Source organism: Pseudonocardia sp. Ae505_Ps2, assembly GCF_001932425.1.
In the GTDB taxonomy this organism is placed as follows: Bacteria; Actinomycetota; Actinomycetes; order Mycobacteriales; family Pseudonocardiaceae; genus Pseudonocardia.
Map to the genome: position 1 here is coordinate 1518188 of NZ_MCIP01000001.1, position 55499 is coordinate 1573686.

The 55499-nt window shown below is 74.3% G+C and carries 55 protein-coding genes, 1 tRNA gene and 1 pseudogene (2 of these 57 running past the window's edge); 36 read left to right on the forward strand and 21 right to left on the reverse strand.

What is annotated here, in order from left to right:
• On the forward strand, positions 1-211 hold the 3' end of the coding sequence (locus Ae505Ps2_RS07110) for a helix-turn-helix transcriptional regulator (RefSeq protein WP_075309267.1). It extends 653 nt beyond the left edge of the window; the window shows 211 of its 864 coding nt (coding positions 654-864); the start codon falls outside the window, past its left edge; the stop codon is at positions 209-211.
• An 18-nt stretch (positions 212-229) separates the two neighbouring features.
• Here the strand turns inward: Ae505Ps2_RS07110 and Ae505Ps2_RS07115 are convergent, their stop codons facing one another.
• The gene (locus tag Ae505Ps2_RS07115; protein ID WP_198932239.1) at positions 230-658 is read right to left on the reverse strand and encodes an SRPBCC family protein; all 429 of its coding nucleotides are present in this window, start codon (positions 656-658) and stop codon (positions 230-232) included.
• Positions 659-780: 122 nt separating this feature from the next.
• On the opposite strand from Ae505Ps2_RS07115, the gene Ae505Ps2_RS07120 reads away from it, so the two are divergent.
• The 4 genes from Ae505Ps2_RS07120 (at position 781) to Ae505Ps2_RS07135 (ending at position 5674) form a co-directional block, all read left to right on the forward strand.
• On the forward strand, positions 781-1188 hold the full coding sequence (locus Ae505Ps2_RS07120) for a YciI family protein (protein ID WP_075309265.1): 408 nt from the start codon (positions 781-783) through the stop codon (positions 1186-1188).
• 2 nt (positions 1189-1190) lie between these two features.
• Positions 1191-2336: a DUF6596 domain-containing protein gene (locus tag Ae505Ps2_RS07125; RefSeq protein ID WP_020625419.1), complete on the forward strand. Its 1146-nt coding sequence runs from the start codon at positions 1191-1193 to the stop codon at positions 2334-2336.
• 84 nt (positions 2337-2420) lie between these two features.
• Complete coding sequence (locus Ae505Ps2_RS07130) at positions 2421-4133, forward strand: SpoIIE family protein phosphatase (protein ID WP_075553509.1); 1713 nt, start codon at positions 2421-2423, stop codon at positions 4131-4133.
• 92 nt (positions 4134-4225) lie between these two features.
• Complete coding sequence (locus Ae505Ps2_RS07135) at positions 4226-5674, forward strand: NAD(P)/FAD-dependent oxidoreductase (RefSeq protein WP_158071550.1); 1449 nt, start codon at positions 4226-4228, stop codon at positions 5672-5674.
• On the opposite strand, the gene Ae505Ps2_RS07140 is transcribed toward Ae505Ps2_RS07135, so the two are convergent.
• Complete coding sequence (locus Ae505Ps2_RS07140) at positions 5650-6114, reverse strand: STAS domain-containing protein (RefSeq protein WP_075334033.1); 465 nt, start codon at positions 6112-6114, stop codon at positions 5650-5652. The two genes, Ae505Ps2_RS07135 and Ae505Ps2_RS07140, sit on opposite strands and share 25 nt — an antisense overlap.
• Positions 6115-6280: 166 nt before the next feature.
• Between Ae505Ps2_RS07140 and deoC the strand changes: the two genes are divergently transcribed.
• Complete coding sequence (gene deoC / locus Ae505Ps2_RS07145; RefSeq protein ID WP_020625415.1) at positions 6281-7003, forward strand: deoxyribose-phosphate aldolase; 723 nt, start codon at positions 6281-6283, stop codon at positions 7001-7003.
• 79 nt (positions 7004-7082) lie between these two features.
• Positions 7083-8498, forward strand: coding sequence for a hypothetical protein (locus Ae505Ps2_RS07150; RefSeq protein WP_075553510.1), 1416 nt, complete (start codon positions 7083-7085; stop codon positions 8496-8498).
• Between the two features lie 21 nt (positions 8499-8519).
• Here Ae505Ps2_RS07150 and Ae505Ps2_RS07155 read toward each other — a convergent pair whose 3' ends face one another.
• Positions 8520-9125, reverse strand: a complete 606-nt coding sequence (locus Ae505Ps2_RS07155) for a TetR/AcrR family transcriptional regulator (protein ID WP_043279680.1) — start codon at positions 9123-9125, stop codon at positions 8520-8522.
• Between the two features lie 99 nt (positions 9126-9224).
• On the opposite strand from Ae505Ps2_RS07155, the gene Ae505Ps2_RS07160 reads away from it, so the two are divergent.
• The 5 genes from Ae505Ps2_RS07160 (at position 9225) to Ae505Ps2_RS07180 (ending at position 13549) form a co-directional block, all read left to right on the forward strand.
• Positions 9225-9755, forward strand: a complete 531-nt coding sequence (locus tag Ae505Ps2_RS07160) for an SCP2 sterol-binding domain-containing protein (protein ID WP_060713774.1) — start codon at positions 9225-9227, stop codon at positions 9753-9755.
• 32 nt (positions 9756-9787) lie between these two features.
• On the forward strand, positions 9788-10996 hold the full coding sequence (locus Ae505Ps2_RS07165) for an acyl-CoA dehydrogenase family protein (protein ID WP_075309255.1): 1209 nt from the start codon (positions 9788-9790) through the stop codon (positions 10994-10996).
• Positions 10997-11299: 303 nt separating this feature from the next.
• Positions 11300-12166: a dihydropteroate synthase gene (folP, locus tag Ae505Ps2_RS07170; RefSeq protein ID WP_139318875.1), complete on the forward strand. Its 867-nt coding sequence runs from the start codon at positions 11300-11302 to the stop codon at positions 12164-12166.
• A complete protein-coding gene (locus tag Ae505Ps2_RS07175; RefSeq protein ID WP_083695427.1) occupies positions 12163-12927 on the forward strand; it encodes a dihydrofolate reductase family protein in 765 nt (254 codons plus the stop codon). Before folP ends, Ae505Ps2_RS07175 begins: the two co-directional genes overlap by 4 nt.
• A gap of 61 nt (positions 12928-12988) precedes the next feature.
• On the forward strand, positions 12989-13549 hold the full coding sequence (locus tag Ae505Ps2_RS07180; protein WP_083702511.1) for a GNAT family N-acetyltransferase: 561 nt from the start codon (positions 12989-12991) through the stop codon (positions 13547-13549).
• A gap of 99 nt (positions 13550-13648) precedes the next feature.
• On the opposite strand, the gene Ae505Ps2_RS07185 is transcribed toward Ae505Ps2_RS07180, so the two are convergent.
• On the reverse strand, positions 13649-14125 hold the full coding sequence (locus Ae505Ps2_RS07185; protein WP_020625150.1) for a hypothetical protein: 477 nt from the start codon (positions 14123-14125) through the stop codon (positions 13649-13651).
• A gap of 279 nt (positions 14126-14404) precedes the next feature.
• On the opposite strand from Ae505Ps2_RS07185, the gene Ae505Ps2_RS07190 reads away from it, so the two are divergent.
• Positions 14405-15520, forward strand: a complete 1116-nt coding sequence (locus Ae505Ps2_RS07190) for an alpha/beta fold hydrolase (protein WP_249265227.1) — start codon at positions 14405-14407, stop codon at positions 15518-15520.
• Positions 15521-15548: 28 nt separating this feature from the next.
• On the opposite strand, the gene Ae505Ps2_RS07195 is transcribed toward Ae505Ps2_RS07190, so the two are convergent.
• Positions 15549-15953: a hypothetical protein gene (locus Ae505Ps2_RS07195; protein ID WP_075334036.1), complete on the reverse strand. Its 405-nt coding sequence runs from the start codon at positions 15951-15953 to the stop codon at positions 15549-15551.
• Positions 15954-15996: 43 nt separating this feature from the next.
• Between Ae505Ps2_RS07195 and Ae505Ps2_RS07200 the strand changes: the two genes are divergently transcribed.
• Together Ae505Ps2_RS07200 and Ae505Ps2_RS07205 are read left to right on the forward strand one after the other, a co-directional pair.
• Positions 15997-16542 (forward strand): peptidylprolyl isomerase, encoded by a 546-nt coding sequence (locus Ae505Ps2_RS07200; protein WP_075309249.1) that lies wholly within the window; start codon positions 15997-15999, stop codon positions 16540-16542.
• Between the two features lie 37 nt (positions 16543-16579).
• Positions 16580-17686, forward strand: a complete 1107-nt coding sequence (locus Ae505Ps2_RS07205) for a rhomboid family intramembrane serine protease (RefSeq protein WP_233147689.1) — start codon at positions 16580-16582, stop codon at positions 17684-17686.
• 140 nt (positions 17687-17826) lie between these two features.
• Here the strand turns inward: Ae505Ps2_RS07205 and Ae505Ps2_RS07210 are convergent, their stop codons facing one another.
• The 10 genes and pseudogenes from Ae505Ps2_RS07210 to Ae505Ps2_RS07255 form a co-directional block, all read right to left on the reverse strand.
• Positions 17827-18264: a PH domain-containing protein gene (locus tag Ae505Ps2_RS07210; RefSeq protein WP_084786224.1), complete on the reverse strand. Its 438-nt coding sequence runs from the start codon at positions 18262-18264 to the stop codon at positions 17827-17829.
• 101 nt (positions 18265-18365) lie between these two features.
• Positions 18366-18626, reverse strand: coding sequence for a cell division protein CrgA (gene crgA / locus Ae505Ps2_RS07215; protein ID WP_075553511.1), 261 nt, complete (start codon positions 18624-18626; stop codon positions 18366-18368).
• A 204-nt stretch (positions 18627-18830) separates the two neighbouring features.
• A complete protein-coding gene (locus Ae505Ps2_RS07220; RefSeq protein ID WP_075309243.1) occupies positions 18831-19466 on the reverse strand; it encodes an aminodeoxychorismate/anthranilate synthase component II in 636 nt (211 codons plus the stop codon).
• A gap of 20 nt (positions 19467-19486) precedes the next feature.
• Positions 19487-21454, reverse strand: a complete 1968-nt coding sequence (gene pknB, locus Ae505Ps2_RS07225; protein ID WP_075553512.1) for a Stk1 family PASTA domain-containing Ser/Thr kinase — start codon at positions 21452-21454, stop codon at positions 19487-19489.
• 911 nt (positions 21455-22365) lie between these two features.
• A pseudogene (locus tag Ae505Ps2_RS33195) lies at positions 22366-23190 on the reverse strand (serine/threonine-protein kinase); the annotation flags it as partial.
• A gap of 49 nt (positions 23191-23239) precedes the next feature.
• Positions 23240-24709 carry a penicillin-binding protein 2 gene (locus tag Ae505Ps2_RS07235; protein WP_075309239.1) on the reverse strand — a complete coding sequence of 490 codons (1470 nt, stop codon included), beginning with the start codon at positions 24707-24709 and terminating at the stop codon, positions 23240-23242.
• On the reverse strand, positions 24706-26211 hold the full coding sequence (locus Ae505Ps2_RS07240) for an FtsW/RodA/SpoVE family cell cycle protein (protein WP_084786225.1): 1506 nt from the start codon (positions 26209-26211) through the stop codon (positions 24706-24708). Before Ae505Ps2_RS07240 ends, Ae505Ps2_RS07235 begins: the two co-directional genes overlap by 4 nt.
• On the reverse strand, positions 26211-27551 hold the full coding sequence (locus tag Ae505Ps2_RS07245) for a PP2C family serine/threonine-protein phosphatase (RefSeq protein ID WP_075309238.1): 1341 nt from the start codon (positions 27549-27551) through the stop codon (positions 26211-26213). Before Ae505Ps2_RS07245 ends, Ae505Ps2_RS07240 begins: the two co-directional genes overlap by 1 nt.
• A gap of 134 nt (positions 27552-27685) precedes the next feature.
• A complete protein-coding gene (locus tag Ae505Ps2_RS07250; protein WP_075309237.1) occupies positions 27686-28159 on the reverse strand; it encodes an FHA domain-containing protein in 474 nt (157 codons plus the stop codon).
• 110 nt (positions 28160-28269) lie between these two features.
• A complete protein-coding gene (locus tag Ae505Ps2_RS07255) occupies positions 28270-29535 on the reverse strand; it encodes a DUF3662 and FHA domain-containing protein (protein WP_075309236.1) in 1266 nt (421 codons plus the stop codon).
• Positions 29536-29797: 262 nt separating this feature from the next.
• Here Ae505Ps2_RS07255 and Ae505Ps2_RS07260 point away from each other — a divergent pair.
• Positions 29798-29883: transfer RNA gene (locus tag Ae505Ps2_RS07260), tRNA-Leu, on the forward strand.
• Positions 29884-30022: 139 nt separating this feature from the next.
• Here the strand turns inward: Ae505Ps2_RS07260 and Ae505Ps2_RS07265 are convergent.
• On the reverse strand, positions 30023-30649 hold the full coding sequence (locus Ae505Ps2_RS07265) for a uridine kinase (protein ID WP_075309235.1): 627 nt from the start codon (positions 30647-30649) through the stop codon (positions 30023-30025).
• 51 nt (positions 30650-30700) lie between these two features.
• Between Ae505Ps2_RS07265 and Ae505Ps2_RS07270 the strand changes: the two genes are divergently transcribed.
• The 4 genes from Ae505Ps2_RS07270 (at position 30701) to Ae505Ps2_RS07285 (ending at position 33906) form a co-directional block, all read left to right on the forward strand.
• Positions 30701-31474: an IclR family transcriptional regulator C-terminal domain-containing protein gene (locus Ae505Ps2_RS07270; protein WP_075553513.1), complete on the forward strand. Its 774-nt coding sequence runs from the start codon at positions 30701-30703 to the stop codon at positions 31472-31474.
• 99 nt (positions 31475-31573) lie between these two features.
• Positions 31574-32716 (forward strand): 5-methyltetrahydropteroyltriglutamate--homocysteine S-methyltransferase, encoded by a 1143-nt coding sequence (locus Ae505Ps2_RS07275; RefSeq protein ID WP_075309234.1) that lies wholly within the window; start codon positions 31574-31576, stop codon positions 32714-32716.
• Between the two features lie 16 nt (positions 32717-32732).
• Positions 32733-33143: a TfoX/Sxy family protein gene (locus Ae505Ps2_RS07280; protein WP_083695432.1), complete on the forward strand. Its 411-nt coding sequence runs from the start codon at positions 32733-32735 to the stop codon at positions 33141-33143.
• 10 nt (positions 33144-33153) lie between these two features.
• Positions 33154-33906: a class I SAM-dependent methyltransferase gene (locus Ae505Ps2_RS07285; RefSeq protein ID WP_075309233.1), complete on the forward strand. Its 753-nt coding sequence runs from the start codon at positions 33154-33156 to the stop codon at positions 33904-33906.
• A 179-nt stretch (positions 33907-34085) separates the two neighbouring features.
• Here the strand turns inward: Ae505Ps2_RS07285 and Ae505Ps2_RS07290 are convergent, their stop codons facing one another.
• From Ae505Ps2_RS07290 to Ae505Ps2_RS07300, 3 genes are all read right to left on the reverse strand, one after another.
• Complete coding sequence (locus Ae505Ps2_RS07290) at positions 34086-34829, reverse strand: iron-sulfur cluster assembly protein (protein ID WP_075553514.1); 744 nt, start codon at positions 34827-34829, stop codon at positions 34086-34088.
• Positions 34826-35893 (reverse strand): amidohydrolase family protein, encoded by a 1068-nt coding sequence (locus Ae505Ps2_RS07295; protein ID WP_075553515.1) that lies wholly within the window; start codon positions 35891-35893, stop codon positions 34826-34828. The genes Ae505Ps2_RS07290 and Ae505Ps2_RS07295 overlap by 4 nt, the downstream gene beginning before the upstream one ends.
• Before the next feature lie 86 nt (positions 35894-35979).
• Positions 35980-37008, reverse strand: a complete 1029-nt coding sequence (locus Ae505Ps2_RS07300) for an NAD(P)-dependent alcohol dehydrogenase (protein WP_075334040.1) — start codon at positions 37006-37008, stop codon at positions 35980-35982.
• Positions 37009-37196: 188 nt separating this feature from the next.
• Here Ae505Ps2_RS07300 and Ae505Ps2_RS07305 point away from each other — a divergent pair, with 188 nt between their 5' ends.
• From Ae505Ps2_RS07305 to Ae505Ps2_RS07315, 3 genes are read left to right on the forward strand one after another with little or no spacing between them, the layout of a single operon-like run.
• Positions 37197-37652, forward strand: a complete 456-nt coding sequence (locus tag Ae505Ps2_RS07305) for a DUF4442 domain-containing protein (protein ID WP_075334041.1) — start codon at positions 37197-37199, stop codon at positions 37650-37652.
• A 27-nt stretch (positions 37653-37679) separates the two neighbouring features.
• The gene (locus Ae505Ps2_RS07310; RefSeq protein WP_075309229.1) at positions 37680-38339 is read left to right on the forward strand and encodes an NAD(P)H-binding protein; all 660 of its coding nucleotides are present in this window, start codon (positions 37680-37682) and stop codon (positions 38337-38339) included.
• Positions 38340-38373: 34 nt separating this feature from the next.
• Positions 38374-39777 carry an NAD(P)/FAD-dependent oxidoreductase gene (locus Ae505Ps2_RS07315; protein ID WP_075312589.1) on the forward strand — a complete coding sequence of 468 codons (1404 nt, stop codon included), beginning with the start codon at positions 38374-38376 and terminating at the stop codon, positions 39775-39777.
• 48 nt (positions 39778-39825) lie between these two features.
• Here Ae505Ps2_RS07315 and Ae505Ps2_RS33200 read toward each other — a convergent pair whose 3' ends face one another.
• Positions 39826-40713, reverse strand: a complete 888-nt coding sequence (locus Ae505Ps2_RS33200; RefSeq protein WP_083695433.1) for a DUF6474 family protein — start codon at positions 40711-40713, stop codon at positions 39826-39828.
• Between the two features lie 156 nt (positions 40714-40869).
• On the opposite strand from Ae505Ps2_RS33200, the gene Ae505Ps2_RS07325 reads away from it, so the two are divergent.
• The 3 genes from Ae505Ps2_RS07325 (at position 40870) to Ae505Ps2_RS07335 (ending at position 45036) form a co-directional block, all read left to right on the forward strand.
• Entirely contained in the window at positions 40870-42600 is a 1731-nt protein-coding gene (locus Ae505Ps2_RS07325) for a TM0106 family RecB-like putative nuclease (RefSeq protein ID WP_075553516.1), read from the forward strand.
• Positions 42601-42625: 25 nt separating this feature from the next.
• Positions 42626-44434 (forward strand): gamma-glutamyltransferase, encoded by a 1809-nt coding sequence (locus Ae505Ps2_RS07330; RefSeq protein ID WP_249265228.1) that lies wholly within the window; start codon positions 42626-42628, stop codon positions 44432-44434.
• 68 nt (positions 44435-44502) lie between these two features.
• Positions 44503-45036 carry a MarR family transcriptional regulator gene (locus Ae505Ps2_RS07335; RefSeq protein ID WP_020622104.1) on the forward strand — a complete coding sequence of 178 codons (534 nt, stop codon included), beginning with the start codon at positions 44503-44505 and terminating at the stop codon, positions 45034-45036.
• A 27-nt stretch (positions 45037-45063) separates the two neighbouring features.
• On the opposite strand, the gene Ae505Ps2_RS07340 is transcribed toward Ae505Ps2_RS07335, so the two are convergent.
• Positions 45064-46590 (reverse strand): aldehyde dehydrogenase family protein, encoded by a 1527-nt coding sequence (locus Ae505Ps2_RS07340; protein WP_075309223.1) that lies wholly within the window; start codon positions 46588-46590, stop codon positions 45064-45066.
• A 166-nt stretch (positions 46591-46756) separates the two neighbouring features.
• Between Ae505Ps2_RS07340 and Ae505Ps2_RS07345 the strand changes: the two genes are divergently transcribed.
• The 10 genes from Ae505Ps2_RS07345 to Ae505Ps2_RS07390 form a co-directional block, all read left to right on the forward strand.
• Positions 46757-47272 carry a cupin domain-containing protein gene (locus Ae505Ps2_RS07345; RefSeq protein ID WP_075309221.1) on the forward strand — a complete coding sequence of 172 codons (516 nt, stop codon included), beginning with the start codon at positions 46757-46759 and terminating at the stop codon, positions 47270-47272.
• 28 nt (positions 47273-47300) lie between these two features.
• Positions 47301-48248, forward strand: coding sequence for a PDR/VanB family oxidoreductase (locus tag Ae505Ps2_RS07350; protein WP_020622107.1), 948 nt, complete (start codon positions 47301-47303; stop codon positions 48246-48248).
• An 88-nt stretch (positions 48249-48336) separates the two neighbouring features.
• Positions 48337-49647 (forward strand): recombinase-like helix-turn-helix domain-containing protein, encoded by a 1311-nt coding sequence (locus Ae505Ps2_RS07355; protein ID WP_249265229.1) that lies wholly within the window; start codon positions 48337-48339, stop codon positions 49645-49647.
• Entirely contained in the window at positions 49644-50612 is a 969-nt protein-coding gene (locus Ae505Ps2_RS07360) for a VOC family protein (RefSeq protein ID WP_075309219.1), read from the forward strand. The genes Ae505Ps2_RS07355 and Ae505Ps2_RS07360 overlap by 4 nt, the downstream gene beginning before the upstream one ends.
• Complete coding sequence (locus tag Ae505Ps2_RS07365; RefSeq protein WP_233147691.1) at positions 50609-51361, forward strand: aspartate dehydrogenase domain-containing protein; 753 nt, start codon at positions 50609-50611, stop codon at positions 51359-51361. Before Ae505Ps2_RS07360 ends, Ae505Ps2_RS07365 begins: the two co-directional genes overlap by 4 nt.
• Entirely contained in the window at positions 51358-52161 is an 804-nt protein-coding gene (locus Ae505Ps2_RS07370; protein ID WP_075334043.1) for an alpha/beta hydrolase, read from the forward strand. The genes Ae505Ps2_RS07365 and Ae505Ps2_RS07370 overlap by 4 nt, the downstream gene beginning before the upstream one ends.
• Positions 52158-52922, forward strand: a complete 765-nt coding sequence (locus Ae505Ps2_RS07375; protein ID WP_233147692.1) for an SDR family oxidoreductase — start codon at positions 52158-52160, stop codon at positions 52920-52922. The genes Ae505Ps2_RS07370 and Ae505Ps2_RS07375 overlap by 4 nt, the downstream gene beginning before the upstream one ends.
• A 26-nt stretch (positions 52923-52948) precedes the next feature.
• Positions 52949-53731 (forward strand): SDR family oxidoreductase, encoded by a 783-nt coding sequence (locus tag Ae505Ps2_RS07380; RefSeq protein WP_075309215.1) that lies wholly within the window; start codon positions 52949-52951, stop codon positions 53729-53731.
• A gap of 47 nt (positions 53732-53778) precedes the next feature.
• Positions 53779-55422 carry a thiamine pyrophosphate-binding protein gene (locus Ae505Ps2_RS07385; RefSeq protein ID WP_075334044.1) on the forward strand — a complete coding sequence of 548 codons (1644 nt, stop codon included), beginning with the start codon at positions 53779-53781 and terminating at the stop codon, positions 55420-55422.
• Positions 55415-55499, forward strand: the beginning of a protein-coding gene (locus Ae505Ps2_RS07390; RefSeq protein ID WP_020627068.1) for a hypothetical protein. It continues 401 nt past the right edge of the window; the window shows 85 of its 486 coding nt (coding positions 1-85); the start codon lies at positions 55415-55417; its stop codon lies off the right edge, out of view. The genes Ae505Ps2_RS07385 and Ae505Ps2_RS07390 overlap by 8 nt, the downstream gene beginning before the upstream one ends.

Below are 55499 nucleotides of genomic sequence, written 5' to 3' on the forward strand. Positions count from 1 at the left end.
CGGCGTCCGGTCCGACGACCTCAAACGGCTCGTCCACCCCGAGGTCGGCGCGCTGGAACTGCACTGCCAGACGTTGCTCGATCCCGAGCAGTCCCACCTGCTGCTGGTCTACACCGCCGTACCGGGCAGCGAGACGCACGAGAAGCTGCAGCTCCTCTCGGTCATCGGCGCACCGTCCCCCGCCTGGCACGGTGAGCCGGCCGGGCCGTGACCCGCGACGCCAGGGTGGTCAGCGCGGCCCGGCGCCGATCCCGCGCACCAGCCCGGACAGCAACACCTTCGACAGTCCCTTGGCCAGCAACGCCTCCCCGACGGGCAGCCGCTTGTCGGCCTCCACGGCGTAGGTGATCTCGGTGCCGGCGCCGACCGGTCGCAGCGTGACCTCGCCCCGGTAGTTCTTCAGCGGCACCCCGGCGATCGCGCGGTAGCCCAGCCGTCGCCCCGGCTCGAACGCGGTGACCTCCTCGACGATCGGCCCCGGTGACCCGATCCCGACCTTGCGCACCGTCCCGACCCCGTTCGGCTCCGGCTCGCCCGCCCGGGTGATCTCCACCTTCAGGCCCGGCGCCCAGGTCGACATGCCCTCGTGGTCGGACAGCACCGACCACACCGCCTCGGGCGTCGCGGACACGGTGCGGACGGACGTCGCTCTGATCATGTGCGGAACTTACTGACGGGTAGAAGAAAAATCGAGCGGCGGTGTCGAGAACGTGCGTCCGGTTCCGTCCCCGGGGTGAACGCGGCCAGGATGGGCCGCGACGAGCACCGAGGAGATCCACCATGGCCAAGTACCTGCTGCTCAAGCACTACCGCGGAGCCCCGGCCCCGAAGAACGACGTGCCGATGGACCGCTGGGCGCCCGAGGAGGTCACCGCGCACATCCGCTTCATGCAGGACCTCGCGGAGGACCTGAAGCGCTCCGGGGAGTTCGTCGACGCCCAGGCGCTCGCTCCCGAGGGCACCTTCGTCCGCTACGACGGCGAGGGCCGCCCGCCCGTCACCGACGGTCCGTTCGCCGAGACCAAGGACCTCGTCGCCGGCTGGATGATCATCGACGTCGACAGCTACGAGCGGGCCGTCGAGGTGACCGGTGTGCTGTCGGCGGCGCCCGGTGCCGGTGGGGAGCCGATCCACGAGTGGATCGAGCTGCGCCCGTTCCTCGAGGCCCCGCCGACCGTCACGGAGTGAGCATGGACGCCGCGCTGCTGCGCGGTCTCGTACCGGAGGTCCTCGGGATCCTCGGCCGTCGCGGGGTGGGCTTCGCGGCGGCCGAGGACGCCGTGCAGGACGCCCTGGTCGAGGCCCTGCGGACCTGGCCGGCCGACCCGCCCCGGGACCCGAAGGGCTGGCTGGTGGCGGTGGCCTGGCGCCGCTTCCTCGACGCCACCCGGTCGGAGACCGCGCGTCGTGGCCGGGAGGAGCGGGCCGAGGCCGAGCCGGTGCCGGGTCCGGCGTCGGACCACGACGACGCGCTCGAGCTGTACTTCCTCTGCGCGCACCCGTCGCTGTCGCCGTCGTCGGCGGTCGCGCTCACCCTGCGGGCCGTCGGCGGGCTCACCACCCGCCAGATCGCCGCGGCCTACCTGGTGCCCGAGGCGACGATGGCGCAGCGGATCAGCCGCGCCAAGCGCACCGTCGCGGGGGAGCGGCTCGACCGACCCGGCGACGTCGCGACCGTCCTCAGGACGCTCTACCTGGTGTTCAACGAGGGCTACTCCGGCGACGTCGACCTCGCCGCGGAGGCGATCCGGCTGACCCGGCGTCTCGCGGCGTCGGTCGACCATCCCGAGGTCGCCGGCCTGCTCGCGCTGATGCTGCTGCACCACGCCCGCCGCGCCGCCCGGACCGGTCCGGCCGGCGAGCTGGTGCCGCTGGCCGAGCAGGACCGTGGCCGCTGGGACACCGCGCTGATCACCGAGGGCGTGGCGGTGCTGCAGGCCGCGCTGGCCCGTGACCGGCTGGGGGAGTTCCAGGCCCAGGCGGCCGTCGCCGCCCTGCACGCCGACGCGCCGGCGGCCGAGGAGACCGACTGGCCCCAGATCGTCGAGTGGTACGACGAGCTGGTCCGGCTCACCGGCAGCCCGGTCGCCCGGCTGAACCGCGCCGTCGCGGTCGGGGAGGCCGACGGGCCACGGGCAGGCCTGGCGGCACTCGCCGACCTCGACCCGACGCTGCCCCGCTGGACCGCGGTCAGCGCCCACCTCCACGAACGCGCGGGGGAGCGGGCCACGGCCGCACGTCTCTACGCCGAGGCCGCGGCGCTGGCGTCCTCCACCGCCGAACGGGACCACCTGACCCGGTGTGCCGCCCGGCTCCACTCCGGATCGGCGAGCTGAACCGCATCGTCACAACTGACGATCGCCTGGATTCCTCGGCACACCGACGGGACGCCGACGCGATGCGGTGCGAGGATCACGTGAATGAGCCTGGTGTCGGATCCCGTCGCGGTCACGGTCGCGGCACCGTCGTCGCTGGAATCGCCTGCCCGGCTGGCCGCGGTCCGCGCCACCCGGCTGCTCGACACCGGGCCGGAGGAGGCGTTCAACCGGCTGACCAGGCTGGTCTCGGTGGTCCTCGGGACCCCGGCGGTCATGCTGACCGTCGTCGACGAGGTCCGGACCTTCCTCAAGGGCACGCCCGAACCGGCACGGATCGTCGGGCCGGACGGAGTCTGGTCGGCGCCCGTCGAGGACAGTGGGTGCAAGGTCGTCGTCGAGTCCGACGGGGAGATCTGCGCCGGAGACGTGCAGGCCGAGCCGCGGCTGCGCGACCTGAGCCTGATCACCGAGTTCGGGGCGGCCGCCTGGCTCGGGGTACCGGTGCGCGACCCCGCGGGCCAGGTCGTGGGCAATCTCTGCGCGATGGACGTCGTCGCCCGGGAGTGGACCCCGCTGCACCGCGAGACCATCCGGACCCTGGCCGACGCCGTCGAGGGCGAGATCGCGCTGCGCCTGGCCCTGCGCGAGACCGAGCGGCAGGCGCTCGCGGCCGCCCGCCACGCCGCCGAGGCCGAGACGCTGGCCCGGACGCTGCAGGAGTCGCTGCTGCCCGCACGGCCCCCGCGGCTGCCCGGGATCGACATCGCGGCCCGTTTCCTGCCGGGCGGTTCCGGTGTGGAGGTCATGGGCGACTTCTACGACGCGGTCCCCACCCCGGACGGCGTCGCCGTGGTGATCGGCGACGTCCAGGGCAAGGGCTCCGCCGCCGCCCGGACGACCGCGCTGGCCCGCTCGGCCACGCGTACCGCCGCACACGTCGAGGACGACCCGGTCGCCGTGCTCCGCACCGTCAACGACGTCCTGCACGTCTGGTTCGACGGCCGCATCAGCTTCGTCACCGCCGCGCTCGCGTCGCTGCGTCGCGGTCCCTCCGGCACCTGGCACGCCGACCTCGCCTCGGCCGGCCACCCACCCGTCCTCGTCCGACGGGCCGACGGCACCGCCGAGTTCCACGGCGGCGGCGGGCTGGTGCTCGGTATCGGCACCACGCCGATGGTGGCCCACGAGACGGTCACCCTCGCGCCGGGCGACAGCCTCGTGCTCTACACCGACGGCATCACCGAGGCGCACGTGCGCGGGCACTGGGAACAGCTGGAGGAGGAGGGTGCCCGGCGCACGCTGGCCTCGCTCGTCCCGGGCGCCGACGCCGACACGATCGCGCGCGCCCTCACCGGCGCCGCCCTCGCACACTGCGGCGGCCACCTCAGCGACGACGCCGGTGTCGTCGTCGTGCAGGTCGAGGAGCCCGCCGCCGTCGACGCCGACCGGGTCGTCACCGAGCACGTCCCGCACGCCGGGGTCGGCCGGGAGACGCGGCGTTCCGCGGAACGCGTCCTGACCGGCTGGGACCTCGCCCCGGGCAGCCTCGCCGACGCAATGCTGGTCGTCGAGGAGCTGGTCGCGAACGTCGTCGACCACGCCCGCACCCCGTTCCGCCTGACCCTGGTCCGGACCGGGGACGCCCTGCGGATCGAGGTCGAGGACGAGGACTCCGGCAGCCCGCTGCTCCAGCCGCTCGACGTGCGGGCGGCGCGCGGGCGCGGCCTGCAGCTCGTCGACGCCGTCGCGCAGTCGTGGGGCTGCGACACCCGCGGCGGCGGCAAGCGGGTGTGGGCCGAGCTCCCCACGCGCTGACCCCGTCCCCGGAGGCGTTCTCTCCTCGGGCATCGCGTGTCGATCTGAGACAGGTCGGTCCGGCGGCGTCGGGGATCGGCCACGCTGGGCCTGTGGAGGACGAGCACGACGTCGTGGTCGTCGGCGCCGGGGTCGCGGGGCTGTACGCGCTGCACCTGCTGCGACGGCGTGGTCTGCGGGTCACCTGTGTCGACGCCGCCCCCGAGCTCGGCGGCGTCTGGCACCACCAGCGGTTCCCGGGTGCCCGCATCGACACCGAGGGCGCGGCGTACCAGTACCTGTTCTCCGACGACCTGTACCGCGACTGGGGCTGGAGCGAGCGCTTCCCGGCCGGGTACGAGGTGCTGCGCTGGCTGCGGTTCGTCGCCGACCGGCTCGATCTGCACCGCGACCTGCGACTGTCCACACCGGTCACCGCCGCCCGCTGGGACGGCGGGCGCTGGCGGGTGCGCACCGGCGACGGCGAGCTGTCGGCACGGTTCCTGGTCCGCTGCACGGGCGCGTTCACCGCGCCCCGCACCGACGCCGTCCCCGGCCGGTCGGACTTCGCCGGGCCGGTCGTCCACACCGGAGCGTGGCCCGCCCGCGGGCCCGAGTTCGACGGGCTGCGGGTGGGTGTCGTCGGCTGCGGGCCGAGCGCGGTCCAGCTGGTCCCGGCGCTGGCCGGCCGGGTCGGCGGGGTCACCGTCCTGGCCCGGACCCCGCGTTTCGTGCTGCCCGCGGCCAACCCGATGTACGGCTGGCCGGAGCGCGCGGCCTACCGCGACCGCCTGCCCGCGATGCGCGAGGCGGTCCGGTCCACGGTGTCGGGCACCGTGCACCCATCTGTCCACAGAGGACTACACAGCCTGGGGACCGCCTACGACGAGGACCCGCTGTCGCTGCACCCGACCCGGCTCGCCGGGTTCGCGTCGGACCCGGCGCTGCGGGCCGCGGCGGCCGCCGTCGTCCGCGACCGGATGCGGGCGCGACTGGGCGACGACCGTCTCGCGGCGGCGCTGGTCCCGGACGGCGACGACTACGGCCTGCGCCCCGTCGCCACCGACCAGGGCTGGCTGGAGACCTTCCACCGCGACGACGTCGAGGTGGTCCCCGTCGGGCGGAACCCGGTCGTACGGATCCGGCCGGAGGGGGTCGAGCTGGCCGACGGGACCGTCGTCGGGCTGGACGCGATCGTGCTGGCCACCGGGTTCGACCCGACCGCGACCCGCGCCGGGATCGACGTCGTCGGACGCGACGGGCGGCTGCTCGGCACCGGGCCGGGCCTGCTCGGTCTCGCGCACCCCGGCTTCCCGAACCTGTTCGCGCCGCTGGCGCCGACCCTCGGGTACGGCAACGACGCGGCCTGCCTGCAGAGACAGGTCGAGTGGGTGGACCGGGCGATCGGCGACCTCGACGCCGGCGGCCTGTCGACGATCGAGGCGCTGTCGTGCCCGGCGGAGCCGGTCGCGCCGTACGCGGTGCCCGGCGGGGTCGCGGGCGTGCTGCGGGCCTGCGACGACGAGGGCGTCGCGGGCTACCCCTCGTTCGAGCGGCGCTGACCGTTCAGCCGCACGTCCGGCTCCGGTACGCCGAACAGCATGTTCCGGGACGGGACCGGCTCCTCGGGGATCCGGTCGACGACGTCGAACAGGTCCATCGCGCCGGTCACCTGGAGGGCGCGCCGCGCGGGCCGGCTCGACCCGCAGTGCACCCGCAGTCGCTTGCCCTCGGCACCCATCATGTCGCGCGACTGGAGCAGCGAGTTCAGCCCCGCCGTCCCCAGGAAGTCCACGCGGGACAGGTCGAGGATCAGTTCGGGGCCCGCCTCGGACCAGATGCCCATCTCGACCCAGAGATCGGGCGAGGTGTCGTCGTCGATGGCGCCGATCGCGTGCAGCACGGTGGCGCCCGCCGGGTGGCTGGACTGCTCGAACCGCAACGTCGGCCCGGGAACGGCGGCGTGCGCGGCATCCGGAGCGGAGCGGTCGTCGTCCGCCATGGTCGGCCCCTTTCCGCCCCCGGGATCTCCGGGGCGTCCGACCAGCATCGCAGCGGGTGGCCGTCGCCGCATGTGCTGATCGGGGGCGGCCCGGGCGCGTAGCCTTCGCATCCGACCGCCGACCACCCGCGGGGGCGATCCTCCCGCCGGGACCCGAAGGACCACCGTGAGCGCTACGACCCTCTCCGCCGCCGCGATCGCCGGGATGATCGACCACGCGATCCTCAAGCCCGAGCTGACCCGCACCGAGGTCGACGCCCAGCTCGACGTCGCCGCCCGCTACCGCATCTTCTCCGTCTGCGTGCGCCCGTCCGACGTCGCGCACGCCGTCGCCCGGCTCGCGGGGACCGGCGTCGCCGTCGGCACCGTGATCGGGTTCCCGCACGGCACGACCAGCACCGCGGCCAAGGTCGCCGAGGCGCGGCAGGCGATCGCCGACGGTGCCGTCGAGCTCGACATGGTGCTGAACATCGGCCGGCTGCGCAGCGGCCTGACCGACGACGTCGAGGCCGACATCCGGGCCGTCGTCGAGGCCGCCGACGGCCGCGTCGTGAAGGTGATCCTGGAGACCGCCCTGCTGTCCGACGACGAGGTGGTCGCCGGCTGCCGGGCCGCCGAGTCGGCGGGCGCCGCCTTCGTGAAGACCTCCACCGGTTTCGCCGGCGGGGGTGCCACGCCCGAGCACCTCGCGCTCATGCGCGCCACCGTCGGACCGCAGGTGCAGGTCAAGGCCTCCGGCGGGGTCCGCGACCTCGACACCGTGCTCGCCTTCCACGCCGCGGGCGTCACCCGCTTCGGTACCAGCGGCACCGCCACGATCCTCGACGACGCGGCGGCCCGCGACGCCGGCGGCGACGCGGCGGCCCGGGTGGACGACGCGTCCTACTGAGAGGGCTGCCGCGCGGCACCCCGGGTCGCCGGATCTGCGAAGCTGGTCCGAGCACGTTCCCGTGAGCCGGAGGAGACCCATGGCGAAGCAGCCCCTCCCGAGCTCCTGGTCGCCCGCGGGCGTCACCGGGACGCTGATCGGCGCCGCCCTCGGCACGGTCGGCGCCGCCGTGGAGATCGGTCGACGGCTGCCCGGCTGGCTGGCCGAGGCCCCGCGTGCGGTCGAGGCCATGCCGTCGGTGGCGGCCGAGGTCGCCGCGCTCCCGCGGCGCATCGCCGGTGTCGACGCCGCGCTGACCGGTCTGGCCCCGGTGCTCGACGACGTGCTCGGCCGGGTCGTGACACTGTGGGATGACCCGGTGACCGTCGAGCGGATCGACCGGCTGACCGCGGCCGTGGTCGAGCTGGCCGGAGCCACCGGACCGCTGCGCGAGCTGGCCGGCGCCCGCGACGACCTGCACCAGCTCGCCGGGCTGCGGGAGGACCTGCACCACCTGGCGAGCGTGCGGGAGGACCTGCGGGAGCTCGCCGCCGTCCGCAGCGACCTGCACGAGCTGGCCGCCGCGGTCGGGCCGCTGCGCGAGCTCGGCGCGGCGGTGGCCTCGCTGCGGGAGCTGGCGGGGGCCGTCGGGCCGCTGTCGGAGCTGGCGGGCGCGGTCGACGCGCTGCGTGAGCTCGCCACTGCCGTCGGGCCGCTGGCCGAGCTGGGCACGGCGGTGGAGTCGCTGCGCGAGCTGAGCGCGGCGGTCGGACCGCTGACCGAGCTGGCCGCGGTCCGCGAGGATCTGCACGAGCTGGCCGGCGCCGCGGCACCGCTGCGGGAGCTGGCACCGGCCGCGGGTGACCTCGCCGCGCTCGCCGGGGCCGTCACGTCGCTGCAGCGCCTCGCCGACGCCGTCGCCCCGCTCCAGGAGCTCGCCGCCACCCGCGCCGACCTGGCGCAGCTGGCCGGCGCGGTGGAGCCGCTGCGGGAGCTGGCCGCGGCGCGCGAGCACCTGGAGAGCCTCACCGGCGCCGTCCCCGCGGTGCACGAGCTGGCGGCGACCCGGGCCGACCTCGCACGTCTGGCCGAGGCGGTCGGACCGTTGCAGGAGCTCGCCCGCACCCCCGGTGACCTCGCGGCCCTCGCCGGGGCGGTCGAGCCGCTGCGGGCGCTGGCGACGGTACGCGAGGACCTCGCGACACTGGCCGCGGCCACCGGAGACCAGGGCGCCGTCCGGCGGATCGCGGCGGCCGTCGCCGACGCCGATGCCGACGGGACCCCGCGGCTGGCCGCCCTGGACGTCAACCTCGCGCAGGCCGCGAGCCAGCTGACCGCCGTCGCCCCGGACCTGCGCTCGGTCGCGGCCCGCATCGACGCGCTCGACCGGCAGATCGGCGTGCTGGCCGACGCGCTCGCGCCGCTGCAGGGCACCACCGAGCGGATCGGCCGCATCGTCGACCGGCTGCCGGACCGCACCCGGCGACTCGTGACGCGGCCGGCGACGGAGGGCTGACCGCACGGTGGCGCCGGCGGCTCACCCGCGCAGGCGTTCCAGTCCCGGCCAGACCAGGGTCATCAACGTCGAGGCGAGGTCGTCGGGGTCCGCGCCGTCGCCCGCCCAGTCGGCCAGTCCCTCGGCCGCGCCCGCCAGCGCCGCCGCGAGCGGGGCGGTGACCGTCGCCGGGTCCACGCCCGCGGGGACGGCCAGCTCGGCCGCCAGCAGCCGCGCCACCCGGTCGACGATCCGGGTGCGTGCCGCGTGCACCTCGTCCGCGAGCGCGCCGGTGCGGGCCTGGCGGTAGAGCACCGACCAGCCGTCGCGGTGGGTGGTCACGCTGGCGAAGAACGCCCGGAGACCGCGGTGCAGGCGCACCTCGGCGTCGACCGGCGCCCCGGCCGCGGCTCCGGAGACCGACTCCAGCAGTCGGTCGGCCTCGCGGCGGATGCACCGCCGCAGCAGCTCCTCCTTCGAGCCCCCGCCGTGCGTGTAGACCATCGGCTTCGACAGCCCCGCCTCGTCGGCGACGCCGTCCATCGACGCGTCGTGGAACCCGTCCCGGGAGAACACGCGCACCGCCGCGTCGAGGACCTGCTTCTCGCGCTGCGCGGGCGGGAGCCTGCGACGGGGTGCAGATGCCATCTCGACAGCTTAGCTACTGCTGCGTAAAGTACGCCTCGTCCCGAGCCGGTACGGCGAGTACCGGACACTTGTGTGAACCACGGCGAGGTGGAACGAGCGATGGCCGACACGGTCGACATCAACGAGCTGGGTCGCAGCGTCGACCCGAAGTCCCTGTCCGACGAGCAGCTGATCGCGACGCTCGGGACGGCTCTGCGCGACGGGAACGCGAAGAACGTCGACCCGTCGCTGTTCGCCCGCCTGGTCAAGACCGCGTCGAAGCAGCAGCTGGCGACCGTGATGTCGTCCGAGGTCCGCCGACCGGTGCTCGAGGCGATCTTCGGCCGGATGAGCGAGTTCTACTCGTCCAAGGGCGCGACCGGGAACCGGCAGGTCGTGCACTGGCACATCAAGGACGGCTCGACGGTCGACAGCTTCCAGACCGTGATGCAGAACGGCACCTGCACGGTCACCGAGGGCACCGACGAGGACCCCCGCACCGCGCTGACCATGCCCGGCACCGAGTTCCTCAAGGTCGCGACGAACAACGCCAACCCGGTGACCCTGTTCATGACGCGCAAGCTCAAGGTCTCCGGCGACGTCGGCTTCGCGACCGCCCTGCAGAAGATGTTCCAGATCCCGTCTGCCTGACGAGAACCGCGACCGACCAGCGGAGAGCTGAGATGACTTCCTTCGAACTGTCCGAGGAGCACCGCGAGCTGCAGGAGTGGGTGCACGGCTTCGCCGCCGACGTCGTGCGCCCGGCCGCCGCCGAGTGGGACGAGCGCGAGGAGACCCCGTGGCCGATCCTGCAGGAGGCCGCGAAGATCGAGCTCTACAACTTCGAGACCCTCGCCTCCTTCTGGGGTGACGAGACCGGCCTGTCCATGCCGCTGGTCAACGAGGAGCTCTTCTGGGGCGACGGCGGCATCGGCATGGCGATCTTCGGCACCACCCTCGCGGTGGCCGGCATCTTCGCCTCGGGCACGCCCGAGCAGATGGTCGAGTTCATCCCGCAGTGCTACGGCGACGCCTCCGAGCCGCAGGTCGGAGCGTTCTGCTCGTCCGAGCCCGAAGCCGGCTCCGACGTCTCGGCGATGCGTACCCGCGCCGTCTACGACGAGGCGAAGGACGAGTGGACCCTCACCGGCCAGAAGGCCTGGGCCACCAACGGCGGCATCGCGAACATCCACGTGGTGCAGGCCGTCGTCGACCCCGCGCTGGGGAGCAAGGGGCAGGCCGCGTTCGTCGTCCCGCCGAAGACCCCCGGCCTGGAGTCCACCCGCAAGATCAAGAAGATGGGTCTGCGCGCGTCGCACACCGCGGACGTCTTCCTCGACGACGTGAAGCTCCCCGGCTCGTGCCTGCTCGGCGGCAAGGAGAAGCTGGACGAGCGGCTCGCCCGCGCCCGGTCGGGGGAGAAGTCGACGGGCTCCGCCGCGATGCAGACCTTCGAGCTGTCCCGTCCGACGGTCGGCTCGCAGGCGATCGGCATCGCCCGCGCCGCCTACGAGTACGCCCTGGAGTACGCCAAGGACCGGGTCGCCTTCGGCCGCCCGATCATCGAGAACCAGGCGATCTCCTTCACCCTCGCGGACATGAAGACCGAGATCGACGCCGCCCGGCTGCTCGTGCACCGGGCCGCGTGGATGGGGCGCAACAACGTCCCGTTCACCGCGGGCGAGGGGTCGATGTCCAAGCTCAAGGCCGGCCGGGTCGCGGTGTGGGCCACCGAGCGGGCCATCCAGATCCTCGGCGGCGCGGGCTACTCGCGCGAGCACCCGGTGGAGCGGATGCACCGCGACGCGAAGATTTACGACATCTTCGAGGGCACCGAGCAGATCCAGCAGCTCGTCATCGCCCGCGCGATCTCCGGGAAGCACCTGTCGTGACCTCGGCGGTCCGGTCCGCCCAGACGATCGGCGGACCGGACCGGACGGCCGTGCGGTACGTGGCTCCGTCGCGCGCATCGTGCTTTTCGCCTCATCGACGAGAAGGTGACGGGCTCGAGGCACGGCTGCCGGGACAGGTCGCGACCGGCATCGCGACCGGGCCGCGGGGGCCACCGAGCCGCCGCTGCGGGACCACGCGCGCGACCGATGACCGTCGGGGTGGGCACGCACGCCGGGCCCCGGGGCAGGATGGAGATCCAACCGGGTCCTGCAGCGGGCCCGTCCGTGCTGTGAGGAGACCACGTGCCGAGCGTGACGTTCCGTGGACGTACCTGGAACCGGGACCGGGCGATGGTCATGGCGATCGTCAACCGGACCCCCGACTCGTTCTACGACCACGGGGTCACCTTCGCCGAGCAGGCCGCCCGGGACCGCATCACGGCGGTGGTCCGGGAGGGTGCCGACGTCATCGACATCGGCGGTGTGCCGGCCAGCCCGGGTGCCGAGGTGACCGAGCAGGAGGAGATCGACCGGGTCGTGCCGACCGTGGAGTGGGCACGCCACACGTTCCCCGACGTCGCGATCTCGGTCGACACCTTCCGCGCCGGACCCGCCGATGCGGTCTGCGCGGCGGGCGCCGACCTGGTCAACGACAACTGGGCGGCCGCCGACACCGGGATCCTCGACGTCGCCGCCCGGTACGGCGCGGGCTACGTCAGCGCGCACACCGACCACGTCGACCCGCGCACCGAGCCGCACCGGCCGCGCTACACCGACGTCCTGCGCACGGTCATCGACCAGACCGTCGCGCTCGCGGAGAAGGCCGTCGCCGCGGGCGTGCCCGCCGGCGGGATCCTCATCGACCCGGCGATCGACTTCTCCAAGAACACCCTGCACAGCCTGCAGGTCCTGCGCGGCATCGACGAGATGGTCGCGACCGGCTGGCCGGTGCTGCTGGCGATGTCGAACAAGACCGTCGTCGGCGAGTCCCTGGCCGTGCCGCTCGAGGAGCGGCTGACCGGCACCCTCGCCGCGACGGCGCTGGCCGCCGACCGCGGCGTCGCCATGGTGCGTGCCCACCAGGCCCGGGCCACCCGGGAGACCTGCGAGATGGTCGCCACCGTTCGTGGCGAGCGGAATCCCTCGCGGGCGGTGAGACTGCTCGCGTGAGCACGATCCACCAGATCTTCCCGGTGGCCGACGCCGGGCCGCTGTCGACCGAGCAGCTCGAACGGCTCTACGCCTACCCGGACGACCGGCTCCGGCTGTCGGTCAACTTCGTGTCCAGCGCGGACGGGGCCGTCGAGGTCCGGGGCAGCTCGGCCGGGCTGTCCACCCCGCCCGACCGCGCGGTGCTCGACCTCGGGACCGACCTGGCCGACGTCGTGCTCGTCGCGGCCGGGACGGCCACCGCCGAGGGGTTCACGGGCGTCAAGCACAACGACCGGATGGACGACCGGCGCCGCCGCTTCGGGCTGTCGGAGCTGCCGTCGACGGCGGTCGTCACCTCGTCGGGGAAGTCCCTCGATCCGTCGGCGCCGGTGCTGACCGACACCGTGGTCCCCACGATCGTGCTGACCTGCGAGGCGGTCCCCGCGGACCTGCGCGGCCGGTGGACCGACGCCGGCGCCGAGGTCGTGCTCACCGGCGACGAGTCGGTCGACCTCGCCGTCGCGGTCGCCGCGCTGGGGGAGCGCGGGCTGCGCCGGATCAACTGCATGGGCGGCCCCGCGCTGTTCGGCAGCCTGGCCGAGGCGGGCCTGGTCGACGAGCTGCGGCTGACCCTCGCTCCGTTCCTCGTCTCCGGGGAGGCCGGGCGGATCGCCCGCGGCGCCGGCATGGATCCGGCGCGCCTGGAGCTGGTCAGCATCGTCACCGGGGACGACACGCTCCTCATGCGCTACCGGGTACGCGAGGCGCCGTCGTCCTGACGGGGAACCCCGGAGGGGAGTACCCGATCACGCACGGCGACGTCTGGGGCAGGATGGTCCCGTGTCGCGTCCCTCCAACATGCTGGCGGACGGCGTCGTCGTCCTCAGCCCGCTCGGCTGGGACGACGTGACGGCCCACCTCGCGGGTGAGGACGCCGAGATCGTCCGCTGGCTCGGTGGCGCACCCGCGACCCCGGCGACCGCCCGCGCCCACGTCCGTCGTGCGATCGAACGCTGGGCCGACGACGGGCCGAAGCTGAGCTTCGGGATCCGGGTGGACGGCGGCGCCGTCCTCGCCGGGACCATCGACGTCGACCTCGACCCCGCGGGGGGCCGGGCCGGTCTGTCCTACGGCGTCTACGCGGCGTACCGCCGTCGCGGCCTCGCGACCCGCGCGGTCCGGCTCGCGGCCCGCTACCTGGGCGAACGTGGTGACGTGCGGTGGATCTCGATCGACGTCGACCCGCAGAACACCGCATCGGTCGGGGTCGCGCGGCGGGCCGGGTTCCGGTTCCTGCGCCACGTCGTCGACGACGAGGGATCCTTCGACCGCTACGAGCTCCTCGTCCGCGCGCCGGTGGTCCCGGCGCCGCCGCCGCGGCCGCGGCACAGCCGCCCCTGAGTCCGCACACGAGCGCCCGCCCGGTGCCCCGGTCGTCGGGGACACCGGACGGGCGTGGTCGCGGGTGCCGGTCGGGGGTCCGGCACCCGCGGACCGACGTCAGGAGCCGGTCGGCGCCTCGATGTGCATGACGGCCGGGACCTCGAACAGGGGCAGCGCGCCCGCGTCGTCGACCGACGGGAGGCCGGCGTCGCCCACCGAGGGGAGCTCGGGCAGGTCGTCCGTGGACGGCAGCTCGGGGGCGTCCTCGGCCGAGGGCAGCTCCGACGCGACGTCCGCGGCCTGCGGCGTGGCGGTGGGCAGGTCGTCGGTGCCGGGCAGCGACGGCGCGCTCGGCAGCGAGTCGGTCGAGGGCAGCTCCGGCAGACCGAGGGCATCGGCGTCCGGGACCTGCAGCTCGCCGAAGGGGAGGCTGTCCGCGGCGTCGGTCAGGGCGGAGGTGTCCGGGGCGGCCGGGAGCTCGGGCAGCTCGGGAAGTTCGGCGGCCGAGGCCTGGCCGACGAGACCGGCGCCGAGCGCGGCGATGCCGGCGCCGGTGAGGGACAGCCGCAGGGCGGTACGGGCGAGCGAGTTCATGCGCACGTCCTTCCAAGGGGGATCGGGGGAGCGGAGGGTCGACGGACGACCCTCGCCGGGGGACAACGAGATCCACATCAAGCGGTTGCGGTGCGCAGTCGATCGACGCTGATCTTCACCCGTACGAGTGGCAACCTGAGAGGGGTCTCGCACGTACGGGCGAGTGCTCGTCGCTCCTGAATGCCTCCGGTGGTCCACTCGCGGCGCTCGTACGCGGGGGAGCAGGATGAGTGCGTGCGCGCGCCGAGCCCCTCCGTCCGCCACTCCGTTCGTCCTTCGGTGCCCGTCGCGGGCGCGCTGGCCGGGGTCCTGGGCGGGGCGGGAGGCGCCGCCGCGGCCGTGATCGGCTGGCACTACTCGACGATCCTGCTGCACCCGTCGCCGCGCCCGGGGCTGCCCGAGCGGGTCGTCGCCACCGGGGACGGCACCGTCGAGCTGGCACGGACCCGGCTGTCCGCGCAGCCGGGTGTGTGGGGACTGCGCGGCCCGGCCGGGCTGGCCGTCGTCGGTCCGGTCCTCGACCGCGGGCGCCGCACGGTCGTCCGTGAGCTCCGCGCGGGCCCGGTCCCCGCGATCGGCCCCGCCGTGCTCGACGCCGGCCCGTTCGACCCGGACCCGTCCGCACGAGGGCTGCCCTTCGACGAGGTTGATGTGCCCACCGACCTCGGGCCGGCCCCGGCCTGGCGCATCCCCGCCCCGGCCGGAGGGCACCCGCACACCTGGGCGCTGTGCGTGCACGGCCGTGGCGGGACCCGACGCGAGGCACTGCGGATCCTGCCCGCGCTGCACGCGGCCGGCCTGACCCAGCTCGTCGTCAGCTACCGCGGGGACGGGACCGCCCCGGAGTCACCGGACGGGCGCTCGCACCTCGGCGACACCGAGTGGCGCGACGTCGACGCCGCCGCGGCCTACGCCCTGGTCCACGGCGCGCGCCGGCTGGTGCTGGTCGGCTGGTCGATGGGGGCCGCGGTGGGCGGGGCGTTCCTCGACCGGTCCCCGCACGCCGACCTCGTCGACGCCGTGGTCTGGGACGCGCCGCTGCTCGACTGGCGTCGCACGCTGCGCCGGCAGGCCCGCAACCGCGGTCTCCCCCCGACCCTGGCCGGGGTCGCGGCCCGGTTCACCGCACGCCGGATCGGGATCGACCTCGACCGGTTCGACCTGGTCCGGCGTCCGCCCGCGATCCGCCCCCCGACGCTCGTCCTGCACAGCGACGCCGACACCGCCGTCCCGGTCTCGTTGAGCCGGGACCTCGCCGCGACCGCCCCGGAGCACGGCTGGCCGGTCACCTACCGGGAGTTCTCCGGCACCGAGCACACCGGCAGCTGGAACGCCGATCCCGACGGCTACGAGGCCGCCGTGACCGGCTTCCTGCGGACGCTGCGCCCGTCCTGACCCGCCCGTTCCGGGACGGGCCCTGCGGTCAGTGGCCGTTCGTCTGCGACCTGCCCTGACCGATCGGCTTGCCGTGGATCTGGTCGTCGGACGGCGGGGTCGTCGGGACCGGGGTCCCGGGGTCCACCTCGCGCTCGCGCTTCAGGACCGTCGCCCAGCCCCACACCGCGGCCGCGGTCAGCAGCAGGACGGCCACGATCCACGGGGCCCGGCGCACCCGCACCGGGGTCGGCTCGACGATCTCGGCCAGCGCGTGGCGGGCGTCGTGCACCGAGCCGGACACCACGTCGGACAGGTCGGACAGACGCGTCGAGACCCCTCCGGCCACGGCGTCGGTGACCGCGCCACCGGTGATCCGGCCGGCGTCGGCGAAGGTGCGTACGGCCTCGGTCGCGTCCTTGCGGGCACGGGCCCGCTTCCTCTCGGCACTCATGTTCCGGACCTGCTTCCCACGGATGCGGCTGCTTACTGGCACGATGGTAGTCGTGACGGAACCAGAGAACGCCAAGACGACGGCCGCCCTGCACACCTCCGAGGGCGACATCCGCGTCGTGCTGTTCGGCGACCACGCGCCGAAGACGGTCGCGAACTTCGTCGGCCTCGCGGAGGGCAGCAAGGACTACACGGGCCCGAACGCCAGCGGCGGAGACTCCGGGCCGTTCTACGACGGTTCGATCTTCCACCGGGTGATCAGCGGCTTCATGATCCAGGGCGGCGACCCGACCGGTACCGGTCGCGGTGGCCCGGGCTACCAGTTCGGCGACGAGTTCCACCCGGACCTCAAGTTCGACCGGCCCTACCTGCTGGCCATGGCCAACGCCGGGCCGGGCACCAACGGCTCGCAGTTCTTCATCACGGTGGGCAACACCCCGCACCTGAACCGGCGCCACACCATCTTCGGTGAGGTCGCCGACGCCGAGTCGCGGGCCGTCGTGGACGCCATCGCCCAGACCACCACCGGCCAGGCCGACCGGCCGCTGACCGACGTGGTCATCGAGAAGATCGAGATCGAGCGGTCCTGACCCCGCAGGTCTCCGACCACCGAGTGGACCGGCCGTGGTGAACGGACGACCCGACAGCAGCGGATCCGGGGCATCCGGCGAGCCCGAGGGCGGGCCGGGATCCCCCGGCCCCGCGGGCACGCCGTACTACCCGGCGCCGCCCGGCTACCCGCAGCCCCAGTGGCCGCCGCCGGGCGGTCCCGGGCCGGCGCCGCACGGGCAGACGCCCTACGGGTCCGCGCCGTACGGACCTGCGCCGTACGGATCCGGGGAGACCGGCCCGGGCGGTGGGCCCGGCGCCCCGCCCGGCCCCGGCGGCGCGACGGTGTGCGTCCGGCACCCCGACCGCCCCACCGGGCTGGCCTGCTCGCGCTGCGACCGGCCCGCCTGCCCCGCCTGCCTGCAGCCGGCCCCGGTCGGTCAGCACTGCGTGGACTGCCTCGCCGAGGCCGCACGGACGACCCCGCGACGACGCACCGTCGCCGGGGCGAGCCGTACCGGGAAGCCGGTGGTCGTCCCCGGGCTGATCGTCGCGAACGTGGTGGTCTACGTGATCACCGCGGTCACGGCGGGCAGCGTGATGTCCAACTTCCGGTCGCCGCTGTTCGAGGCCGGCGGGCTCGTTCCGCTCCTGGTCGCCGACGGCGAGTACTGGCGGATCATCACCTCGGGCTTCCTGCACATCGGCCCGCTGCACCTGGCGTTCAACATGTACGCCCTGTGGATCATCGGCCGTGAGGTCGAGACGGTGCTGGGGCGGGCCCGGTTCGTCGCCGTCTACGGCGTGTCCATGCTCGGCGGCGCGGCCTCGGTCATGCTGTTCAGCGCTCCCAACGGGCTGACCGCGGGTGCCTCCGGTGCGGTCTTCGGGCTGATGGGGGCACTGTTCGTCCTGCTGCGGCGGTTGAAGCTGCCGACCGGGCAGGTCGTCGCCCTCATCGCGATCAACGCCGTGATCAGCTTCAGCATCCAGGGCATCTCCTGGCAGGGGCACCTCGGCGGGCTGGTCTTCGGCGCCGCGGTCACCGCGGCGCTGGTCCACCTCGGGACGGGGTCCCCGCAGCGCAGGCGGACCCAGGTGCTGGCGGTCTCCGGGCTGACCGCACTCGCGGTCGTGCTGATCGTGGTGCGCGCCGCGGGGCTGCTCGCGGTCGCCGGCGTCTGACCCCGACCCGCCGTCGCCAGGGGTGGGGCCCCGAGCTGCCGGCGCGGTCCGCACGCGGCGAGCGGCACCGTCGCGGGTCGTCCCCCGCCGCGGCGGTGCACCGGGCGAGCCGCGGTGTCCGTGGAGGCGCCGGGCGCGGGTCAGGGAACGGTCGGGCCGGCGTCGCCGGGGCGGTGTCCCGGACGCAGGGCGGACAGGTCGTCGAACACGTCGACCGGGTCCGCGCCCAGCTCGGCCCGGCCGAGGATGACGAGCCGCTCGTGGTCGTCGACGTCGCGCAGCTCCAGCTCCAGCAGCACCGACTCGCGGCCCAGCCTGCGGGTCCGCAGCAGGCGCAGGTCGTCCACCCGGCTCCAGGGCACGTGCCGGGTCCAGGTCAGCCTGCGGACCGTCAGCCCCTCGGGACCGGCTTCCAGCCGGGGCCGGGCACGGGTCCCCGAGGCCGCGGCCAGGGCGAGACCGAGCGCCGCGACACCCGCGACGAGCGCGCCGGCCGCCTCCGCCCCGGAGACGATCACCGCGACCGACCAGCCGGTCGCGGCGACCGCCAGCACCCAGAGTGCGACGACCGTGCCCACCGGCGTCGACCACCGAAGTCGATCACCCTGCGTGGTCATGCGACGTTGTCCACAGGCTCCATCCACATGGTGGACAACTCACATCCGTGTATTTCCGCTGGTCAACGCCACTGCATGGTCATGAGAAGGCCGATCACGATGAGTGAGAAACCGATGATGAAGTTCCAGTTCCCCAGCGCGAGCATGAACGGGATGGACGGACCCGCCAGATAGTTGATCACCAGCCAGGCGAGACCGAGGATCCACATCGCGACCATGACGGCGATGTAGGCGGGGTGCGTCGGCCCCGCGACCTTCTGCGGGGTGCGGCTGACCGGGGGAGGGGTGTAGGCCGCCTTCTTGCGGACCTTCGACTTCGGCATCTGACCTCATCGCCTGTCGGAGTCGGACACGGGTCCGGCCGGTGCGCCGGCCGGGGGCGGGACCTGCGACGGGGCGCCGTGGTCGGGGACGGGGCGACCCGGACAGATCCGCCACCACGGTAGCGCGGCCGCGTCGCCGTCCGGGGCATCCCGGGGGCACAGGCGTCACACGTCACGGGGACGTCGGGCGGTGCGGAGCGGCCGTCAGACCCCGGCGACCAGCCCGGCCATCTCGGCGGAGAGCCGAACGACCAGGTCCTCCGGTACGGAGTAGCCGGCCTGGCGCAGCCAGTTCGCCAACATCCGGTGTCCGCCCTCGGTCAGCACGGACTCCGGGTGGAACTGCACGCCGGAGATCGGGAGCTCCCGGTGCCGGACGGCCATGATCAGGCCGGTCTCGGTGTGCCCGGTCGCCTCCAGCTCCGACGGCAGACCGTCGGGCGGGATCGTCAGCGAGTGGTAGCGGGTGGCGGTGAACGGCGAGGGCAGCCCGGCGAGCACACCGGTGCCGTCGTGGAAGACCTCCGAGGTCTTGCCGTGCAGCAGCTCGGGCGCCCGCTCCACGACCCCGCCCCAGGCGGTGGCCAGTGCCTGGTGGCCGAGGCACACCCCCAGCAGCGGGGTGCCGCGCTCCGCGGCACGGTGGATGACCTCGACGCTGCGACCGGCCCGTTCCGGGGTGCCCGGACCGGGGCTGAGCAGGACGGCGCCGACGTCGTCGAGCTCGTCCAGCTCGACCTCGTCGTTGCGCCGGACCACCGGGTCGGCGCCGAGCTGGGCCAGGTAGTGGACCAGGTTGTAGACGAAGCTGTCGTAGTTGTCGACGACGAGGACGCGCACGGTTCCTCCCGGAAGGATGGTCAGTTGAACGGGAACCCGCTGTTGCCGCTGTTGTCCCCGTCGCTGCTGCTGCCACCGGAGTAGCGGCCCACGGTGAGGGTAACGGTCTGGCCGCTGGAGGCCTCGGATCCGCCGGACGGGCTCTGCTGCAGCACGACGCCGTTCTGGGAGGAGTCCGAGACGTCGACCTGACGGATCGACGGGCTCAGCCCCGCCTCCTGCAGCGTGCTGATCGCGCTGTCGACACGCTGGCCGACGACGTTGGGCACCTGGTTCTGGTTCCCGCGGCTGATCTGGATGGTGATGGTCTGGTCGGGTGCGACCCGGGTCCCGGCCGACGGGTTCGTGCCGACCGCCTGGCCGGCCGAACTGCTGCTGTCGACCTCGGTCGTGGAGATCGACTGGAAACCGGCGTTCTGCAGTGTCGTCCGGGCGGCGTCGGCCGACTGGCCCGCGACGTCGGGCACGGCGACCGTCTGCTGCCTGCGACCCACCACCAGCGACACCGTGGTGTTGCCCGAGACCTGCTGGCCCGGCCCCGGGTCGGAGGTGATCACCTTGCCGACCTGGCTGGAGTCACTGGTGTCGCGCTCGGTACGGCCGCCGACCTGCAGGCCGGCCGCCCGGAGCTTGGCCTCGGCCTCGTCCGGGGACAGGCCCTCGACGCTCGGCACCGTGACCTGCGCGGGCCCGCTGCCGACGTAGACCGTCACCCGGCTGTTCTCGGGGACCTGGTTGCCGCCGCCGGGGTCGGTCCGGACGACCTTGCCGACCTGCGCGACGTCCGACGGCTGGTCCTGCTGGGAGAACAGCAGTCCGGCCTGGGTGATGGTCTGCCGGGCCTGGTCCGGGGACTGGCCGAGTACGTCGGGCACCGAGACCTGGTCCGGGCCCGAGGAGGAGAACAACTGGAAGCCGACGAAGCCGAGCAGCCCGATCACCGCGAGCGCGACGACCCACAGGAGTGCCTTGCGGCCCCCTCCGCGACGCTCGTCGTCGCCGTAGTCGGGGTGGTGCGGCGGCATCGTGTGCCGGCCGGTGGCCGGGCCGCCCGCGTCGAGCCGGCGCGTCGCCATGGCCTGGGTCGCGCCGTCGTGGGCCATCATGTGCGTGCGCTCGTGCTCGCTCATGACCAGCGGCGCGTGCACCGGCTCGCCGTTGCGCACGCGGATCAGGTCCGCCCGCATCTCGGCGGCCGACTGGTAGCGGTTGGCCGGGTTCTTGCTGAGCGCCTTGAGCACCACCGCGTCGAGTGCCGGGGGCACCGACGGGTTCAGCTGGGACGGGGCCCGAGGGTCCTCCCGCACGTGCTGGTAGGCCACCGCGACCGGGGTGTCCCCGGTGAACGGCGGCTCGCCGGTCAGGAGCTCGAACAGCACACAGCCGGCGGCGTAGACGTCCGACCGGGCGTCCACGGCCTCGCCGCGGGCCTGCTCGGGGGACAGGTACTGCGCCGTGCCGATGACGGCCGCGGTCTGGGTGACGTTCTGGCCCTCGCCCAGTGCACGGGCGATGCCGAAGTCCATGACCTTGACCGCGCCGACGCCGTTGATCATCACGTTCGCGGGCTTCACGTCGCGGTGGATGATGTTGTGCCGGTGCGAGAAGTCGAGCGCGGCGCAGACGTCGGCCATCACCTCGACGACCCGCTGCTGGGTCATCGGGCCGGAGGTCTTGACGATCTCGCGCAGCGTCTGCCCGTCGACGAACTCCATGACGATGTAGGGCAGCGTCCCGAACTCGGACTCGACCTCGCCGGTGTCGTACACCGCGACGATCGCCGGGTGGTTCAGCGACGCCGAGTTCTGCGCCTCACGGCGGAAGCGGAGCTGGAACTGGGGGTCGCGGGCCAGGTCGGCCCGCAGGACCTTGACCGCCACGTCCCGGCCGAGCCGGGTGTCGAGGCCGCGGTGGACCTCGGACATGCCGCCGTAGCCGAGCGGGTCGCCCAGCTCGTAGCGCTCGGAGAGCAGTCGTGGTGTCGTCATCGGTTCAGGTTCCCGTACTCATCGAGTCCGTCGGAGGCGTGCTCATCATGCCGGTCGGCGCCCACTGCCGGTCCCGTACGGGCGGCATCTGCGCCGGAGCGACCGTTCGGTGGGATCACCGGGACATCACCGGGCACCTCCGGTCGATCTTGGGCACGGGGGACGGCGAACGGCTCTGCCGGGACCGCCGGTCCCGTGGACCCGGCCGGGGGGCCGGCCGCGGTCGCCACGGTACCGGGCGCGACCCCCAGTGACCCGGGCCGCATGTCGTCGGGCGAGACACCCCTCAAGATCATCACTGCGAGCAGTACGGCGGCGAGCGTCAGGACCACGAACAGCACGGCCAGCCACGCCTTCGCCCGGCCGGACCGTTGCGGGCCCAGATCGAGCGGGCCGGACGGGTGCAGCTCGGGCATCCGGTCGGCGGAGGCGTTGCGGCGCACCGGTGGACGCGTCGGCGCCGAGCGCTGCTGCCCCGGGAACCCGGGCCCGGTGGGTGGCCCGCCCGGACGACGGCCGGCGGCCGGACCGCCGGCGTGCGGCCCGGTGTGCGGCGGACGCAGCGGGGCGCCGTAGGGCGGCGAGCCGGGGGGCACCGGGACCGGCCCGGATCCGGACGGCGTGCCGCCCGGGGTGCGCGGTCCCTGCGGCCGGCCCGGCCCGGCGCCGGGGTAGGGGCCGGTGACCGGGCGGGACACGCCCTGGTCCGGCCCGCTGCGGCGGGCGCCGTCGGGGCCGGGGTCGCCGGTGCGCGGGCCGCGGTCGGCGGTGTCGGGGCCGCCGGCGGACGGGCCGTCGCCGGTCCCCGGTCCGCTCTCCTGCAGGGAGTGGCGCGCGCCGCTGCCGTCGTCGCCGCGGAAGTCGGGCGCGTACCCGCCGGGGGCGGGGATGCCGGGCGGCGGCGGCCGGTGCCCACGCCGGACCGCGGCGACGGCGTCGGCGAACTCGGCGCCGTCGGTGTAGCGCTGCTCGGGGTCCTTGACCAGCACCGAGGAGATCAGCTCGCGGACCCGCTCGGGGATCTCGTCCGGCAGCGGCGGCGGGTCGTCGCGGACCTGCATCATCGCCACCGCGACGGCGCTCTCGGCGCGGAACGGCCGGACTCCGGCCAGGCACTCGTAGCCGACGATGCCCAGGGAGTACACGTCGCCGGACGGCCCGGCCTCCTCGCCGGAGGCCTGCTCCGGTGCGATGTAGTGGGCGGTGCCCATCACCATCCCGGAGCGGGTCACCGGGACGGCGTCGGCGGCCTTGGCGATGCCGAAGTCGGTCAGCTTCACGACGCCGTCGGTGCGCAGCAGGATGTTGCCGGGCTTGACGTCGCGGTGGACGAACCCGCGCTCGTGCGCGGCGAACAGTGCCCGGCCCGCCTGCTCGAGGATGTCGAGCGCCTCGTCGGCGGGGATGGGCCCGCGCCCGATCCGCGACGACAGCGGCTCGCCCCGGACGAGCTCCATCACCAGGTAGGCGGTGCGCCCGCCGCCGGTGGGGCTGTCGTCCTCGCCGTAGTCGTGCACGGCGGCGATCCCGGCGTGGTCCAGCGAGGCGACGGTACGGGCCTCGATGCGGAACCGGTGCAGGAACTCGGGGTCGTCGGAGAGCTCCGCCTTGAGGACCTTCACCGCGACGCTGCGCCCGAGCCGGGTGTCGGAGGCCTCCCAGACCTCGCCCATCCCGCCGACCGCGATCCGCCGGTCCAGCTGGTAGCGCTCGGAGATCAGCTGCCCGGCCGACAGGGCGCTCACGGGACCGCCGGGGACCTGCGCCGGGCCGGGTCCCGCGGGCTCACTGGGCGTCCCGCAGCGCCTCGGCGATCACGGCCCGCCCGATCGGGGCCGCGACGGAGCCACCGGTCGCCTCCAGCGCCCGGTCGCCGCCGTTCTCGACGAGCACCGCTACCGCGACCTTGGGGTTCTCCGCCGGGGCGAACGCCACGTACCAGGCGTGCGGCGGGGTGTTCTTCGGGTCGGTGCCGTGCTCGGCGGTACCGGTCTTCGACGCGATCTGGACGCCGGTGATCTTGCCGCCGCCCGAGGTCCGGTCCTCCGAGCCGACCATCAGGTCGGTCATGGTGCGGGCCACGTCGGCCGGCATCGACCGCGACATCCGGTCGGGCTCGGTGGTGTCGACGACATCCAGGGTCTGGCTCTGGATCTCCTTGACCAGGTGCGGGGCCATCGTCTGGCCGCCGTTGGCGATCGAGGCGCCGATCATCGCCAGCTGCATCGGGGTCAGCCGGACGTCGCGCTGCCCGATCGCGGACTGCTGGGTGGAGGGGGTGTCGGACATCGGGCCGACCTGCGACGCGGTGACCGGCATCGGGATCTGCAGGTCGGTGCGGCCGATGCCGAACGCCTCGGCCTGGGCACGGAGCTTGTCCGCGCCGAGCTCGCCGCCGAGCTGGGCGAACGCGGTGTTGCAGGAGCGCGCCAGCGCCTCGCGCAGCGACGCCGTCGCCCCGCCGCCGCAGGCCGAGCCGTTGTAGTTCTCCAGGGTCGTCGTGGAGTCGGCCAGCTGGATGCTGCGGGCGGCCGTGAGCTGGCTGTCCGGGGTGTAACCGTTCTGCAGGGCGGCCGCGGTGGTGACGAGCTTGAACGTCGAGCCGGGCGGCTCGATCTCGTTGATCGCCCGGTTGGTCCTCGGGTCCGGGTCCTCGGCGCCGTAGCGCTGCCAGGCCCGCTGCTGCTCGGCGGGGTCGGGCGAGGCCAGCGTGTTCGGGTCGAACGACGGAGTCGAGGCCATCGCCAGGATCTCGCCGGTCTGCGGCACCAGCGCGACGACGGCGCCGGTGTACCCGCGGGAGGCCAGCCCGTCGTAGGCGGCGCGCTGCACCTCGGGGTCGATGGTGGTCACCACGTTGCCGCCCGCCGGGTCCCGGCCGGTGATGAGGTCCGACAGCCTGCGCACGAACAGCCGGTCGTCGGTGCCGTTGAGCACCTCGTCGGCGGACCGCTCGAGCGCGGTCTTGCCGTACACGGTCGACAGGAAGCCGGTGACCGGCGCGAACATCTCGCCCTGCGGGTACTGGCGCGCGAAGCGCAGCCGCCCGTTCCCCTCGACGCTCTGCGCGAGGACCTGCCCGCCGGCGACGATCTGCCCGCGCTGACGCGAGTACTCGTCGATCTGCGAGCGCTGGTTGCGGGGGTCGTCCCGGTACTGGCCGGCCATGACGACCTGCACGTAGGTGATGTTGCCGAGCAGGACCACGATCATCACCATCACGGCGAGGGCCACGCGGCGGACCGGGCGGTTCACGTCTCGCTCCTCTGGGCGGCGTTGGCGGCGTTGGCGGCACCGTCGGCGCGGTTGTCGTCACGGGTGTCGGACCGGCCCGCACCGGGACGCTGGACCAGTTCGGTGCTGGCCTCGGCGATCGGCGCCCGCGGCTTCGCGGGCCGGACGGGCAGCGGTGCCCTGGCCACGTGCGAGATCCGCAGCAGGATCGCCACCAGCACGTAGTTCGCCAGCAGCGACGAGCCACCGTAGGACAGGAACGGCAGCGTCAGGCCGGTCAGCGGGATCAGCTTCGTCACCCCGCCGATGACGACGAAGATCTGCAGCGCGACCGAGAACGACAGCCCGGTCGCGAGCAGCTTCCCGTAGGAGTCGCGCACGGCCAGTGCCGAGCGCAGTCCGCGGGTGATGAGCACCAGGTAGACGAGCATGATCGCGGCCAGCCCGATCAGCCCGAGCTCCTCGCCGAGCGAGGAGAAGATGAAGTCGGACTCGGCGAAGGGCACGATGTCCGGCCGGCCGGCACCCAGCCCGGTCCCGCCGACGCCGCCGGTGCCGAGCCCGAACAGCGCCTGCGCGAGCTGGTAGCCACCGCCGCTGAAGTCGGCGAACGGGTCCAGCCAGATCCGCACGCGGGTCTGCACGTGGCCGAACAGGTTGTAGGCGACGACGGCGCCGCCGGAGAACGCCAGCAGCCCGATCACCATCCACGACACGCGTTCGGTCGCGGTGTAGAGCAGCACCAGCACCAGGCCGAAGATCAACAGCGAGCTGCCGAGGTCGCGCTGCAGCACGAGCACGCCGACCGACAGCCCCCAGGCGACGAGCAGCGGCGCCAGGTCACGGGCACGGGGCAGCTCCATGCCCAGGAAGCGACGGCCTGCGGTGGAGAGCAGGTTGCGCTTCTGGACCAGGTAGGCCGCGAAGAAGATGATCAGCAGGATCTTGGAGAACTCGCCGGGCTGGATGCCGGGGCCGCCCGGGATGCGGATCCACAGCTTGGCGCCGTTGACCTCGGAGATCGACGACGGCAGCAGCGCCGGGATCGCCAGGAAGACCAGGCCGACGAAGCCCGCGGTGTAGCCGTAGCGGGCCAGGGTGCGGTGGTCCCGGACGAAGAACAGCACCAGCGCGAACAACGCCAGGCCGGCGACGGTCCAGGTGATCTGGGCGCTGATCAGCCCACTCGGCACCGGGCTCCCGGTGGCCTCGGCGCGGGCGGCCTTCGCCAGGTCGAGCCGGTGGATCATCACCAGGCCGATGCCGTTGAGCAGCGCGACCGACGGAAGGATCAGCGGATCGGCGTAGGGCGCCAGGAAGCGCACCGCCACGTGCGCCCCCGCGAACAGCACGAGGTACGCCAGGCCCACCCACAACAGGTCGGTCGTGAGCGACTGCTCCTGGTTCGCCTCGACCAGGACCAGCGCGCCGGTGGTGAGGACGGCGGCCAGGCCCAGCATCAACAGCTCGATGCCGCGGCCGGTGGGCGTGGTCGGCTCCGTGGCGGAGCTGCCCGTGGCCATCAGCCGTCGAGCCGGCAGTTCCGGCCCGGTTCCGGGGTCGCGGTCGGCAGCGGGGTCGTGGTCACCGGCGGGGCGCCGGGCACCTGGACGACCGGGGGCGGCTGCGGCGGGTTCAGTGTCGAGCAGAGCGGGAGCATGCGATCCCGGAGCCGGTCGACGGTCTGCCGGGCACCGGTCTCGCCGTCGTCGGAGACGATGCCGTCGGTGACCTGGCTGCGGACCGCCTGCGGCAGGTCGTCGAGGCCGATGTCGGTGGACTCGACCACCCGCTGCAACGGGACCCCGAGCACGTTGCCGCGCACGCCCTGGTAGATCGCGACCTGGTTCTGGTCGACGGCGACGTAGTACTGCTGCAGCACCAGGGCCCGGGCGACGAACACGCCCGCCACCAGTACCACGAGCACGCCCAGCAGGGCGAGCGCCGGACGCAGGCCGCGCCGGCGCCGCGGCTGCTCCGCGGCGGCGGGCTCCAGGCGCACCGGCTCGGTGCGGGGCAGCGTGGTGGCGGCGGCGCGCTGCGCCGAGGAGTGCGGGGTCCGCTCGTCGTGGCGGTAGTCGCCGTCGCCGGCGCGCGGGTTGCGGCCGGCGGAGCCCCCGATGATCGGGGCGTCGTCGGCGTAGTCGACGTCCACCACGTCGGCGACGATGCAGGTGATGTTGTCCGGCCCGCCGCCGCGCAGCGCCAGCTCGATCAGTCGGTCGGCGCACTCGCGCGGGTCGGCGTAGTCGGTCAGCGTGTCGTGCAGCGTCTCGTCGCTGACCGGGCCGGACAGGCCGTCGGAGCACAGCAGGAAGCGGTCACCGGCGCGGGCCTCGCGGATGGACAGCGACGGGTCGACGTCCTGCCCGGTGATGGCGCGCAGCAGCAGCGACCGCTGCGGGTGCGTGTGCGCCTCCTCCTCGGTGATCCGGCCCTCGTCGATCAGCGACTGGACGAACGTGTCGTCCTTGGTGATCTGGGTGAACTCGCCGTCACGCAGGAGGTAGCAGCGCGAGTCGCCGACGTGGACCATGCCCAGGCGCGAGCCCGCGAACAGGATCGCGGTCAGCGTGGTGCCCATGCCCTCGAGGTCGGGGGCCTCGGCGACGTGGCGGGAGATCGCCTCGTTGCCGTCGTGGGTCGCGTCCCGCAGCTCGGCGAGCAGGTCGTCGCCGGGCACGTCGTCGTCGAGCGGCGCCAGTGCGGAGATCACCAGGGACGAGGCGACCTCGCCCGCGGCGTGGCCGCCCATGCCGTCGGCGAGGGCGAGCAGGCGGGGGCCCGCGTAGACGGCGTCCTGGTTGTTCTGCCGGACCAGTCCGCGGTCACTGCGGGCCGAGTAGCGCAGCACCAGTGTCACGGGGCGGCTCCGGCTTCGGTCGGGGCACGTCGGTCGGATCCCGCGCCGCGGGACCGGTCGGACGGCCGCGGCACCGGGGGAGCGGTCGGTCGCGTCGGGCTCACGGTCGGTACCTCATGGTCGGTCCGTGTCCGTCACGATCGCAGCTCGATCACCGTCTTGCCGATGCGGACCGGTGTCCCCAGCGGGACCCGGGTGGGCCCGGTGACCTTATTACGTTCCAGATAGGTGCCGTTCGTCGACCCGAGATCCTCGACGTACCAGTCGTCACCCTGCTGCGAGATGCGCGCGTGCCGGGTGGAGGCGTAGTCGTCGTCGAGCTTGAGGGTCGAGTCGTCGGCGCGGCCGATCAGGATCGGCCGGGAGTCGAGCGTGATGCGGCTGCCGGCCAGCGGACCCTGGGTGACGAGCAGCTGGCGGGCCACCTTGCCGCGGCCACCGCCGCGGACCCGGGTGGCCCGGCCCCCGCCGGCACGGCCGGGTGCGGCCGCCCGGAGACCGGACGCCGCGTAGAGGTCGGAGCGGACGACCTGGAGCGCGAGCAGGACGAACAGCCACAGGAGGGCCAGGAAGCCGCCCCGGGTCAGTTGCAGTACCAGTTCCGGCACGTCGTCCTACTCGCCCTTCTCGTGTTTCTGCACGTTCCGCCCGCCCGGTGGATCACCGGGCGGGCGGGGACGCACCGCTGTCGCTGCGCGGGTTCCGCTCCGCGGGTGGCTCAGCCCTGGGTGCGGAACACCAGGCTGGAGTGACCCACGCGGATCACGTCGCCGTCGGTCAGCTGGCAGGACTGCACCGGCGAGTTGTTCACCGTGGTGCCGTTGGTCGAGCCCAGGTCGTTCAGGGTCGCGACCTGGCCGTCCCAGGTGACCTCCAGGTGCCGGCGGGACACGCCGGTGTCCGGGAGCCGGAACTGGGAGTCCTGACCGCGGCCGATGACGTGGGTGCCCTCGGCCAGCTGGTAGTTGCGGTTCGAGCCGTCGTCCAGGATCAGCATGGCGGTCAGCTGCGCGGGAGCGCCCCAGCCGCCCTGGCCGCCGTAACCCTGGCCGTCGTAGCCCTGGTCGTAGCCACCCTGCTGCGGGTAGCCGGGCTGGGCGTAGCCCTGCTGCTGGCCGTAGCCGCCGTCGTAGCCCTGGTCGTAGCCACCCTGCTGCGGGTAGCCGGGCTGGGCGTAGCCCTGCGGCTGACCGTAGCCACCCTGCTGGGGCTGGCCGTAGCCGTCGTAGCCCTGCTCGTAGCCCTGCTGGGGGTAGCCGCCCTGCTGGGGCTGGCCGTAGCCCTGCTGGCCGTACTGGTCGTACCCGCCCTGCTGGGGCTGGCCGTAGCCCTGCTGGGGGTAGCCGCCCTGCTGCTGCCCGTACTGGTCGTAGCCGGGCTGGCCGTAGCCGCCCTGCTGCTGCCCGTACTGGTCGTACCCGCCCTGCTGCTGCTGGCCGTAGCCGCCCTGCTGCTCCTGGTCGTACCCCTGAGGAGCGTAGGTCTGCTGGCCGTACCCGCCGGGTGCGCCCCGGTCGTATCCGTACTGCCCGTTCTCCTCGGGGTGGCCCGGTTGCTGGCTCATGGGTGCTTCTCCTGCGGTGCGTGCTCGGTTGGCGGCCCGACGGGAAGCGTCGGGGTCGACAGCGGAGCGGGTGCGGAATTGTCCCGTGTGCAGCGCCTCGGAGCGCTCCAGAAAGACTACGACCTCACCGTAGGTGTCCCAGCCCTGGTCGGTGAGTTCTTTCGCCACGTGCGACGAGAGGGATCGGACGACCCCGTCCTCGTCGCCCGCCATCCGGTCGAGATCGCTGGGGCTGAGCAGAACGGTGTACCGGTTGGGCGCCAGCTGGCGACCTCCGGCGAGCTGCTCGACGTTGTCCTCGGCTTCCCTCAGCAGTGCCTGTGCGACTTCCTGTGGGACGACACTGCCTCCGAAGACCCGCGCGAAGGCGTCGCCCACGAACCCCTGAAGTCGGCGCTCGAAGCGGTCCACGCGGCCCAAAAGATCTCCTCCATCCGCATCGGCGTGTCGGTGATGTGCGACCGATCGTATCTGTGTTATCCGCCGGGCCCGGCGGGGCCCGGCACGAGCGGGTGATCGGCCCCGCCGTGCCACCGGCGTGCTGCCCTCCGATGTACCCGGCCCGGCGCCGCCGCGCATCCCGTGTCCCGCCCGTCGCGACCCCCTCCGGCCGGTGGTCGACGTGCAGGGGACCCCCCTGCGAACGACCGCCGAGCAGGGTGCTAACTTTCTCGTGTCGCTCGGGCGAGTGGCGGAATGGCAGACGCGCACGGTTCAGGTCCGTGTGTCCGAAAGGACGTGAGGGTTCAACTCCCTCCTCGCCCACCACCTCCCCTCATCGGGGATTCTCCCCCTCCGGCGGTCACCACCGCCATCGCGAGATCGGTTCCGGGTGTCACCCGTTCCGGTCTCGCTTTTCTCTTTTCCGGGTTCCGGCCACGCTCCGTGCTCGGACGCTGTGCGCCGATCAGGCGTCCCGCAGCGCCGGGCGGTCGGGATGGTCGGCCATCACGAGGACATCGGCGTGCGAACCGGGGTCGCCCTCGCTCTCGTAGCGGGTGTACGCGGCGGCCGTCCACGCGTCGTCGGGGGCCAGCAGGCGCCGCAGCGCCGCCCCGCCGACGCGCAGGTGCACGGTCAGCTCGGCCGCCAGGCCCCGGCCCAGCAGCCGCCCGCCGGCGAGCAGCACCACCCCGTCCGGCCCGAGGGGCACCGGCTCGTCGCGGTAGGCGCGGTCTCGCACCGTGTCGCGCAGCCGGGGCAGCACCAGGCCGCTGCCCTCGGGTTCCATCGGGGCGAGGACCTCGCGGCGCAGCGCGGGCTCGTCGAGCCAGCCGTCGAGGAACATGTCCGGGTCGGTACGGCCGAGCTCCAGGCGGACCGAGGCCGGGCGCAGGAAGTCGTCGGCGTCCACCGCCAGGGCGGGGCGGCCGCCGGCGCGCAGCCGCTCCGCCACCGCCCCGGCCAGCTCCAGCGGGGCCGCTGGCGGGGCGCCGTCGACGAGCACGCGCACCCGGCCGGGCAGCTCCGTGGCGCGCTCGGCCAGGTGCGCCGCGAGTCCCGCCCGGTCGACGGGCCGGAACGCCCCTGCCATGTCGTCCTCCCGGTCCTGGCGTGCCCTCGGTCCCGCAGCGACACTAGGCGGATGGTCGGCGACGGCGCTGGAGCGGTGCTGCGCCGAGCGCTGCGGGTCCTCGAGGCGGTCGCCGAGGCGGGCGACGGGGTCAGCGCCAAGGCCCTCGCCCGTCGGCTGGAGCTGCCGTTGCCGACGACCTACCGGCTGCTCGGGACGCTCGTCGAGGAGGGCTACCTGGTCCGCCTGCACGCCGAGCGCGGGTACGGGCTGGGCTATCGCGTCGTCGGGCTCTACCGGGGGATGACCGACCCGATCGTGCCGCCCGCCCCGGCCCGTGAGGTGCTCGCCGAGCTGCACACCACGGCCCGCGCGGCGGTGGTGCTGGCCGTGCTGCGGTCCGACGACGTCGTCGTCGCCCACACCGAGACCTGCGCGGCGCACCCCGGACCGGGCGCGGTGACCGGGGAGCCGCTGCCCGCGCACGCGACGGCACCGGGCAAGGCCCTGCTCGCCGGGCTCGACGGCGGCCGGCTGGCCGACGTCCTCGGTCTCGGGCACGGGCCGCTGACCCCGCACACGCTCACCGACCGGCGGCTGCTCGACCGCGACCTGCTGAGGGTCCGCTCGGCGGGGGTCGCGGTGGAGGTGGAGGAGCACGCCCGCGGCCGGGCCGGGCTCGCGGTGGCGGTGCCGCACCCGGGCGGCCGGGCCGCGCTGTCGGTCGTCGTCAGCCGGGCTGACTTCACCGGGCGCCGCTGGGAGCTCGAACGCGCGGTGCGCGAGGCCGCGGTGCCGCTGGCCCGGCACCTGTCCGCCGCGCCGGGGGTCGCCGCGTCCGGCTGAGCCCGCCAGGGTGGCCCGATGGGCGACGGGGTGCGATGGACCTTCCATCATCCGGAAGTGATGTCGGCGGACATGCGGACACGGCGATACGTTCGCCGGATGCCGGAGAAGACAGTGGAGTCGCTCGTCCGCACCGCCCCGCCCTTCCGGGCCGACCACGTCGGCTCACTGCTGCGGCCGCCCGCCCTGCTCGCGGCCCGGGAGCGGCACGCCGCGGGTGAGCTCGACGCCGCGGGCCTGCGTGCGGCCGAGGACGCGGCGATCACCGACGTCGTCGCGCTGCAGGAGTCGGTCGGCCTGCGGTCGGCCACCGACGGCGAGTTCCGCCGCACCTCCTGGCACATGGACTTCATCTACGCCCTCGGCGGCATCACGAAGACCTCCGGCCGGGTCGAGGTCGCGATGCGCAACGCGGCGGGCCGGAACAACTTCACCTCCGCCGGGATGACGGTCGACGGCCGGGTGCACCTCGACGAACCCGTCTTCGCCTCGGCGTTCGACTACCTCGCCACGCAGGTCACCACGGCGACCCCCAAGCTGACGATCCCCTCGCCGAGCATGGTCTACGCCCGCGGCGGCCGGGCGGTCATCTCCACCGACGTCTACCCCGACATCGAGGAGTTCTGGTCCGACCTGTCCGGCGCCTACGCCGACCAGCTCCGGGCGATGTACGAACGCGGGTGCCGCTACCTGCAGCTCGACGACACCGCGCTGGCCTACCTGAACGACCCGGCGCACCGTGAGGAGCTCGCCGCGAAGGGCGACGACCCGGACACCCAGCACCTGCGCTACATCCGCCAGATCAACGCCGCCATCGCCGACCGGCCCTCGGACATGTACGTCACCACCCACATGTGCCGGGGCAACTACCGGTCCTCGTGGGCCGCGGAGGGCGGCTACGACCACGTCGCCGAGGCGCTGTTCGGCACCCTCGGCGTCGACGGCTTCTTCTGCGAGTTCGACGACGAGCGCTCCGGTGGTTTCGCCCCGCTGCGGTTCGTCCCGAAGGGCAAGCAGGTGGTGCTCGGGCTGGTCACGACCAAGTCCGGGGCGTTGGAGGACCCGGACGCGCTCAAGCGCCGGATCGACGAGGCGGCGCGGTACGTGCCGCTGGACCAGCTGTGTCTGTCGCCGCAGTGCGGGTTCTCCTCCACCGTCGAGGGCAACGAGCTGACCGTCGACGACCAGAAGCGCAAGCTGGAGCTGATCGTCTCGGTGGCCGAGGACGTCTGGGGCCGCTGAGGGCCATACTCGCCCGGTGGCCTACGACGAGGGTCTCGCCGCCCGCCTCCGCGCCCTGCTCGCGGGGCGGTCGGTGACCGAGAAGAGGATGTTCGGCGGGTACGCCTTCCTGCTCGACGGGCACCTGACCGTGGCCGCGAGCGGGCGCGGCGGCCTGCTCGTACGGGTGGCCGCGGACCGCTCCGCGGAGCTGCTGGAGCGCCCGCGGACCGCACGCATGGTGATGGGCGGTCGCGAGATGGCCGGCTGGCTGTGGGTGACCGGCGAGCCCGACGTCGACGACCTCGACGGCCCGGAACTCGCCGGCTGGGTCGCCGAGGCGGTCGCGGTCGTGGAGACCCTGCCACCGAAGCGCGTCCGCTCGAAGCCCGTCCGATCGGAGCGTCGAGCCGCGGGGACATCCCCACCGGGGCGCCGGCGGGGCTAGCGTCCGTGGGGTGAGCACCGCTGCCGCGTCCCCGCTGTCCGACCGTGTCCTGGCGGGAACGGCGCCGGGCTCGCGGCTGCTCGACGTCGGCTGCGGGGCCGGACGGCTGCTCGTCGACGCGGCGGCGGCCGGGCTGGCCGTCACCGGCGTCGACACCGAACCCCGCGCGCTCGCCGCCGCCGAGCGAGCCGTTCCCGGGGCGATGCTGCAGGTCGCCGACGCCCACGAGCTGCCCTTCGCCGAGGACGCGTTCGACCTGGTCGCTCTGGTGCAGGTGCTGGAGCACCTCACGAACCCGGTGCTCGCGCTGCGCGAGGCGGGCCGGGTGTGCGCGCCGGGCGGTGCGGTGCGGGCCACGGTCTGGGGCACGCCCGACGAGTGCGACGCCGCGGTCATCGGGGCGGCGCTCGCCCCGCTCACCGGGGCCGCGCCCCCGCCGCCGCAGAACAACCCCGGACCGGATCGCAGCGGCGTCGGCGCGCCCCCGCTGACCGACCCCTCCCGGCTGGAACGGCTGGCCGGCCTCGCCGGGCTGGCGGTCCGGGAGATCGCCGTCGTGCGGGTCCCGGTGGTGCACGACGACGCCGACGACCTCGTCGCCGGCGTGCTCGCGTCCGGTCCGGGGCGCCACGCGGCGCGCCATGCCGGCCCCGCCGCCGTCCGCGCGGCCCTGCTCGACGCCCTGGCCCCGTTCACGCACGGCGCGGGCTACCGCCTCACCGACACCGTGCGCGTCCTGGACGCCGGCCCGCCCGCGGGATGATCCACGGTTCGCGCGCTGATCCGTTCCCCGCGCGTGCCGTGACGCGCGCGGACTGCGGATCAGCGCGCGAACTGCGGCGATGCGCGCGAACTCCGGCTCAGTGCGCGGACCCGGGGGCGTGCGCACGTCCGGGCCGCGTCCCTCGGGGAGGGGCGCTGCCCGGAGGTCGCGTGCGGTGGTCAGCGGCCGGCGGTCGCCGCCGTCCGGCCGGTCTCGTAGCGGATCTTCAGCAGGCCCTTGCAGTACTCCCCGTTGGTCTCGATCCCGACCCGCTGCAACCGCGCGCGGCGCAGGTGCAGCGGGACCTGCTCGACGGTCACGGCGGTGCCGTCGGAGTGGATCAGCAGCGGTGCGTCGTCGCCGGCGGGCAGGCCGATCGTCCGCCGGCGGGTCCGCATCCGGGTCAGCTCCTCGGTGTCGGCCTCGGTCCCGGCCAGCTCGCCGAGCGTCAGCCCGGCCAGCTCGTCGGGACTCCGGCCGGCGTCGACGAGCGGGCGGGCCACCCGCTCCTGGCCGGCCAGCGCGGCCTTGGCCAGGAACGTGTGCCGCAGCTCGTCCAGCTCGGCCGCGGCCTCCCCGTTGATCGAGCCCTCGAAGGACTTGACGAACCCGGCGTGCGCCGCGACCCCACCGTTGATCTCGTCGGAGGCGTGGTGGTCGGCCAGCGTCACCTCCGCCCTCGTCACTCCCGGTACCGCGGTCACCGCGTCGTAGGCGTCGGCGACCATCAGGAACGAGAAGTTCGGAGCGCAGAAGAACGTCGGCAGCCGGAGCCCGACGGTGACCTCACCGGCGGGCGAGACGGTCCACGACTCGACGAAGTCGAGCTCGGTGATCGGCTCGTCCAGCTCCGGGTCGAGCACCGTCCCCAGCGCGGACCACACGGCCTGCCGGAGCGGGCTCTCAGCAGGCCGCGGGGTCACGCCTGCGCCCCCGCCGTGTTGTCGACGAGCTCCTCGCCCGGCGCCATGGGTTCGTCGGCGGTGGTGTCGGGCAGCCGGCAGTCGGCCGGGACCTCGATGTCGTAGAGCTTCGCCGCGTTGAGGCCGAGGATCTTCTTCTTCGACGCGGTGGTGAGGCGCGGGTAGTCGGCGAACTGGTCGTCGTCGGGCGTCTGCCAGTCGACCAGGCCCTCGACCTGCCACTTCGGCGTCCAGATGTTGTAGTCGCTGCCGAAGGTCATCTTGTCCTCGCCGACCCAGAACAGCAGCTCGCCCATCACCTTGGCGAAGAACTTCGGGCGGGCGTGCATCAGGCCGCCGACGACGACCGACAGGCCGGCGTAGACGTTGGGCTCCTGCACCGCCATGAAGCAGAAGTCCTCGATGCGCGGCAGGCCGACGTGCTCGACGATGAAGTTCAGGCCCTGGAAGTCGGTGGCCGCGTGGTCGACGTCGGCGACGTCGAACGCGTCCTTGTCCAGCGGCCAGATCGTCGGGCCCTTGTGGACGTGGATGTTCTTGATGCCCAGCTCCTGGGCCCGCTCCAGGAAGCGGTAGCACTCCGGGTCGGTGAGCTTGTAGCCGCGGGAGCTGCCGTTCCACTCCGCGGTGTAGAGCTTCACGCCCTTGTGCCGGTACTTCGCGCAGTCCGCCTCGAACTCCTTCATACCCTCGTCGCCGTCACGCGGGTCGAAACGCCCGTTGACGATGATCCGGTCGCCCCACTTCTCCAGCAGCGCCGCGTTCTGGTCGGCGGTGTTGAAGCCGTTCTTGTACCACTCCTTGAGGTACGTCGACTGGAAGATCGAGTGGTCGACGTGGCCTTCGATGAAGACGTCGCGCTCGAAGTCGTCCTGCGAGACCTTGAGGTAGTGCTCCCAGTCCCAGTGGGTCTCGGGCGGGCCGAGCTGGTGGTAGCCGTAGAAGCAGTCGATCCAGCCCTTGGCGTACTGCTCGCGACCCTCGACCCAGTTCTCCCGGGAGGCGTCCCAGAAGTGGCTGTGGGAGTCGACGATGAAGTACTTCTCGCCGTCCTTTTCGTACATGTGGTTCCTCCTGCGTCAGCAGCTCTGCTGATCGGTGGTGGGTCAGGGAAAGAACGTTCGTCTTGTACGTACGTATGACTGACCAGTCAGGGAACGAGGATCGCCCGGCCGCGGACCTTGCCCGCGTCCAGGTCGTGCAGCGCCTCCAGTGCCTGGTCGAGCTTGTACTGGACGGTGTGCAGGGTGACCTTCCCGGCCTGGGCCAGGACCATGAGCTCGGCCAGGTCGTTGTAGGTGCCGACGATGTTGCCGATGACGTTCTTCTCGCCGGCGACGAAGTCCAGCGTGGGGGCGGACAGGGTGCCGCCGTAGCCGAGGACGAAGTTGTAGCCGGCCGGGCCGGTCATCGCCCAGGCGTCGTTCTCCGCGCCCTGCTCGGCGACGAAGTCGAAGACCACCGTGGCGCCGCCGCCGGTGAGCTCCTGGACGGCCTCGACCTGGTTGCCGTCGGCGACGACGGTCTCCTCGGCGCCGATCTGCTTCGCCAGCTCCAGCGCGTCCGGGTTCCGGTCCACGACGATGATCTTGGTGGCGGTCAGCGCGGCGAGTGCCTGGATGCCGATGTGGCCCAGCCCGCCCGCACCCTGCACGACCGCGGTGGTGCCCGGGTAGAGGAACGGCACCGCCTTGCGGACCGCGTGGTAGGCGGTGATGCCCGCGTCGGCGAGCGCGGCGACGTCGGCCGGGTTCGTCTCCGGGTTCAGCTTCACGCAGGACCGCGCGGTGGTGCGCAGGTACTCGGCCATGCCGCCGTCGTTGTTGGACAGGCCGGGGAAGAACGCGTCCCCGGTGCACTGCATGTCGCGCCCGTAGCGGCACATGGTGCACAGCCCGCACGACGGCTGCGGGTGCAGGATGACGGTGTCGCCGACCTTGACGTTGGTGACGCCGTCGCCGACCGCGTGCACCCAACCCGCGTTCTCGTGGCCGATCACGTAGGGCAGGTCGGGGTTCTGGATGTCGGCCCAGTCCCCGTCGATGATGTGGAGGTCGGTGCGGCACACGCCGGCACCGCCGATCTTGACGATGACGTCGAGCGGACCCTGGATCGTCGGTTCCTCGATCTCGTCGATCTGGGGGTCCTGCTTGTACGCGTGCACCCGCACGGCCTTCACTGGCGGTACCTCCGAGCCTCGGACGCGCGGCGTTGCGCGTCGTGGTGGTGGGACTAGGTGTGCCTGCTGTCACATCGATCTCAACCCCGTTGTGCACGACGGACAAGGGGGTTCGTTCTCGCACAGCGAGAACCATGAGGAAACGGGCGTCGCTTTCCCTGGAGGTTACCGACGAGTAGGGTCGGCTCATGGCTGATGACGCGAGCTGGGTCGCCGGTGCGATGACGCAGGCGGTGCCGTGGGTGACCACCGCCGGGATCACCTTCGGGGCGATCACCACCGACCGGGTCGAGGCGTTCCTCCCCGACCGCTCCGACCAGCACAACCACGTCGGCGGGCCGCACGCCGCGGTGATGTTCGGACTGGGCGAGACCGCCTCCGGCGCGGTCGGCCTGGCCGCGTTCGCCTCGGCCGGGGACCGCGCCGTACCGCTGGTCGTGCGCTCGGAGATCCGCTACCTCAAGCTCGCCAAGGGCGACCTGCGGGCCGAGGCCGTGCTGACCCGCCCGGCCGGTGAGGTGCTCGCCGAGCTCGACGCCGGGACCCGCCCGGAGTTCACCGTCGACGTCACCATCACCGACGCCCAGGGCGTGCAGACCGGTGCCATGACGATCGTCTGGACGCTCAAGCCGAACAGGCGGTGAGCGCCCGTCCGGCCTAGCGTGGCCCGCATGGACGTGGTCATCGCCGGAGGACACGGACAGATCGCGCTGCGACTGTCCACCCTGCTCGCCGGGCAGGGGCACACGGTGCGCTCGATCGTGCGCAACCCCGACCACACCGACGAGGTGGCGGCCACCGGGGCGAGCCCGGTCGTGGCGGACCTGGAGAAGGTCTCCGCCGCGGATCTCGCGGGGCACCTGACCGGCGCCGACGCCGTCGTCTTCGCGGCGGGGGCCGGGCCGAACAGCGGTGTCGAGCGCAAGGAGACCGTGGACCGCGACGGGGCCACCCTGCTCGCCGACGCGGCTGCCGGGGCGGGCGTCCGCCGTTACCTGCTGATCTCCTCGTCCGGGGTGGACACCGAGCCCGACCCCGAGCGCGGCGAGGTCTGGGCCGCCTACATCCGGGCGAAGAAGGCCGCCGAGGACGCGATCCGCGGCGACGGGCGCCTCGACGCGACGATCCTGCGCCCCGGGAAGCTCACGAACGACCCGGGCACCGGGCGGGTCACCCTCGCCCCGCCGCCGGTCGAGTACGGCGAGGTGACCCGCGACGACTCCGCCGCGGCCGTCGCCGCGCTGCTTGCCGCACCGTGGACGGCGGGGCTCACCCTGGAGCTGCGCGGCGGCGACACCGAACTCGTCGACGCCGTCACCGCTCTGGGGTGACATGGGACCGGCCTCCTGCGGGAAGGTCGGTGCCATGAGCGAGCACAGCTACGACGTCGTCGTGATCGGAGCGGGCCCGGTCGGTGAGAACGCCGCGGGCTACGCGGTGGACGCCGGCCTGTCCGCGGCGCTGGTGGAGGCCGAGCTGGTCGGCGGGGAGTGCTCGTACTGGGCCTGCATCCCGTCGAAGGCACTGCTGCGCACCCCGCAGGCCGTCGCCGACGCCCGGCGGCTGCCCGGGGTGCGGGCCGAGTTCGACCCGGCGAAGGTCCTCGAACGCCGCACGAGCTTCACCTCCGACTGGGACGACGCCGGCCAGGTGCAGTGGGCCGAGGGAGCCGGGGTCACCGTGCTGCGTGGCCGGGGGCGGCTGGCCGGGACCAGGCGCGTCCTCGTGACCGCGGCCGACGGCACCGAGACCGAGGTGACCGCGCGCCACGCCGTCGTCGTCGCGACCGGCAGCGTGCCGGTCGTCCCGCACGTCGCGGGGCTGGACACGGTCGAGTACTGGGGCTCGCGCGAGGCGACCTCGGTGAAGGAGGTCCCGCGCCGGCTCGGGGTGCTCGGCGGCGGTGTCGTCGGCTGCGAGATGGCATTGGCCCACGCCCGGCTGGGCGCCCGGGTCACGCTGTTCAACCACGGCGACCGGGTGCTGCCCGGCGCCGAGCCGCAGGCCTCCGAACGGGTCGCGGCCGGGCTGCGGGAGGCAGGCGTCGACCTGCGGCTGGGCACCGGCCTGGACGAGGTGCGCCGGGCCGGGGACGCGACGGTGCTGCGCGGCGGCGGGGACGAGGTCGAGGTGGACCGGCTGCTCGTCGCGACCGGGCGCCGTCCGGCGACCGACGGGCTGGACCTGGACTCGGTCGGGGTGGGCCTCGGGCGGCGCGGCGAGATCGTCGTCGACGACTCGGGGCTGGCCGCCGGGGACTGGCTCTACGCCGTCGGCGACGTCAACGGGCGGGCCCCGCTCACCCACCAGGGCAAGTACCAGGCCCGGATCGCCGCGCACGCGATCGCCGCGCGCGCCGCGGGCCGTCCGCTCGACGACGCCGCCTGGGGCGAGGACGCGGCGACCGCCGACCACCACGCGGTGCCCCAGGTCGTGTTCACCGACCCCGAGGTCGCCTGGGTCGGCCGGACGGCGGCGGTCGCCCGCGCCGAGGGACTCGACGTGCGGGTGGTCGACATGGACATCGCCGTCGCCGGGTCCTCGCTCACCGCGGACGACTGGTCCGGCCGGGTGATCGCCGTCGTCGACCCGCAGCGCGAGGTGCTGCTCGGGGTCACCTTCGTCGGGCCCGGGGTCGCCGAGCTGCTGCACGCGGCGACGATCGCGGTGGTCGGCGAGGTGCCGCTGTCCCGGCTGTGGCACGCCGTGCCCGCGTTCCCCACGATCAGCGAGGTGTGGCTGCGGCTGCTGGAGAACTACCGCGCGTAGCGCGCTCGACCCGCGGGCCCGGTGTCGACCGGGCCCGCAGGAGCGGGTTCAGGAGCGCACGCCCAGGTGGTCGAGCAGACGGACCTCGAGGCGGTCCAGGTCGGCCGACACCGTGCGGAAGGCGGCCTTGCGGCGGGCGGCGGGCATGTTCTCCGCGGCCCGGACGGCGGCGGCGAGGTCGTGCAGCCGCGGCTCGGTCTCGTCGGCGAACCGCTTCGCGGCCTGGTCGCGGTCGACGGTCCCGTCCTCGCGCAGCTCGGTGATGGTGCGCGCGATCCGGGACAGCCGCGCGTGCAGCCGGCCGCCGGGGCCGGAGTAGCCGCCCAGCTCGTCCGGGGACACGCCGAGGCGCCGGGAGCGGTGGTCGTCGAGGCGGTGACGCAGCGACCCGGCCGCGGCCATCGCGTACGGCGCCAGCAGCGGCGCGAGGACCTTGGCCATGCCCAGGTAGCGCTGGACCTTCTTGGCGTTCCACTCGCGGGCCCTGCGCTCGCGCTCGGCCTGCTTCGCGGCCAGCGTCTCGCTCTTGAGCCTGCCCTTCTCCGCGGCGTGCGAGGCCTTGGCCTCGGCCTTGCGGGCGCTCGCGTCGGCCTTCGCGGCCGCCTTGGCGACCTTCCGGTCGGCCGAGCGGGCCTTGAGGTCGGCCGAGCTCAGCAGGCTGTTCGCGGTGGCGGTGCCCTCGCCGACGGCGCGACGCGTGCTGCGCGCGGCCCTGCGGCCGGCCTTCTCCGCCCGTCGTGACGCCGCCTCGGCCTTCTTGCGGGCCTTCACCGCGCGCCGGTGCAGCTTCTCGGCGGCCTTGTCGGCGGTCTCGCGGGTGTACTCGAGGGTCTGGACCGTGGCCGACTGCACCCGTTCCGACGCGTCGACCGCCGCCTCCCTGGTCGCCGCCGCGGCGCGCTCGCCCGCGCTCGGCTTCCTGCGCAGCAGTCCCATGTCGTGTCCTCCCGGGTCGGCTCGGCAGATGATCGCCGTGTCGACGCAGCCTAGGGCCCCGCCCACCGCCCGCGCAGGACCGACACCACCCGGCCGGGGGAACGGCGCGTCACGCGGATCCGGTCCTGTCGGGGGTGGTCTCTACCCTCGGGAGCCGTGAGCACTTCGACCGGACCCCGTACCGCGCCCCGTGTCCTGCTGGACGCGGCGGCGCTGAGCGGGTGCCGTCGTCGGGTGCACCTGGACCACAACCCGTCGGCGTCGGAGCGGCCGCGGGCGCTGCCGGATCCGGCGATCGAGCAGCGCCGGGCCGACGCGGCGGCGCACCGGGAGCGGATCGGCGAGCTGCTCGCGCGCACCTGGGGTGCGGACTGGGCGAGCACCTGGCCGGACGGCGCGGCCGGGCCCGCCGGGGCAGGCGCTGGACCGCGGGCGGCCCGCGCGGAGCGCACGGCCGAACTCGTCGCGGCCGGTGCGCCGCTGGTCTGGGGCGCGGTCCTGCCCGTCGACGGCGACCGGCGCGGCACCGCGGAGCTGCTCGTGCGCGCGCCCACCGGGGGCTACGTACCGCTGCTCGTCGTGCGCCGCCAGATCACCGATCCGGGGGAGGGGGCGCGCACCACCGCCGTCACCGACCCGTGGCCGCAGCGCGCCCGGCACGACCCGGACCGCAAGGTCCGCTCCCAGCCGCGCGACCTGCTGGCCCTGGCCCAGCTGACCCGGCTGCTGGAGGCCGCGGGCTGGGCGCCGCCGGAGTCGGCCCCGCGGCTCGGCGGCGTGATCGGGCTCGACGCGGACGTGGTCGTCTGGCACGACCTGCGGGCCGGGCACTGGCCCGGCGGCCGGTCCACGCTGGAGGAGTACGACGCCCGGTTCGCCGACCGCGCCGCCGTCGCCCGGTCCGCGGCGACCGGCGGCCCCGCGCTCGCGGCGCCGTCGCGGATCACCGAGTGCCGCCGCTGCCCCTGGTGGCCGACGTGCGAGGCCGAGCTGGAGGAGGTCGACGACGTCAGCCTGGTCGCCCACGGCGAGACGGCGCGGCTGCTGCGGGAGTCGGGCGTCGCGACCGTCGCGGGGCTGGCCGCGCTGGACCCGGCGGCCCCGCCCGCCGAGCTGACCGGTCCGCTGCCCGGGCCGCCGTTCTCCGACCTCGTCGCGCTGGCCCGCGCGCGCCGGCGGGGTCTCGCCGTCGCCCGCCGGGTGCCGCGGGTGCCGGTCACCCGCGCCGACGTCGAGGTCGACGTCGACATGGAGAGCTTCGGCGAGTCCGGCGCCTACCTGTGGGGTGCGCTGCTGACGCTGCCCGGCGGTGCCCGCGACGGCGACCCGGAGCCCGGCTACCGGGCGTTCGCGACCTGGGACCCGCTCCCCACCCGCGACGAGGGCCGCTCGTTCGGCGAGTTCTGGACCTGGTTCACCGGTGTGCGTGCGACCGCGCTCGCGTCCGGGCGCACGTTCGCCGCGTACTGCTACAACGAGCAGGCCGAGAACCGCTGGATGTTCGCCTCGGCGCAGCGGTTCGCCGGGATGCCCGGGGTGCCGACCGAGGCCGAGGTGCGCGCGTTCGTCGCGGACCCGTGCTGGGTGGACCTCTACGGCGTGGTCTCCACCTGGTTCCTGTGCGCGCAGGGCAAGGGGCTGAAGAAGATCGCCCCCGCCGCCGGGTTCTCGTGGCGGGACCCGGAGGCGGGCGGGGAGAACTCCATGCGCTGGTACCGCGCCGCCGTCGCGCTCGACGGCGGGGAGCCCGACCCGGTCCAGCGGGAGCGGCTGCTCGGCTACAACACCGACGACGTGCTGGCCACCCACGCGCTGCGGGAGTGGATGTCCTCGGACCGGGTGCTGGAGGTCCCACTGGTGAGCGAGCTGCGCGACGCCACCGGGTGAGCGCGTCCGTGTGAGGATGCGAGGCGTGGCGCCTCGTGGATACGACCGGATCGGGCCGCACGGCGCGGTCAGCAGCACCCACCATCTCGGCACGGCCGCCGCGGCCACGGTGCTGGCGCGGGGCGGGAACGCCTTCGACGCCGCCGTCGCCTGCGGGTTCGTGCTGCAGGTGGTCGAGCCGCACCTGTGCGGGCCGGGTGGTGAGCTGCCCGCCGTGTTCGTCACCGCGACCGACCCGGTCCCGCGGGTGCTGTGCGCCCAGGGCGTCGCCCCGGCCGCCGCGACCGCGCAGCGGGTGCGCGATCTGGGCTGCGCGATCGTCCCCGGCACCGGCCTGCTCCCGGCGACGGTCCCCGGGGCCTGGGACGGCTGGCTGACCCTGCTCCGCGACCACGGCACCTGGGAGCTCGCGGACGTCCTCGCCCCGGCGCTGGACTACGCCGCGGGTGGGTTCCCGCTGGTCCCGCGGGTGCCCGCGGCCATCGGCACGGTCGCAGACCACTTCAGGGCGCACTGGCCGTCGTCGGCGGCGACCTGGCTGCCCGACGGTCGGGTCCCCGCCGTGGGCGAGCGGGTGCGGTTGCCCGTGCTGGCCGCGACCTGGCGCCGGCTGCTCGACGAGGCCGTCGGCCCGAGCCGGGAGGCACGCATCGACGCCGCCCGTGACGCGTGGTACCGCGGGTTCGTCGCCGAGGAGATCGGCCGGTTCGCCGCGACCCCGGTCCGGGACGAGACCGGGCGCGACCACACCGGTCTGCTCACCGCCGACGACCTGGCCGGCTGGTCGGCGCACTACGAGGACGCGCTCGTCGCCGACGCCGGGTCCGGCTGGTCGGTCGCGAAGTGCGGCCCGTGGTCGCAGGGGCCGGTCCTGCTGCAGCAGCTGCGGCTGCTCGCCGGGCTGGACCTCGAACTGCCCGGTGGTGTCGCGACCCTCGACACGGTGCACGCCGCCGCCGAGGCCGCGAAGCTCGCCTTCGCCGACCGGGAGGCCTGGTACGGCGACGGCGTGCCCCCCGACCTGCTCGCCGACCTGCTCTCCGACGACTACACCGACGCCCGGCGGGGCCTGATCGGACCGGCGTCGGACGGCGGGCTGCGGCCCGGCTCGCCGGGTGGGCGCACCCCTCGGATCGGCGACTACGCGGCGATCCCGGTCGCCGGGCGCGGTTCCGGGACGGAGGGTCCGGGCACCGGCGAGCCGACGGTGTCGCGGGACGGCGTCGCCCGCGGGGACACGGTGCACGTCGACGTCGTCGACGCCGCCGGGAACATGATCTCGGTGACGCCGTCGGGGGGCTGGCTGCAGTCGTCGCCGACGATCCCGGAGCTCGGGTTCTGCCTCGGCACCCGCGGCCAGATGTTCTGGCTGGAGGAGGGGCTCGCCAGCACGCTCGCGCCCGGGCGGATGCCGCGCACGACGCTGTCGCCGTCGCTGGCGCTGCGCGACGGCGAGCCCGCGCTGGCCTTCGGGACGCCCGGCGGGGACCAGCAGGACCAGTGGCAGCTCGCGTTCCTGCTCGCGCTCGTGCACGGCGGGCTGGACCTGCAGGCCGCGATCGACGCGCCGACCTGGCACTCGACGGCGTTCCCCGCGTCCTTCGCGCCCCGCGGTTGGGAGCCGCACGGGCTCGTCGTCGAGTCCCGGCTGGGGCCCGACACCCTCGCCGGGCTGACCCGCCGCGGGCACGCCGTGGACGACGCGGGCGCCTGGTCCCTGGGCCGGATGTGCGCGGTCGGGACCGGAGCCGCAGTCCCCGGGGGCGGCGGGCCCGGGACACTGCACGCCGCGGTCGACCCGCGGTCGGGGGTGGGCGCGGCGATCGCGTTGTGAGACGGGTACCGCACGAGGAGTGCCGGGCACCGCACTAGGCTGGCCGCCCGGGGCGGAGAGGAGAGCCGATGGCGTCGCGCAGGGGCACTGCCCGACCGGACGCCGTCGACCTGATCCTCGATCAGTGGGCGCGGCACGATCCGGAGCTGGACCCGTCGGCGATGGCGGTGTTCGGGCGGCTGCACCGCTGCTTCCTGCGCTACCAGTCCCAGCTCACGCCGGTCTTCGAGCGGTACGGGATCTCGATGGCCGCGTTCGACGTGCTGGCCGCCCTGCGCCGGTCCGGCGAGCCGTACCGTCAGACCATGCGTGACCTGGGCGGGGTCACCCTGGTGACCGCGGGCGGGTTGACCCAGCGGGTCGACCGACTCGAGGCGTCGGGGCTGGTGCGGCGTGAACGCGACGCCGTCGACGGCCGGGTCGTGCACGCGCAGCTCACCCCGAGCGGCCTGGACCTGGTGGACCAGGTCACCAGGGCGCACTTCGCCAACGAGCGGGAGATGCTGGCCGGGCTCGACGAGGCCGAGCAGCGCAGGCTCGCCCGGTTGCTGCGCAGGCTGGAGCAGTCGCTCGACGAGGCCGCGGTCCGCGCCTCGGAATGAGCCGCGACGCGGACCGGGTGACCTCGGTCAGCGCGGGGCGGCCCAGCCGATCGGGTCCTCGGCGGTGCTCCAGTAGACGCTCTTGGTGGTGGTGTAGCTGCGCCACCCCAGCCGGCCCTTCTCCACCCCGAGGCCGCTGTCCTTGATTCCGGCGAACGGCGTCGCGATGCTGAACTGCTTGTAGGTGTTGATCCACACGGTTCCGGCGCGGACCCGTCGGGCGATCCGCCACGCCCGGCGGGCGTCGGCCGTCCAGATGCCGCAGGCCAGGCCGTACACGGTGTCCTCGGCCCGGCGGACGAGGTCGTCCTCGTCGTCGTAGGGCAGGACGACCGCGACCGGGCCGAACACCTCGTCGCGGCAGATCTCGGAGTCCGGGTCGACCCGGTCGAGGATGGTCGGCAGGTAGTAGGCGCCGTCGGCGAGCCCGGGGTCGTCGGGCACCCGGCCGCCGGTGACCACCCGGGCCCCTCCGGCGACGGCGCGGTCGACCATCGCGGCCACCCGGTCGCGGTGGTCGTGGTGCACGAGCGGGCCGAGGTGGCTGCGCGGGTCGGTGCCGGGGCCGACCCGCAGGGCCCGGGTGGCGGCGGCGAGCCGGTCGACGATCTCCCGGTGGCGGTCGCGCGGGACGAACACCCGGGAACCGGCGACGCAGCTCTGTCCGCTCGAGGAGAAGATGCCGTACAGCACGCCGGCGACGGCGTGGTCGAGGTCGGCGTCCGGGCAGACGATGGTGGGGGACTTGCCCCCCAGCTCCAGCGACACCGGGACCAGCCGGTGCCCGGCGGTCGCGGCGATCCGACGGCCGGTGTCGGTGCCTCCGGTGAACGAGACCATGCGCACGTCCGGGTGCTGGACGAGGGCGTTCCCGGCCTCGGTGCCGCTGCCGGGCAGCACCGACACCAGCGCGGTGGGCAGGCGCTGCTCGAGCAGGACGCGGTGCACGATCCGGCCCACGGCGAGCGACACCAGGGGTGCCCACAGTGCGGGCTTGAGCAGGACGGCGTTGCCCGCGGCCAGGGCGGGCGCCAGCTTCTGGGCGTCGCTGGCGACCGGTGAGTTCCACGGCGTGATCGCCGCGACGACGCCGACGGGTTCGTGCAGCGTCATGGTGACGTGCTCGCCACGGGGGGTGGGCAGCTCGCCGTCGGCGGTCTCGCAGGTCGCGGCGACGTAGCGCCAGGTCCCGACGGCGCTCGCGACCAGCGCACGGGTCTCGGCGAGGGTCTTGCCGGTGTCGAGGGTCTGCAGCCGGGCGAGCGCCTCGGCCTCGGCCTCGATCCCGTCGGCGATGCGGTGCAGCAGCCGGGCCCGCAGATGGGGGAGCAGGTCCCGCCAGGACGGGTCGTCGGCGGCGGTCCGCGCGGCCCGCACCGCGTCGTCCACATCGGACCGGGTTGCGGTGTGCAGCAGGGCGACGGCCCGGCCGGTGGCCGGATCGACGCACTCGCGCACCGGGCCCGAGCCGACGCGCCACCGACCGGCCGCGAGGAGCTCGTCGGGGGGGACCGCGATGCTCGGTGGTGGGGTCCGGAGCGATGTCGAGGTCATCGTCGGAGCATGCCTGATTGTTAAGCCCTGAACAATAGAGAGCTTCTGACCTGGCTCGACGCACGTTACGAGCAAGAAACTTGCAGTCTTCCCCTTGTGGTGCGACCCACGCCGCGCTAACAATTTCCCCGGCACACCTTTTAGGGCTAAAGAAAGTGAGGCCGTCATGACCGCCCCCTCCACCACCACCGACCTCGAGCAGCTGCTCGACAGCTGCATCGCCGGCGCCGCGTCCCGGCACGAGGACTGGGACACCCTGGGCTTTCAGGCCGCCGCCGGCGGTGACGAGTTCCGCCGGGCCCAGATCCGCTACATCGGCTCCGGCGCCACCGGCAACCACGAGACCGACTCGCGGATCCTGCCCGCCGAGCACTTCACCTTCTCCAACATGCGGCTGCCCGCCGGGGCGATCGGGCCGGAGCACACCCACCACGACGTCGAGGAGGTCTTCTACGTCCTGGAGGGCGAGCTCGAGGTCACCGTGCACGACGTCGAGGACGGCACCCGCACCGCCAGCCGTGTCCTCGGCTACCGCGACCTGATCCGGGTCCCGGCCGCGGTCCCCCGCAGCCTGCGCAACATCGGCTCCGAGGACGCGCTGTTCTGCGTCGTCATCGGCTCGCCGAAGCCGCAGCTGCCGACCTACCCCCCGACCTCGCCGATGCACGGCGTCCGTCGCTGACCGCTCCGCCCACCGCGAGGAGACCGCCATGCCCGAGACCAGGACGCTGCGTGCCGAACAGCTGACCCGGCTCGCCGACGACGTCGTCGAGGTGCGGCTCGTCGATCCGTCCGGAGCGGAGCTGCCGTCGTGGGAGCCCGGCTCCCACCTCGCGCTCGACCTCCCGGCCGGGCTCACCCGCCAGTATTCGCTGTGCGGGTCGCCCACCGACCGGCGGAGCTGGACGGTCGCCGTGCACCGGGCACCGGACAGCCGCGGGGGCAGCGCCTGGGTCCACGGCTCGCTGCGGCCCGGCGACCTGCTCACCGTCAGCGGTCCGCACCAGGAGTTCCCGCTCGTCGACGGGTCCGAGCACCTGCTGGTCGCAGGCGGTATCGGGATCACCCCGATCCTGTCGATGGCCCGGGCGTTGCAGGCCCGGGGCGCGGACTGGTCCCTGCTCTACTGCGGCCGCACCGCCGCCGCGCTCGCCTACCTCGACGAGCTCACCGCGCTCGACCCGGACGGCACCAGGGTCCGGGTCCACCTCGACGACGAGCACGGCGGCCCGGCCGACCTCGTCACCGCACTGGCGGCGCGGCCCACCGCGGTGGTGCACTGCTGCGGCCCGGGCCCGATGCTCGACGCCGTCCTGGCCGCCGCACCTGGCCGAGCCCACGTCGAACGGTTCCGGGCCCCGCCGCCCGACCCACGCGACACCGTGGCCGACGCCGGGTTCGACGTGCACTGCGAGACCAGTGACGTCCGCCTGCGCGTCGAGCCGGGCACATCGGTGCTCGCCGCGCTCACGGGCGCCGGGATCACGGTCCCGTCCTCCTGCGAGGAGGGCATCTGCGGCACCTGCGAGGTCAAGGTCCTCGCCGGCGAGCCGGAGCACCGCGACCTCGTTCTCTCCGACGACGAACGCGCAGTCGGGGGCTCGATGCTCGTCTGCGTCTCCCGCGCGCGCAGCGCCCGGCTCGTCCTCGACCTCTGAGCGCCCCGCGAGCACCCGCGGACCCGGAGCCGAACGCACCCGGCCCGTCCACACGCACCCCTCACCACCACCACCACCGGAGGCGACCGTGTCGTACCTGCAGATCCACCAGTCCCGCCACCGCCCGCCGACGAGCTACGAGACCGCGTTCGCCGCAGAGCTGGAACGGGTCTACACCGCCGGTGCGACCGAGCCCGGCGCCGTCGCCGCGGGCCTGAACACCGGCGGCACCCGGCCCCCGGGCGGCGGGGACTGGACCGCGGTGTCGGTCGTCGCCGAACTGGCCCGCCTCGGCGCCGACGACGGCCCGGCCACGCCGCCTGCCCTCGACCCCAGCGGGGCCGGCCGCGCCCCGGTCTCCTCGGCCGCCGAGCTCGTGGCTCGCGGCCTGCCCGACCAGTGGTACGCACTGTGCCCGTCGTCGGCGGTCCCGGCCGGAGAGCTGGTCCGCCTGCACCGGGCCGGGGTCGACCTGCTGCTCTGGCGCGACGCCGGGGGCGAGGTGCACGTCCAGCAGGACCGGTGCCCGCACCGCAACGCGCCGCTCTCGCGCGGGGTGCACCTCGGCGATCGGATCGCCTGCAACTACCACGGCGTGCAGATCGACACCGGCGGCACCGTGGTCTCGGTGCCGGGCAGCCCCGGCTGCGCCTTGGAGGGCCGGCGCGCGGTCGCGACGTTCCCGGCGCAGGAGCGGGCCGGCGCGGTGTTCGCCTGGATCACCGACGACGACACCCCGCCCACCCCGCTGCGGCTGCCCGAGCAGATCGACTCCGCGGAGTGGTCGACCTTCTGCTGCTACGTCGAGTGGGACGCGCCCTACGGGCTCTCGCTGGACAACCTGATGGACCCGATGCACGGCGCCTTCCTGCACCGGGAGTCGCACTCGATGTTCGGCGGGCGGCGGGAGGCGGTGTTCCAGGTCCGGGACACCCCGACCGGGTTCGTCTTCGCCAAGACCGACCAGAAGTCGGTGAACTTCGACTGGTCGGAGTGGATCGAGGACGGCTACCAGGCCGTGCGGCTCGACATCCCCTACCCGCCGTCGGCGGGTCCCGGCGGCCCGTTCGCGATCATCGGGATGGTCACCCCGATCGACGCCGACCGGCACGCCGGGTTCTTCTGGCGTTGCCGGCGGGTGCAGGGCTGGGAGCGGGACTCCTGGCGCTTCCTCTACCGCACCGTGCTGGAGGAGCGGCACTGGGCGGTGCTCGAGCAGGACCGGATCATGCTGGAGGACATGCCCGCCGACGCCACCGAGCGCGAGGGCCTCTACCAGCACGACATCGCCCTGGTCCGGGTGCGGCGCCTGCTGCGCAACCGTGCCGAGCGGGTGCTGCGCGAGCGCGGTGCCGCCGCGGCGTCCCGTCCGGCCGCGACCGCGGGAGCCACCCGATGACCGGCGCCACCGCCGCCCCGGGAGCGGTCGTGCAGCTGCGGTCGCTGCGCTCGGCGACGCTGCGCACACCCGCCCTGCGCGAGTCCGCGGACTTCTACGCCCAGGTGTGGGGTCTGGAGACCACCGACACCGACACCGGCGCGGTGTGGCTGCGCGGCACCGGACCGGAGCACCACATCCTGCAGCTCGTCGACGGCGACTCCGCCGGCCTGGACAAGATCGCGTTCGCGGTCGGGACCTCGGCCGAGGTCGACGCCGCGGCCCGGGAGCTGGAACGGCGCGGGATCCCCGTCGTCGCCGGGCCGGGACCCCTCGACCAGGCGGGCGGCGGCTACGGTCTGCGGCTGGTCGACCCCGAGGGGCGGCTGGTGGAACTGTCCTGCGACACCCACGCCGTCGTTCCCGGTGATCCCGAGGGCCGCGCGGCCCGGCCGCGGAAGCTCGCCCACGTGGTGCTCAACACGGTTGACATCGACGCGGCCTGTTCCTTCTACACCGGCGTGCTCGGCATGCGGATCTCCGACTGGTCGGAGCACCAGATGGCGTTCCTGCGGTGCGGTGTCGGGCCGACCGCCGACCATCACGTCATCGCGTTCAACCAGGCCGCGTGGACCTCGATCAACCACGTCGCCTACGAGATGGGGTCGATCGACCACTTCATGCGCGGGGTCGGCCGGTTGCGCCACCACGAGCTGCTGCCGCTGTGGGGCCCCGGCCGGCACGGACCGGGCAACAACACGTTCTCCTACTTCGCCGACCCGGCCGGGCTGGTGTGCGAGTACACCTCGGAGGTCGACCAGGTCGTGGAGGACGCCTGGCTCTGCCGGGTCTGGCGGCGCACCCCGGAGCTGTCGGACCTGTGGGGCACCGCGGGTCCCCCGTCGGTCGACGTCCGCACCAGGATGGCGGGAACCCCCGACCCGGGCTGGATCGCCCGCAACGCGTCCGCGGGGGTGCGGTCGTGAAGGTCGCCGTGCTCGGCTGCGGTGCGATCGGCGAGGTCGTGGCCCGTGAGCTCGCCGCGGGCGCCGTCGCCGGCGCCGACCTGCTCGGGGTCGTGCACCAGGACCCGACCGACCCGCCCGGACTGCCGGTGCTCGACGCCGACGGGCTCGACGCCGCGGACCTCGTCGTGGAGTGCGCCGGACACGGTGCCCTCGCCGCGACCGGTCCCCGGGTCATCGGATCCGGCACCGACCTGCTGGTCGTGTCGGTGGGCGCCCTCACCGACGACGGGCTGCTGGCGGTCCTGTCCGCAGGCCCCGGCCGGGTCCACCTGTGCAGCGGCGCGATCGGCGGGCTGGACCTGCTGCGCGCCGCCGCGCTGATGGAGGGCGGCCCGGAGCGCGTCGTCGTCACGACGACGAAGTCCAGCTCCGCACTGCTGCCCGACCGGCCGACCCCGGACGGCCCGGTCGAGCTGTTCCGCGGGACCGCCCGCGAGGTGGCGGCCCGGTTCCCGCGCTCGACCAACGTCGTCGCCGCGGTCGCGCTGGCCGTCGGCTCCTGGGACCGGGTCACCGCGTCGGTCGTCGCCGACCCCGCCGCGACCCGCACCCGGCACGAGATCACCGCGTCCGGCCCGTCCGGGGACTACCGGATCGAGATCGCCAACCGGCCCTCCGAGCGCACCCCCACCACCAGCGCGATCACCCCCTACGCGGTGCTGCGTGCCGTCGCCGACCTCGCCGGTTCCCCGGCGGTGCTCCGATGACCGGACCGCTGCCGACCGCCGTCCGCTCCGCGGGCTCCGGGGACCCGGTGCTGCTCCTGCACGGGATCGGGGGAGCGGCGGCGTCGTTCGACCCGCAGCTGGCCGGCCCGCTCGCGGACCGGTACCGGCTGCTCGCCTGGGACGCCCCGGGCTACGGCGACTCGCCCGACCCGGTGGTCCTGCCCGGGACGGACCCGATGGACCTGCTGGCCGACAGCGCCCTCGCCGTGCTGGAGCGGGCCGGGGGCCCGGCGCACGTCGTCGGGGTGTCCTGGGGCGGGGTGATCGCCACCCGGATGGCGCTGCGCCGCCCGGAGCTGCTCCGCTCGCTCACCCTCGCCGACTCGACCCGCGGCTCCGGCCGCACGGCCGCCGGCCGGTCGGGGATGACGCGCCGGGTCGAGGAGCTCGCGACGCTCGGGGCCCGCGCGTTCGCCGCGCTGCGTGCCCCGCGCCTGGTCGGACCGGACGCCGATCCGCAGGTCCTCGCTCGGGTCACCGGGATCATGTCCGGGGTGCGCACCGCCGGCTACACGCTGGCCGCGGCCGCGATGGCCGCCACCGACCACTCGGCGCAGCTGTCCCGGATCGACCTGCCGGCACTCGTCGTCGTCGGCGAGCACGACGTCGTGACCGGTGTCGCGGAGAGCCGGGCCCTGGCCGAGGGCATCACCGGCGCCGGGTTCGCCGTCGTCGCCGGGGCGGGACACGCCGCGAACCAGGAACGACCGGCCGCGTTCGACCGGATCCTCGGCGGGTTCCTCGCCGGGGTGCGACCGGCCACGGCGGTGGCCCGGTGAACGCCCCGTTCGGGGACCTGAGCGGCCGGGTCGTCGTCGTCACCGGCGGCGGGCGCGGGCTCGGCCTGGCCATCGCCGGTGAGCTCGCGGACGCCGGGGCGCACCTGGTCCTGGCCGAGCGGGACGCCCGGCTGGCCGCCGAGGCGACCGCGCAGCTCACCGCAGCCGGGGCCCGGGTGCTGCGCCACGACACCGACGTCGCCGACGAGACCTCGGTGGCCGGGCTCGCCGCCGCCGTCGACGGGCTCGGCGGGGCGTGGGGCCTGGTCAACAACGCCGCACTCGCCGACGGCGTCGGCGGCAGGCACTTCGCGGACCTGCCCGCTGAGGACTTCGACCGGGTGCTGCGGGTCAACGTGCGCGGCCCCTACCTGGTGTCCCGCGCGCTGTATCCGGCGATGCGGGCGGCCGGCGGCGGCCGGATCGTGCACATCGCCTCCGACGTCGCGTTCTACGGCCCGCCACGGCTGCTGCACTACGTGGCGTCGAAGAACGCCGTCGTCGGGATGACCAGGGCGATGGCCCGCGACGCCGGCCCGGACGGGATCACCGTCAACGCCGTCGCACCCGGGATCACCGAGACCGAGGCGACCCGGGCCGTCCCGGCCGAACGCCACGAGCTGTTCCGGATCAACCGGGCGCTCACCCGCACCCAGCAGCCCGACGACGTCACCGGCGCCGTGCGGTTCCTGCTCTCCGACTCCGCCGCCTACGTCACCGGGCAGACCCTGCTCGTCGACGGCGGGTTCATCTGTCGCTGAACCGCGACGACGCCGAAGGAGTGATCATGGACCTCGGGCTGAAGGGCCGCACGGTGATCGTCACCGGGGCGAGCTCCGGCGTCGGGTTGGCCGTCGCCGCACTGCTGCGGGCCGAGGGCGCGCACGTCGCGGCCTGCGCCCGCGACGCCGACCGGCTGCACGCCGCGCTCGCGGCGCTGCCCGGACCGGGCCGGGTGTACGCGGCCCCCGCGGACGTCCTCGACGCCGGCGCGGTGCACGACTTCGTCGCCGCCGCGGCCGCCGACCTGGGAGGCGTCGACGCCGTCGTCGCGAACGCCGGCCGCTCGCTGATGGCCCGCGTCCTCGACGTCACCGGCACCCAGTGGGACGAGGAGGTCCGGCTCAAGCTCGCCGGCCTGCTCCATCCCGTCCGTGCGGCGCTGCCGTGGCTGCGGCGCAGCGACGCCGGCTCGGTCGTCGCGGTCAACGCGATCCTGGCCCGCCAGCCCGAACCACGGCTGGCGGCGACCTCGGCCGCCCGGGCTGCCCTGCTCAACCTCGCGACCACGCTGGCGACCGAGCTGGCACCCGACCGGATCCGGGTCAACTCGGTCTGTCTGGGGCTGATCGACACCGGCCAGTGGCGCCGCCGGTACGACGGCTCCGGATCGGACCTGGACTTCGACACCTGGGCCGGCGAGCTGGCCGCGGACCGCGGCATCCCGCTCGGCCGGCTGGGCACCGCCGAGGAGGTCGCCTTCCCGATCGTCTCCCTGCTGTCCCCTCGCAGCTCCTACGTCACCGGCGCGACGCTCGACGTCGGCGGCGGCGTCGCACGTTACGTCTGACCGGTCGCTCACCACCGCGTCTCCCACCACCGCCTCCTGGAGGAACCATGGCCCGCCCGAACGGCGGCGACCTGCTCGTCGCCCTGCTGCGCGACCACGGCGTGTCCTGCGCCTTCGGCGTCATCAGCGTGCACAACCTGCCCCTCGTCGAGGCCCTCGACGCCGCCGGGATGTTCGTGCCCGTCCGGCACGAGGCCGCCGCGGTGAACGCCGCCGACGGCCACGCCCGCGCCGGCGGCGGCCTCGGCGTCGCCATCACCAGCACCGGGACCGGGGCCGGGAACGCCGCCGGCTCGCTGATCGAGGCCCTCGCCGCAGGCAGCCGGGTCCTGCACATCACCGGCCAGATCGACAGCGGGTACCTGGGCCAGGGGCGTGGTGTCATCCACGAGACCCCCGACCAGGCGGGCATGCTGGCCGCGGTTTCCGCGCACGCCGCCACCATCCGCACCGCCGACTCCGCCGGCCCGGTGCTGCGCGACGCCGTCGCGCGCACGCTCAGCCCACCGCAGGGACCGTCCAGTGTGGAGTGGCCGATCGACCTGCAGTACGCCACCCAGCGCGACACCCGGCCCGTCGTGGTCCGTCCGGCCCGCCCGGCGCCCGCGGACCCGGTCTCGCTCGACCACGCCGTCGAGTTGGTGCGCCGCTCCCGACGGCCGCTGATCTGGGCCGGTGGCGGTGCCCGCGACGCCGGACCGCAGCTGCAGGCGCTCGTCGAACGACTCGGCGCACCGCTGCTGACCAGCAACGCCGGTCGCGGCACCGTCCCCGAGACCCACGAGCTCGTCGTCGGCAACTACGGGACCGCGCCGGCCGCCCGCGACCTGGTGACCGGGGCCGACCTGCTCATCGGCATCGGCTCGCACTACCGGTCCAACGAGACCGCCCAGTTCACCCTGCCGCTGCCCGCCACCGCGGTGCAGATCGACGTCGACCCGCGGGCGATCGGACGCAGTTACCCGGCGACTGCCGGGGTCGTCGGCGACGCGGCCCAGGTGCTCGAGGGCCTGCTGGAGCGTCTCGGCGCGCACACCGCCGAACCGGGGTGGTCCGACCGCGCCCGGGCCACCCGCGACGCGGTGCGCGCCGCCCACCGTGCCGCGGTCGCGCCGTACGACGTGCTCTGCGACGCCGTCCGGGAGCGGCTGCCGGACCGGTCGGTCATCGCCCGCGACGTCACCGTCCCCTCCAGCACGTGGGGCAACCGGCTGCTGTCCGTTGTCGACCCGGCCACGAACGTCTTCCCACTCGGCGGTGGCATCGGGCAGGGTCTGGCGATGGGGATCGGGGCGGCACTGGCCCGACCGGACGTCCCGACCCTGGTCATGGCCGGGGACGGCGGACTCTCGGTGCACCTGGGCGAGATCGCCACGCTCGCCCAGACACGACCCTGGCTGGTGCTGCTCGTGTTCAACGACGGCGGCTACGGCGTGCTGCGGTCCATGCAGGACGCGACGGGGTCGCCGCGGGCGGGAGTGGACCTCTACACGCCCGACTTCGCCACCGTGGCCCGCTCGGTCGGGCTGGAGCACCGGCTGGTCACCGACGTCGCGGCGTTCGACGAGGCGCTCGCGAAGGCGCTGGCCACCCACGAGCCGTCGGTCGTCGAGGTGGATCTCACCGCGATCGGGCCGATGACGGTGCCGTTCGTGCCGCCGGTGCACGTGCCCGGGGGCGACGATGAGTGACCACGGCCCCGGGCACCACCACGCACACGGTCCGGCCAACCGCGGGCGCGTCGTGCACACCACCTCCGCACCGTTGT

Coding starts and splice junctions, on each gene's coding strand:
- Ae505Ps2_RS07380 (WP_075309215.1), top strand. CDS start 52,949: ATGGACCTCGGGCTGAAGGGCCGCACGGTGATCGTCACCGGGGCGAGC.
- Ae505Ps2_RS07115 (WP_198932239.1), bottom strand. CDS start 658: ATGATCAGAGCGACGTCCGTCCGCACCGTGTCCGCGACGCCCGAGGCG.
- Ae505Ps2_RS33200 (WP_083695433.1), bottom strand. CDS start 40,713: ATGGGACTGCTGCGCAGGAAGCCGAGCGCGGGCGAGCGCGCCGCGGCG.
- Ae505Ps2_RS07385 (WP_075334044.1), top strand. CDS start 53,779: ATGGCCCGCCCGAACGGCGGCGACCTGCTCGTCGCCCTGCTGCGCGAC.
- Ae505Ps2_RS07310 (WP_075309229.1), top strand. CDS start 37,680: ATGGACGTGGTCATCGCCGGAGGACACGGACAGATCGCGCTGCGACTG.
- Ae505Ps2_RS07200 (WP_075309249.1), top strand. CDS start 15,997: ATGGTAGTCGTGACGGAACCAGAGAACGCCAAGACGACGGCCGCCCTG.
- Ae505Ps2_RS07165 (WP_075309255.1), top strand. CDS start 9,788: ATGACTTCCTTCGAACTGTCCGAGGAGCACCGCGAGCTGCAGGAGTGG.
- Ae505Ps2_RS07195 (WP_075334036.1), bottom strand. CDS start 15,953: ATGAGTGCCGAGAGGAAGCGGGCCCGTGCCCGCAAGGACGCGACCGAG.
- Ae505Ps2_RS07370 (WP_075334043.1), top strand. CDS start 51,358: ATGACCGGACCGCTGCCGACCGCCGTCCGCTCCGCGGGCTCCGGGGAC.
- crgA (WP_075553511.1), bottom strand. CDS start 18,626: ATGCCGAAGTCGAAGGTCCGCAAGAAGGCGGCCTACACCCCTCCCCCG.
- Ae505Ps2_RS07350 (WP_020622107.1), top strand. CDS start 47,301: ATGCCCGAGACCAGGACGCTGCGTGCCGAACAGCTGACCCGGCTCGCC.
- Ae505Ps2_RS07140 (WP_075334033.1), bottom strand. CDS start 6,114: ATGGCGGACGACGACCGCTCCGCTCCGGATGCCGCGCACGCCGCCGTT.
- Ae505Ps2_RS07150 (WP_075553510.1), top strand. CDS start 7,083: ATGGCGAAGCAGCCCCTCCCGAGCTCCTGGTCGCCCGCGGGCGTCACC.
- Ae505Ps2_RS07125 (WP_020625419.1), top strand. CDS start 1,191: ATGGACGCCGCGCTGCTGCGCGGTCTCGTACCGGAGGTCCTCGGGATC.
- Ae505Ps2_RS07305 (WP_075334041.1), top strand. CDS start 37,197: ATGGCTGATGACGCGAGCTGGGTCGCCGGTGCGATGACGCAGGCGGTG.
- Ae505Ps2_RS07270 (WP_075553513.1), top strand. CDS start 30,701: ATGGTCGGCGACGGCGCTGGAGCGGTGCTGCGCCGAGCGCTGCGGGTC.
- Ae505Ps2_RS07160 (WP_060713774.1), top strand. CDS start 9,225: ATGGCCGACACGGTCGACATCAACGAGCTGGGTCGCAGCGTCGACCCG.
- Ae505Ps2_RS07155 (WP_043279680.1), bottom strand. CDS start 9,125: ATGGCATCTGCACCCCGTCGCAGGCTCCCGCCCGCGCAGCGCGAGAAG.
- Ae505Ps2_RS07275 (WP_075309234.1), top strand. CDS start 31,574: ATGCCGGAGAAGACAGTGGAGTCGCTCGTCCGCACCGCCCCGCCCTTC.
- Ae505Ps2_RS07360 (WP_075309219.1), top strand. CDS start 49,644: ATGACCGGCGCCACCGCCGCCCCGGGAGCGGTCGTGCAGCTGCGGTCG.
- Ae505Ps2_RS07265 (WP_075309235.1), bottom strand. CDS start 30,649: ATGGCAGGGGCGTTCCGGCCCGTCGACCGGGCGGGACTCGCGGCGCAC.
- Ae505Ps2_RS07130 (WP_075553509.1), top strand. CDS start 2,421: ATGAGCCTGGTGTCGGATCCCGTCGCGGTCACGGTCGCGGCACCGTCG.
- pknB (WP_075553512.1), bottom strand. CDS start 21,454: ATGACGACACCACGACTGCTCTCCGAGCGCTACGAGCTGGGCGACCCG.
- Ae505Ps2_RS07345 (WP_075309221.1), top strand. CDS start 46,757: ATGACCGCCCCCTCCACCACCACCGACCTCGAGCAGCTGCTCGACAGC.
- Ae505Ps2_RS07120 (WP_075309265.1), top strand. CDS start 781: ATGGCCAAGTACCTGCTGCTCAAGCACTACCGCGGAGCCCCGGCCCCG.
- Ae505Ps2_RS07340 (WP_075309223.1), bottom strand. CDS start 46,590: ATGACCTCGACATCGCTCCGGACCCCACCACCGAGCATCGCGGTCCCC.
- Ae505Ps2_RS07240 (WP_084786225.1), bottom strand. CDS start 26,211: ATGGCCACGGGCAGCTCCGCCACGGAGCCGACCACGCCCACCGGCCGC.
- Ae505Ps2_RS07185 (WP_020625150.1), bottom strand. CDS start 14,125: ATGAACTCGCTCGCCCGTACCGCCCTGCGGCTGTCCCTCACCGGCGCC.
- Ae505Ps2_RS07295 (WP_075553515.1), bottom strand. CDS start 35,893: ATGTACGAAAAGGACGGCGAGAAGTACTTCATCGTCGACTCCCACAGC.
- Ae505Ps2_RS07335 (WP_020622104.1), top strand. CDS start 44,503: ATGGCGTCGCGCAGGGGCACTGCCCGACCGGACGCCGTCGACCTGATC.
- Ae505Ps2_RS07315 (WP_075312589.1), top strand. CDS start 38,374: ATGAGCGAGCACAGCTACGACGTCGTCGTGATCGGAGCGGGCCCGGTC.